Annotated in this window: 57 protein-coding genes and 1 tRNA gene; 26 read left to right on the top strand and 32 right to left on the bottom strand. The window is 49.7% G+C overall.

The annotated features are described in order from the left end of the window. Positions 1–166: 166 nt before the first annotated feature. Positions 167–715, bottom strand: a complete 549-nt coding sequence (locus H6F90_RS22845) for a hypothetical protein (RefSeq protein WP_190554442.1) — start codon at positions 713–715, stop codon at positions 167–169. Here H6F90_RS22845 and H6F90_RS22850 point away from each other — a divergent pair. The 4 genes from H6F90_RS22850 (at position 714) to H6F90_RS22865 (ending at position 2,976) form a co-directional block, all read left to right on the top strand. Beyond that, on the top strand, positions 714–872 hold the full coding sequence (locus H6F90_RS22850; protein ID WP_190554443.1) for a hypothetical protein: 159 nt from the start codon (positions 714–716) through the stop codon (positions 870–872). The two genes, H6F90_RS22845 and H6F90_RS22850, sit on opposite strands and share 2 nt — an antisense overlap. 248 nt (positions 873–1,120) lie before the next feature. Further along, positions 1,121–1,690 carry a Uma2 family endonuclease gene (locus H6F90_RS22855; RefSeq protein ID WP_190554444.1) on the top strand — a complete coding sequence of 190 codons (570 nt, stop codon included), beginning with the start codon at positions 1,121–1,123 and terminating at the stop codon, positions 1,688–1,690. 139 nt (positions 1,691–1,829) lie between these two features. Further along, positions 1,830–2,561 (top strand): hypothetical protein, encoded by a 732-nt coding sequence (locus tag H6F90_RS22860; RefSeq protein ID WP_190554445.1) that lies wholly within the window; start codon positions 1,830–1,832, stop codon positions 2,559–2,561. A 247-nt stretch (positions 2,562–2,808) separates the two neighbouring features. Further along, a complete protein-coding gene (locus H6F90_RS22865; RefSeq protein ID WP_190554446.1) occupies positions 2,809–2,976 on the top strand; it encodes a hypothetical protein in 168 nt (55 codons plus the stop codon). A gap of 6 nt (positions 2,977–2,982) precedes the next feature. Here H6F90_RS22865 and H6F90_RS22870 read toward each other — a convergent pair whose 3' ends face one another. The 3 genes from H6F90_RS22870 to H6F90_RS22880 all read right to left on the bottom strand — a co-directional run bounded on the left by H6F90_RS22870 (position 2,983) and on the right by H6F90_RS22880 (position 5,999). Beyond that, complete coding sequence (locus H6F90_RS22870; RefSeq protein WP_190554447.1) at positions 2,983–3,903, bottom strand: ion channel; 921 nt, start codon at positions 3,901–3,903, stop codon at positions 2,983–2,985. 169 nt (positions 3,904–4,072) lie between these two features. Beyond that, positions 4,073–4,723, bottom strand: a complete 651-nt coding sequence (locus H6F90_RS22875; RefSeq protein ID WP_190554448.1) for a peptidase M15 — start codon at positions 4,721–4,723, stop codon at positions 4,073–4,075. 34 nt (positions 4,724–4,757) lie between these two features. Then, the gene (locus H6F90_RS22880; protein ID WP_370588074.1) at positions 4,758–5,999 is read right to left on the bottom strand and encodes a DUF4336 domain-containing protein; all 1,242 of its coding nucleotides are present in this window, start codon (positions 5,997–5,999) and stop codon (positions 4,758–4,760) included. Positions 6,000–6,362: 363 nt separating this feature from the next. Here H6F90_RS22880 and H6F90_RS22885 point away from each other — a divergent pair, with 363 nt between their 5' ends. After that, positions 6,363–7,268, top strand: a complete 906-nt coding sequence (locus tag H6F90_RS22885) for a restriction endonuclease (RefSeq protein ID WP_190554449.1) — start codon at positions 6,363–6,365, stop codon at positions 7,266–7,268. A gap of 195 nt (positions 7,269–7,463) precedes the next feature. Here the strand turns inward: H6F90_RS22885 and H6F90_RS22890 are convergent, their stop codons facing one another. Then, positions 7,464–7,730 (bottom strand): hypothetical protein, encoded by a 267-nt coding sequence (locus H6F90_RS22890; RefSeq protein ID WP_190554450.1) that lies wholly within the window; start codon positions 7,728–7,730, stop codon positions 7,464–7,466. Positions 7,731–7,946: 216 nt separating this feature from the next. Beyond that, entirely contained in the window at positions 7,947–8,318 is a 372-nt protein-coding gene (locus H6F90_RS22895; protein WP_190554451.1) for a Lin0512 family protein, read from the bottom strand. Positions 8,319–8,793: 475 nt separating this feature from the next. Between H6F90_RS22895 and H6F90_RS22900 the strand changes: the two genes are divergently transcribed. Then, positions 8,794–9,345: an FHA domain-containing protein gene (locus H6F90_RS22900; protein WP_190554452.1), complete on the top strand. Its 552-nt coding sequence runs from the start codon at positions 8,794–8,796 to the stop codon at positions 9,343–9,345. A 150-nt stretch (positions 9,346–9,495) separates the two neighbouring features. Here the strand turns inward: H6F90_RS22900 and H6F90_RS22905 are convergent, their stop codons facing one another. The 4 genes from H6F90_RS22905 to H6F90_RS22920 all read right to left on the bottom strand — a co-directional run bounded on the left by H6F90_RS22905 (position 9,496) and on the right by H6F90_RS22920 (position 12,827). Then, positions 9,496–11,517 (bottom strand): RNB domain-containing ribonuclease, encoded by a 2,022-nt coding sequence (locus H6F90_RS22905; protein WP_190554453.1) that lies wholly within the window; start codon positions 11,515–11,517, stop codon positions 9,496–9,498. 212 nt (positions 11,518–11,729) lie between these two features. Beyond that, entirely contained in the window at positions 11,730–11,945 is a 216-nt protein-coding gene (gene rpsR / locus H6F90_RS22910) for a 30S ribosomal protein S18 (RefSeq protein ID WP_190441120.1), read from the bottom strand. Between the two features lie 105 nt (positions 11,946–12,050). Further along, complete coding sequence (gene rpmG / locus H6F90_RS22915; protein WP_190441123.1) at positions 12,051–12,239, bottom strand: 50S ribosomal protein L33; 189 nt, start codon at positions 12,237–12,239, stop codon at positions 12,051–12,053. Positions 12,240–12,278: 39 nt separating this feature from the next. Next, positions 12,279–12,827 (bottom strand): RDD family protein, encoded by a 549-nt coding sequence (locus H6F90_RS22920; protein ID WP_190554454.1) that lies wholly within the window; start codon positions 12,825–12,827, stop codon positions 12,279–12,281. A gap of 190 nt (positions 12,828–13,017) precedes the next feature. Between H6F90_RS22920 and glp the strand changes: the two genes are divergently transcribed. Beyond that, entirely contained in the window at positions 13,018–14,268 is a 1,251-nt protein-coding gene (gene glp, locus H6F90_RS22925; RefSeq protein WP_190554455.1) for a gephyrin-like molybdotransferase Glp, read from the top strand. 51 nt (positions 14,269–14,319) lie between these two features. Here glp and H6F90_RS22930 read toward each other — a convergent pair whose 3' ends face one another. Next, positions 14,320–14,466: a hypothetical protein gene (locus tag H6F90_RS22930; RefSeq protein WP_190554456.1), complete on the bottom strand. Its 147-nt coding sequence runs from the start codon at positions 14,464–14,466 to the stop codon at positions 14,320–14,322. Positions 14,467–14,558: 92 nt separating this feature from the next. On the opposite strand from H6F90_RS22930, the gene H6F90_RS22935 reads away from it, so the two are divergent. After that, complete coding sequence (locus tag H6F90_RS22935) at positions 14,559–15,707, top strand: Gfo/Idh/MocA family protein (RefSeq protein WP_190554457.1); 1,149 nt, start codon at positions 14,559–14,561, stop codon at positions 15,705–15,707. A 13-nt stretch (positions 15,708–15,720) separates the two neighbouring features. Here the strand turns inward: H6F90_RS22935 and dprA are convergent, their stop codons facing one another. The 3 genes from dprA to H6F90_RS22950 form a co-directional block, all read right to left on the bottom strand. Beyond that, a complete protein-coding gene (gene dprA, locus H6F90_RS22940) occupies positions 15,721–16,860 on the bottom strand; it encodes a DNA-processing protein DprA (RefSeq protein WP_190554458.1) in 1,140 nt (379 codons plus the stop codon). Between the two features lie 101 nt (positions 16,861–16,961). Further along, positions 16,962–17,639: an ElyC/SanA/YdcF family protein gene (locus H6F90_RS22945; protein ID WP_190554459.1), complete on the bottom strand. Its 678-nt coding sequence runs from the start codon at positions 17,637–17,639 to the stop codon at positions 16,962–16,964. A 32-nt stretch (positions 17,640–17,671) separates the two neighbouring features. Then, on the bottom strand, positions 17,672–19,219 hold the full coding sequence (locus H6F90_RS22950; protein WP_190554460.1) for an FAD-dependent oxidoreductase: 1,548 nt from the start codon (positions 19,217–19,219) through the stop codon (positions 17,672–17,674). Positions 19,220–19,317: 98 nt separating this feature from the next. On the opposite strand from H6F90_RS22950, the gene H6F90_RS22955 reads away from it, so the two are divergent. Further along, positions 19,318–19,542 (top strand): hypothetical protein, encoded by a 225-nt coding sequence (locus H6F90_RS22955; RefSeq protein ID WP_190554461.1) that lies wholly within the window; start codon positions 19,318–19,320, stop codon positions 19,540–19,542. A gap of 9 nt (positions 19,543–19,551) precedes the next feature. On the opposite strand, the gene H6F90_RS22960 is transcribed toward H6F90_RS22955, so the two are convergent. The 3 genes from H6F90_RS22960 to H6F90_RS22970 all read right to left on the bottom strand — a co-directional run bounded on the left by H6F90_RS22960 (position 19,552) and on the right by H6F90_RS22970 (position 21,736). Beyond that, a complete protein-coding gene (locus tag H6F90_RS22960) occupies positions 19,552–20,214 on the bottom strand; it encodes a DUF2301 domain-containing membrane protein (protein ID WP_190554462.1) in 663 nt (220 codons plus the stop codon). A gap of 106 nt (positions 20,215–20,320) precedes the next feature. Next, positions 20,321–21,115 (bottom strand): S-adenosyl-l-methionine hydroxide adenosyltransferase family protein, encoded by a 795-nt coding sequence (locus H6F90_RS22965; protein WP_190554463.1) that lies wholly within the window; start codon positions 21,113–21,115, stop codon positions 20,321–20,323. Between the two features lie 87 nt (positions 21,116–21,202). Beyond that, entirely contained in the window at positions 21,203–21,736 is a 534-nt protein-coding gene (locus tag H6F90_RS22970; protein ID WP_190554464.1) for an RNA methyltransferase, read from the bottom strand. A 118-nt stretch (positions 21,737–21,854) separates the two neighbouring features. On the opposite strand from H6F90_RS22970, the gene H6F90_RS22975 reads away from it, so the two are divergent. Together H6F90_RS22975 and H6F90_RS22980 are read left to right on the top strand one after the other, a co-directional pair. Beyond that, positions 21,855–22,010, top strand: coding sequence for a hypothetical protein (locus tag H6F90_RS22975; RefSeq protein ID WP_190441166.1), 156 nt, complete (start codon positions 21,855–21,857; stop codon positions 22,008–22,010). Positions 22,011–22,532: 522 nt separating this feature from the next. Beyond that, entirely contained in the window at positions 22,533–23,198 is a 666-nt protein-coding gene (locus tag H6F90_RS22980) for a DUF1361 domain-containing protein (protein ID WP_190554465.1), read from the top strand. A 1-nt stretch (position 23,199) separates the two neighbouring features. On the opposite strand, the gene H6F90_RS22985 is transcribed toward H6F90_RS22980, so the two are convergent. Beyond that, a complete protein-coding gene (locus tag H6F90_RS22985; RefSeq protein WP_190554466.1) occupies positions 23,200–24,060 on the bottom strand; it encodes a sugar phosphate nucleotidyltransferase in 861 nt (286 codons plus the stop codon). A 219-nt stretch (positions 24,061–24,279) separates the two neighbouring features. Between H6F90_RS22985 and H6F90_RS22990 the strand changes: the two genes are divergently transcribed. Next, the gene (locus H6F90_RS22990) at positions 24,280–25,134 is read left to right on the top strand and encodes a hypothetical protein (protein WP_190554467.1); all 855 of its coding nucleotides are present in this window, start codon (positions 24,280–24,282) and stop codon (positions 25,132–25,134) included. A gap of 168 nt (positions 25,135–25,302) precedes the next feature. Next, positions 25,303–25,539, top strand: coding sequence for a hypothetical protein (locus H6F90_RS22995; RefSeq protein ID WP_190554468.1), 237 nt, complete (start codon positions 25,303–25,305; stop codon positions 25,537–25,539). 177 nt (positions 25,540–25,716) lie between these two features. Here H6F90_RS22995 and H6F90_RS23000 read toward each other — a convergent pair whose 3' ends face one another. The 7 genes from H6F90_RS23000 to H6F90_RS23035 form a co-directional block, all read right to left on the bottom strand. After that, the gene (locus H6F90_RS23000; RefSeq protein ID WP_190554469.1) at positions 25,717–26,127 is read right to left on the bottom strand and encodes a DUF3147 family protein; all 411 of its coding nucleotides are present in this window, start codon (positions 26,125–26,127) and stop codon (positions 25,717–25,719) included. Between the two features lie 17 nt (positions 26,128–26,144). Beyond that, positions 26,145–26,486 (bottom strand): DUF3147 family protein, encoded by a 342-nt coding sequence (locus H6F90_RS23005; RefSeq protein ID WP_190431928.1) that lies wholly within the window; start codon positions 26,484–26,486, stop codon positions 26,145–26,147. 98 nt (positions 26,487–26,584) lie between these two features. After that, on the bottom strand, positions 26,585–29,056 hold the full coding sequence (locus H6F90_RS23010; RefSeq protein WP_190554470.1) for a putative PEP-binding protein: 2,472 nt from the start codon (positions 29,054–29,056) through the stop codon (positions 26,585–26,587). Between the two features lie 120 nt (positions 29,057–29,176). After that, positions 29,177–32,401, bottom strand: coding sequence for a response regulator (locus H6F90_RS23015; RefSeq protein ID WP_190554471.1), 3,225 nt, complete (start codon positions 32,399–32,401; stop codon positions 29,177–29,179). Between the two features lie 126 nt (positions 32,402–32,527). Continuing rightward, positions 32,528–32,983 (bottom strand): response regulator, encoded by a 456-nt coding sequence (locus H6F90_RS23025; protein WP_190554473.1) that lies wholly within the window; start codon positions 32,981–32,983, stop codon positions 32,528–32,530. A gap of 92 nt (positions 32,984–33,075) precedes the next feature. Beyond that, entirely contained in the window at positions 33,076–34,995 is a 1,920-nt protein-coding gene (locus tag H6F90_RS23030) for a CHASE3 domain-containing protein (protein WP_199296114.1), read from the bottom strand. Between the two features lie 9 nt (positions 34,996–35,004). After that, positions 35,005–38,064 carry an ATP-binding protein gene (locus tag H6F90_RS23035; protein ID WP_190554474.1) on the bottom strand — a complete coding sequence of 1,020 codons (3,060 nt, stop codon included), beginning with the start codon at positions 38,062–38,064 and terminating at the stop codon, positions 35,005–35,007. A 320-nt stretch (positions 38,065–38,384) separates the two neighbouring features. On the opposite strand from H6F90_RS23035, the gene H6F90_RS23040 reads away from it, so the two are divergent. Then, the gene (locus H6F90_RS23040) at positions 38,385–39,077 is read left to right on the top strand and encodes a ComF family protein (RefSeq protein WP_190554475.1); all 693 of its coding nucleotides are present in this window, start codon (positions 38,385–38,387) and stop codon (positions 39,075–39,077) included. A gap of 48 nt (positions 39,078–39,125) precedes the next feature. Here the strand turns inward: H6F90_RS23040 and H6F90_RS23045 are convergent, their stop codons facing one another. Continuing rightward, positions 39,126–39,497 (bottom strand): hypothetical protein, encoded by a 372-nt coding sequence (locus H6F90_RS23045; RefSeq protein ID WP_190554476.1) that lies wholly within the window; start codon positions 39,495–39,497, stop codon positions 39,126–39,128. 372 nt (positions 39,498–39,869) lie between these two features. Here H6F90_RS23045 and H6F90_RS23050 point away from each other — a divergent pair, with 372 nt between their 5' ends. From H6F90_RS23050 to H6F90_RS23080, 7 genes are all read left to right on the top strand, one after another. Next, the gene (locus tag H6F90_RS23050) at positions 39,870–41,093 is read left to right on the top strand and encodes an ABC transporter substrate-binding protein (RefSeq protein ID WP_190554477.1); all 1,224 of its coding nucleotides are present in this window, start codon (positions 39,870–39,872) and stop codon (positions 41,091–41,093) included. Between the two features lie 21 nt (positions 41,094–41,114). After that, positions 41,115–42,065 (top strand): branched-chain amino acid ABC transporter permease, encoded by a 951-nt coding sequence (locus H6F90_RS23055; protein WP_190431913.1) that lies wholly within the window; start codon positions 41,115–41,117, stop codon positions 42,063–42,065. Positions 42,066–42,067: 2 nt separating this feature from the next. Then, the gene (locus tag H6F90_RS23060) at positions 42,068–43,030 is read left to right on the top strand and encodes a branched-chain amino acid ABC transporter permease (RefSeq protein ID WP_190554478.1); all 963 of its coding nucleotides are present in this window, start codon (positions 42,068–42,070) and stop codon (positions 43,028–43,030) included. A 114-nt stretch (positions 43,031–43,144) separates the two neighbouring features. Next, the gene (locus H6F90_RS23065) at positions 43,145–43,954 is read left to right on the top strand and encodes an ABC transporter ATP-binding protein (protein ID WP_190554526.1); all 810 of its coding nucleotides are present in this window, start codon (positions 43,145–43,147) and stop codon (positions 43,952–43,954) included. Beyond that, positions 43,951–44,709, top strand: coding sequence for an ABC transporter ATP-binding protein (locus H6F90_RS23070; protein ID WP_242024597.1), 759 nt, complete (start codon positions 43,951–43,953; stop codon positions 44,707–44,709). Before H6F90_RS23065 ends, H6F90_RS23070 begins: the two co-directional genes overlap by 4 nt. Before the next feature lie 5 nt (positions 44,710–44,714). Further along, positions 44,715–45,230 (top strand): PPC domain-containing protein, encoded by a 516-nt coding sequence (locus H6F90_RS23075; protein ID WP_199296115.1) that lies wholly within the window; start codon positions 44,715–44,717, stop codon positions 45,228–45,230. A gap of 90 nt (positions 45,231–45,320) precedes the next feature. After that, positions 45,321–45,393 (top strand) — tRNA-Phe (locus tag H6F90_RS23080). Positions 45,394–45,434: 41 nt separating this feature from the next. On the opposite strand, the gene H6F90_RS23085 is transcribed toward H6F90_RS23080, so the two are convergent. Beyond that, positions 45,435–45,635, bottom strand: coding sequence for a hypothetical protein (locus tag H6F90_RS23085; protein WP_190554479.1), 201 nt, complete (start codon positions 45,633–45,635; stop codon positions 45,435–45,437). Between the two features lie 33 nt (positions 45,636–45,668). Here H6F90_RS23085 and H6F90_RS23090 point away from each other — a divergent pair, with 33 nt between their 5' ends. Beyond that, positions 45,669–46,841 (top strand): class I SAM-dependent methyltransferase, encoded by a 1,173-nt coding sequence (locus H6F90_RS23090; RefSeq protein WP_190554480.1) that lies wholly within the window; start codon positions 45,669–45,671, stop codon positions 46,839–46,841. A 105-nt stretch (positions 46,842–46,946) separates the two neighbouring features. Then, positions 46,947–47,267, top strand: a complete 321-nt coding sequence (locus H6F90_RS23095; RefSeq protein ID WP_199296116.1) for a hypothetical protein — start codon at positions 46,947–46,949, stop codon at positions 47,265–47,267. Between the two features lie 58 nt (positions 47,268–47,325). Here the strand turns inward: H6F90_RS23095 and H6F90_RS23100 are convergent, their stop codons facing one another. The 4 genes from H6F90_RS23100 to H6F90_RS23115 all read right to left on the bottom strand — a co-directional run bounded on the left by H6F90_RS23100 (position 47,326) and on the right by H6F90_RS23115 (position 52,221). Continuing rightward, positions 47,326–48,129 carry a hypothetical protein gene (locus tag H6F90_RS23100; protein WP_190554482.1) on the bottom strand — a complete coding sequence of 268 codons (804 nt, stop codon included), beginning with the start codon at positions 48,127–48,129 and terminating at the stop codon, positions 47,326–47,328. 61 nt (positions 48,130–48,190) lie between these two features. Next, the gene (locus tag H6F90_RS23105) at positions 48,191–48,757 is read right to left on the bottom strand and encodes an SRPBCC family protein (RefSeq protein WP_190554483.1); all 567 of its coding nucleotides are present in this window, start codon (positions 48,755–48,757) and stop codon (positions 48,191–48,193) included. 449 nt (positions 48,758–49,206) lie between these two features. Continuing rightward, on the bottom strand, positions 49,207–50,157 hold the full coding sequence (locus H6F90_RS23110; RefSeq protein WP_190431890.1) for a YihY/virulence factor BrkB family protein: 951 nt from the start codon (positions 50,155–50,157) through the stop codon (positions 49,207–49,209). Between the two features lie 72 nt (positions 50,158–50,229). Then, positions 50,230–52,221 carry a diguanylate cyclase domain-containing protein gene (locus H6F90_RS23115; protein ID WP_190554484.1) on the bottom strand — a complete coding sequence of 664 codons (1,992 nt, stop codon included), beginning with the start codon at positions 52,219–52,221 and terminating at the stop codon, positions 50,230–50,232. 754 nt (positions 52,222–52,975) lie between these two features. Here H6F90_RS23115 and H6F90_RS23120 point away from each other — a divergent pair. After that, complete coding sequence (locus H6F90_RS23120) at positions 52,976–54,613, top strand: calcium-binding protein (RefSeq protein WP_190554485.1); 1,638 nt, start codon at positions 52,976–52,978, stop codon at positions 54,611–54,613. Between the two features lie 134 nt (positions 54,614–54,747). On the opposite strand, the gene H6F90_RS23125 is transcribed toward H6F90_RS23120, so the two are convergent. Beyond that, a complete protein-coding gene (locus H6F90_RS23125) occupies positions 54,748–54,945 on the bottom strand; it encodes a hypothetical protein (protein WP_190554486.1) in 198 nt (65 codons plus the stop codon). A gap of 402 nt (positions 54,946–55,347) precedes the next feature. Between H6F90_RS23125 and H6F90_RS30225 the strand changes: the two genes are divergently transcribed. Both H6F90_RS30225 and H6F90_RS23135 read left to right on the top strand, forming a co-directional pair. Next, positions 55,348–55,521 (top strand): hypothetical protein, encoded by a 174-nt coding sequence (locus H6F90_RS30225; protein WP_199296117.1) that lies wholly within the window; start codon positions 55,348–55,350, stop codon positions 55,519–55,521. Positions 55,522–55,626: 105 nt separating this feature from the next. Next, positions 55,627–56,178 (top strand): Uma2 family endonuclease, encoded by a 552-nt coding sequence (locus H6F90_RS23135; RefSeq protein ID WP_190554487.1) that lies wholly within the window; start codon positions 55,627–55,629, stop codon positions 56,176–56,178. The last annotated feature ends 76 nt before the right edge of the window (positions 56,179–56,254 follow it).

Below are 56,254 nucleotides of genomic sequence, written 5' to 3' on the forward strand. Positions count from 1 at the left end.
TCAGCCTTAGACAAAGCCATTCAAGAGGCATTTGCTCAAGTCTCTCTAGAAGATATTCGCAGCTGGTTTACTCATTGTTGTTACTGTACCTCAGGAGACTAGGAAACGCTCTATGTCTATCTCCAAATCTGTCTGGTTCAAATAAATTTATATACATTTCATATCTTTAGGAAAAACTAAGCAGTATGTCCAAGCCTGATAGTAGAGTGGCAAATCCTAAAAAGACTACAGCGAGCCTCAGTAGATTAGACTTGGATTTTCTGATTAATAGAAAATCATTGTATGTTTCTTGTAATTCAACAAGAAGAGCTTGATAGTATGCCTCTTTGGAAACGTGAAGGCACTTCTCAATTAACTCGTCAGGTTTCACAAGTGTGCCTCCACTTTTGGGAGAAAAACCACAAAGGCCTAACGTTATAGAAAGAAGCAAAAATGTGCATATAAATATTCGTAATAATAAGCAAAAATGTCCATTTGAAAGATGTCCATTTATATAATTACTAAAAATCAGCCACTCTGATACTGAACACTGATTAGGCAAACCTGACGAAAAACGTATTAAAAGAGCATCAAAGCCAATTAGCGCACTCAGCTTTGTGTTTAGTGAATCTATTCCTTTTCTAAGAATATCTATAGAGCTATTGATATGATTGTAAATTAGCTCTGCATTTGAGTTAGACTCTAAAGGAACTTCATTCTTTAAACTTTCTTCCATGTCTAACAGCCAACAAAATCAAAACCAGCCATCCGATAAACAAAACTTAGAATCTCAAAAAAAAGATAAGCCGAAACAACCTGAAATCATAAAATTCGACAAAAAAGATAAGAATATGGATTATAACGAAAACAGGGATGGAACTGCAAATCTCTAGGGGTTTGAGTAGGGTGAAATTTTTAAGTAAAGTGTTAATCGGACACCTCCATCTCAGTAAGTAAGGGTGTCTGACTATAGAAAATTAAGAAAAGCGCAGGTTTTGACCTGAGAATGGTCTCAAAGTACACATAAGTTTACTGTATTGAACGAACGACTTGAGTTTGGTGATTGCTCTTTATATCCAATCCTAAGGAGACAAGGGACAATAAAAATAGCCGTTTCTACTGAGGTGAGGGGGCGATCGCGATGGTTCAAATACCTACTAAAGCACTTAGCCTGGAAGAGTTTCTGCAACAGCCTGAAACCGAACCAGCCAGTGAGTATATCAACGGTCAAGTCATTCAAAAACCAATGCCTCAAGGAAAACACAGTACCATTCAGGGCGAATTGGTAAATGCAATCAACGCTGTAACTAAGCCTCAGAAAACTGCACTTGCTTTTCCAGAACTACGTTGTACTTTTGGTGGACGCTCCATTGTTCCTGATGTCGCCGTCTTTACTTGGGGGAGGATTCCCCTAGATGCTAGTGGGGAGATTGCCAACACCTTTGACACCCATCCCGACTGGACCATTGAAATTCTTTCCCCTGACCAAAGCCAAACTAGAGTGACGGGCAACATTCTGCATTGCCTCAATCATGGGACTCAACTAGGTTGGCTGATTGATCCAGCAGAGCGCTCTGTGCTGGTTTATCCCCCTGGGCAGCAACCAGAACTATTGCAAGATTCGCAAGACTTATTGCTTACACCAAATTGGATTGCTGACTTGCACCTCACTATAGAAGATTTATTCGGTTGGCTGAAATTGGGAATTTAATGCCTTGTGTTTATTGGGGCTAGGGCATTCTCAATGTCTACTAATAGTTAAGGTTTGATGACTTGTGTTTCAAGCTAAGCCCTAGAAAAATTTTTCTTGGTAGACTTTCCCATGAGGAGTATTTTGTCTAGCATAAAAAATGAATTACAAAAACCTAAAAAGAATCAGCTGTGCTCTACTGTTTGCCGCTACCGTCAACACAGGGACAGGACTGGGGGCTGCTGCTAGCGCGATCGCAGACCAAAGCTCAGACCAGCAGACTGCTCAACTTCTAGCCCAAGCTCAGAGTCCCGCTCCTAGCCCCGCTCCTGCTGCTCCAGCCGCAACTATCACTCTCAGCGAAAGAACTGATTACATTGGTACCTGTCGTGGCACCACCGCAGCGGTCAATATCTATGAAGATACTCAACTCACTCGCAGAGTAGGGACTGTAGCCGCTAGAAGCAGCGTCACCCTCACAGGAATACTGGGTAACGGCATCGCTCAAATCAGAACCCCCAGTGTCGGCTGGATTCAAACTACTAACCTCGTCACCAACTGCACAGGCGGCAATCCAGGTGACAATCCTGGCAATGTCCAGCGCGGAGAATGCCGCAGACTGCGCGATCCAGATGTGGATGGTGCAGGATATGAGTCTCTACGCTTCGGTTTAAGAGCATATGACAACCCCGGCACTACGCCTCAAACTTATCAAGGCAGCTCTGACGGACCTGCCAAGGGAGCCAGAATCTTCCTCACGAAACCCAGCCAAACCAATGGCAAGTGGATTCGAGTCTTCTACACCAGCGTGTCTGGTCGCGAGCGCCTCGGTTGGATTTCTGGTGGTACAGGCACAACCAATAACTTGGCTAACTGCCCCGCCAACCGTTAATTAGACTCGATAAGTTGAGGTAGGTTTTGCCTACTGCAATTAGAAGCAAATAAAACGAGGCGATCGCTCTACACAGGTCTGCACAGGACAAAGGGCGATCGCTTTGTCTTTAGTGCTTAAAAAATACTAGAATTCCAAAGCGCGATATCAAATTTTATAAGCGTAGATACGGCTTAGCGATCGGGTAATCCGCAAACTGAGTTGTCCCAGATGAACGATAATAGAAGTAGAGCTAAACAGGCTGAATATGTCCGTCTCCACCTCTAGTTGCGTATCTACCTTAGATCAGCAACAGCAACAAATCCAACAGGCAGAACAGTGTGCTGAAGAAGCGACAGGCGATCGCTGCAAAAATTTGTCTCAGCGTTGCACCGTGGTCGAAAATGGCCGAGTTGTGGTCAAGCCGTTACGGTAAAGGCCATTACGGTAAAGGCAGTACATCATGAAAGTGGTTGTAGTCGATGTAGCGATGCCCATCGGCTGTCTCATGAAAGATATCAACAAAGCAGTAATTCCATAAAATCTCTTGAGCACTGTAGGTGTGACGCGCATGGATGACTTGAGATACAGTTTCATCAATGCCGCTGAGGGAAACCACCACTGAGGCTCGCATTTGAGCTAGAGACTCGGGTGTAGCTCCATAAAAAGGACTGTATTCATCAATGGGATGGAGCACCGTCCAACTGAGGGTAAAACTGGGAGTACGACTTCTCAGCAGTTTTAGTTCATAAAAACGGCGCATGGCGTGTCCCTCAACGCTCGTTTCATCGCGCATTAAGTACAGTCGGATTTGGGCTTCCAAAATTTGGTTGCGTCGTTGATTAGCAGCCCTAAATATGAAGGTGGGTATTCCTTCGTAGGGACCAATCACAGCAACATGACTAAAAGAAACCCGCGCCGTCGGCCGTGAAAAACGAGCAAACGCTAACCCTGTCAGAAGGGCAATCCCAACTAAACTGACCATCGCCTCAATGGTGACTAATATGTTGGCATACACTGTCTGGGGATACAGGGCTCCATAGCCAATAGAGGCAAGAGTTTGCACACTAAAGAAAAAGGCATCTAGAAAAGACCCAGGTTTGGCGTTAGCGATGCTAGCGGGTTGAGCCAGATACAGCAGTGCAAAGACGGCATTAGTAACCACATAGCAGAGAACAGTCAGGGCTAAAAAGCCAGTCCAAGGAATGGTTAGCAGCAGATGGTAAGGCTCTCGCCAGTAAGAGTGCCAAACTCCGTTGCCTAAGATGTGGAACTGTCCGTCTCGAATCTTGATGTGTACGACGGGTTGCGGTTGCGATCGCCGCTTCGTTCGCCAATTCCGGAAGATCGTTAGCTGCCTCATGACTAATGCTGCTGCCTTTGAAAAACCATTCACGCCAATTGTCTGTGGCCTCTCAAAATTGCACAACCGAATCTCAGACGCAGTTCATGCAACACAATTCGCGCATCACAACTTACTCACGCAGTAATGTGGCTCTAGAGATACCCAAAGAACAGAAACCTCAGTTGCCCTAGCTCCGCAGATCTTGAATAAACTCCTCATATGCTTGCGGATGAGAACCTGAAAAATTATCCATCTCCTGATTGGTCAAATAGCCTGTTTTGTCAGTGTGAGGATTTTTCACATAACTGTAGATGTATTTGGAATAGTTAGGATTCTCATGCCAGCTAATGTTGAAAGCTGCATATTTTGGGAAAAAAGTCATAGAAGCATAAGCTGGGATGTGGTCATGTATCCACCAAGCTAAAGCTGTCCAATCTCCTGTGCGTTCGTAGTAAGGGATAAAGGAAGTCACGACAATACAGGCGGTCGCACCCATATACCCCTTGCTGTCTCTGACATCCCAAATATGACCTGCATAGTTTTTTTCATTACTCGCGCAGCTATATTGGTTCTTGTTCTCGGCTCCTTTAGCATTGACATCAGCGGAACGGTAAGCAGAGCGGATACCAATTCTGCCTAGCTGATCCTGGAGGGGTTCCAGCACTTTCTCGCACAAATTCTTGCCAGCAGCGATCGCCAGTTCTGGATCATTAGGGATATTGGGAATGCCCTCAATTTGAGAAATTTCCGAGTAAAGAAACTCCCGCATAAAAAAACTTTTAGAGAGTCGAACTCGACCCAACTCTTCTAAAGCTTTGACTGTCTGGGGTTGTCTCATAGAAGTCTCTCTACTGAGCAGTACGCTCCAAACCTTATACCTTTTCCTTGGCTGGTGGTGTGATGCTCCCCCGATTCAGCAACTCATCGATTTCTCGCAGGAGGCCAAAATCTTCTTTGGGTAAAGGTCGTCCTTCCGAGAAGTTCTCACCTATAGCAGGATATTTCTCTAGGAAAGAGAAGGCTTGGCGGAACTGACGCGGACCTGCTGCGACTGGGGCATCTAGGTGGCAGGGAATAACCCGATGAAAGTCCCATTTTGCAACTTGGTCGGCCCACTTGAGAGTAATCTCAGGGGCACGGTTGAGAATCAAAGTTTGTAGCACCGGAGCCACAAACAGACGGCCTCCTCCTCGCAGAGCTTCAAACGATCGCTGCCAATCTTCTTGCCACTGAAAGGGGAACAACCCAAAATATGCCTTTTTTGAGCGATCGGGAGCGTTGCGGGCTTCTCGCCATGCGTCTCCTAGCTTCACGGGTTCTAAAGCGCTGGGACGAAAATAGAACGCGAAGAGGGCAATCCGCTTCCATCCTTTACGTCGATTCTCTGCATTGTCCTCCACGACTTCGGAGCCGCTGTCTTTAGCATGAAAGAGCAAGGCATAGGGGTCTAGCTGCACGATCGCGGGTGGTTCTTCGGGGACAGACATCACCGAATCGGTGACGAGCAGAGTGCGCGATCGCTTGTGGAAACAGGCAATCTCCCCAAATGACCCAGCCCCCAGATCGATGTCTAAGACCGCATAATCTATCTCTTTAGCAAAAGGGGCTTGGCTACTGTCTTCTGGAATGACGTGGGTGCGCTTCATCGGGAACCCTAGCCAACTCAGCGGCAAATTGATCGGGAAGCTCCACTGGTGAGGCGCGACGAACACTTGGGCATGGGGAAAGCGCCTGGCAAAAGGCCCGACAAAAACTTTGTGCTCTAGACCAGAACTCGTGGGCAGGATGATGTATTTCACCTCACCATGTGCTGCCACCAGTTCCTCAACTAGGCGGATACATTCTGGAGTGGGGGCAACTGGCGCATAAACCAGCAGTCCTCCGGCTTCTAGCCTTACGACAGTCATGCGGATGGGCACGATCACGTAAAAAACGCCTTGGATTTGGTCGAAGGTCCAAATGGTGTCTTTTACCACTTCTTGGCGGAGTGTGCGCCGTTTGCCAAATGGGTAGAGTGGTACGGCGGGCCAAAACCGCCATGTCCAGTCTTTTGGATTGCTTGTCTCAATCAGTTGTCCTTGCATATCCTGCCCGTTCATCGTGGTTCTATCCACGCCACGACCCCCATCCCGAAAGCGTACACTACTACTGTTAAGTCTAGCTTTTGGACATTAGAAAATTTTTCAATCTGTATCTGCCGTAAGTATGATTGCTCGGTTCGGTAAGAATAAGGCTTAACTCGAACTGCGTCTCGTACTTAGTCTAGTAATTTCTGCGATCGCTGCCTTAAAAATATCCCTTGAAGTAGCCTAATTGTCCCTTGCGGGATTTTAAGCTGACTCAAGATTGAAAAGCTGAAACATTCGCGCAGAGTTACTATGCAGAAAAACTTGTCACCTAAATGCCTAATAAAGTTGTATTGAGCGGAAAAAATACGTCTGAATTGCAAGTCCTATATAGTCAGGCAGAGAAATCTCATGTTCGGATACGTACTGCTGTGTGAAGACACCTTTAAGGCGACGAAATTATCACGTGAAATCTATGTAGAGAATGCCGTACGAAACGCGATACCGATTGCGCCTCCACCTGAAAAAATGTTTGGGGTCTACGAGAACATCGTCAGTGGAGAAGTTGGTCTACACGTTCCACTCAAATACTGGGCAAAGTTACCAGACAGGTTCCGATCATCACGTGTCCATAAAACCCCCTTTTGGGTCAATCAGGAATTTATTAATGGCGAACCGTTGTTCTTTATTGGCAACAGTCCACTAGGTTTTGGTGTTGGTGTCAACAATCCACAAGAAACAAGAAAAATTCTTGAGGGAAACTTTGCAAAACCGTTGCTTGACGAGGTTCGCAATTCGACAAGAAAGTACACAATTAAAGTTCAAGAACGTGCGGAGCGTTTCATTCGCGAAGTATCGGATGATCCAGTTGTTCGAGAAAAACTTCTGACGCAGCTTGATCCTATCCTTTTCGAGGAGGTCGTTGCGGAACTACTTGCATCAAAGGGGTTCGACGTTTTTCTCACGTCGCGGACTCGGGATAAGGGGAAGGATATATATGCTGCTTGGCCAACGCCAGATGGGACAATTCTCATGATGGTTGAGTGCAAGCGGCTGCAACCGAATTCAGCACTTGATGCTATTAACGTACGAGCACTTCTTGGTCAGTTTATGTTCGAGCAGACATATGGATCCCGTGTTAGCTGTGCTATGTTGGCCACTACTGCTCGAAGGCTAGGTGCCGTTGCGTGCGAGTACTCTGAGAAGGTTGAGGATCTCACCATTAAAACCTATGACGATCTCTCTTCATGGATCTCATCGTATGGTCGTTCCCGTGATGGTCTGTGGGTACCAACTCTGTTCAAGGACGTACTTTAAAGATCGCTCCGCGACTTCATTTTCAGTATCGGCTAGTAAATGACATCTTTAACAAGCTAAATATTTCCTCAGCGGTTAATGGCAAATCGATGCTATCCAAAACAGTTAAAGCATCATGGCCGTAGCGGAGTTCTGGTTGTTGATTGGGTAGAAAGACCAGAATCGAGCGATCGCCTCTATATAGGGCCCTTCAAACTACTTCCAGAAAGCACCAAAGTTAAATTGCAATACACCCAAAATGCTGGTGACGCTGAGAACCGAGAGAATGCTTCCGGCGCTGAAACAGCTCAGAATACTGCCCGCACTCCCGACACTCAAAATACTGCCAGTGCTGCCAATACTTAAAATGCTGCCTGCACTGCCAATGCTGAGAATGCTACCGCTACTGGCAATGCTTAAGATGCTGCGGTGACTGGCCCAGCTTAAAACACTTCGGTCTGCCAGTGGCTCAGGTTCACCCATTATTTATCTCTTGAAATAGCGTCTGCTTCAGGTATGGGCGAATTCTATCACAGAGCATCAATTCAACTGTGGAATATTAGTGAAGAGAGCGATCGCCTAGAGTTGAAGCCTAGCGATCGTTCTTTGTCATTTTGCTGAACTTGCTAGCAGCCGTTGAGCAAACTTCAGTAGACGGAGTGAGAAACAATAGTTATATAGTAATGTATCTATTTAGACCTAGTTCCACTGGGTTTCAATCAAAACAGTCACAGCAGCGATCGCGACAAACATATCGTCATTTTTGTCATTGAATTGAGGAATGGCACGACCTTGCACCACCATGCCACCGGACTCAACTTTTAGGCTTTTGCGGCCAAAGGGTAGCACTGCCAGCACTTCCGCTTCCCGCACTTGCTCTGGATAGGGAACCGCCACTTGTACCTCAACAATCATCTCGTTTGGGTCGCTCAGTCCTGCCACTTCCCACACTCCCGGTAAGGCATTATGGGCGATCGCATTGCGTACAGCTCTAGCGGCTGCAACGGTTGGCTCTTGCCCGTGCTGGTCTACTCCCATTCCCATCTCAATCACTAGGCGCTTACAAGTCATACGGCTCTCTCTAAAGGTTCTACAGATTTCTTCACAGCTTATAGCGATTCTGCCTGTGTAGGTGCGTAAGCGTAAAGGAGTGAAATCAGAAAAAGCTTTAGCGAAAATTTATATAAGGGATGAATAGCCACAGCTTCGTAAAGTTCAAGCAAACTTTTTCACTTGTACGATTGTCAATCATTCCATCTGTAGGATTTACTAAATCGAGACTTTGCTAAAGTTTTATTCCCGTACAAATACTTAAACAAGCTACAGGAAGCAATGGTTGGGTAGCGGTCCAGCTACTCAGAATAGGGTGATCTAGAAATAGTTGAGAAGTTGGTGTTTAGAATATAGCCGTTGATTCTTTCTGAATGCAGCGCCTCTAAACAGATAACGGTAGGACGCTGACAGTTGAGTGACTGTGGCTCGGAGATCTAGCGATTCAGCTGATTGTGTCTAGCGCAAACCAACAGTCGTTTTTCTAATAGGTATCATGTCGAACCTGAAGCCAAATAGCAGTTCTGGTTATGTGACCCTGAATGCTTTGAAACAAAACCCTGCTCTCTCTCGTTTGATGTTTACGACTCAATCCACGAGTGCGGAGCAGATGGCAACGATTATTGAACCTATTCTGCAAGCTCCCCAACGTTGTAGTATTACTCCGCTATACATTCAGGCGATCGCGACTGCGGAAACCACCATTTTGGCGACAAATCTTGGTTCCCCCCAAGAACTTCAGGTGACTGAAAAGGCTGCTAATTGGTTGATTGGGCGCAATGCTACCTGTGCCATTACAGTTGCTCATCGCTCAGTCTCCCGTTGTCATGCCGTGATTGGCTACTATCCCAGCCGCGATTTTTATATTGCGGATGTAGGCAGTAGTAACGGCACTTGGGTAAATCGTCGTCGCTTAGCGCACCTAGAGCGCCACCTGTTGCAGGATGGCGACTTGATTCAGCTAGGCTCTCTTTGTGTAGAGTTTTTTGTAGCTACGGGCGATCGCTTAGCACCTGAAGGCAATGAAGCCACAGCTACCCATCATTAAAGATTCGGATTAAGCTTTGTTTAGCCAACCGGGTCTACCTGTTTTTCTTGAGATACGTTTCCAACTCCATCACGCCCTCCTCTTCTAAATTGAAAGGAGGGTTTTTCGTTGGGCTTTGGTCAATCTAGCAAGTGCTCAGCTCAGGAAAAGCTAGGAAGCAGCAGGCTGTGCTTCGCGATCGAGCAGTTGTTGAAACTGGATTGTGTCTTGGCGCGGATCAGCGTAAGTGACCTTAACTTCCATGCGATCGCCTGGAGATGCTGCTTTGGTCAACCGAATCGCCAATTCCAGCCCTAAGTCTTCTAGCAAAATCAGCGCTAAGTTTTCGTGCTCCCGCAGCCAGCGCAACACCAAAGCTTGCCATACTTCATGGGTATGACGACGCAGGTATTCCAAGCCCCAATAGCGGTTGGTTTGTCGCTCTACCGAAGTTGCTTCTTGAGCCACAGCACCCACGCTCATCAACAACTCTTTCATCTCTTCTACCGAGAATGGTAGCGGTGTGCCTCGTAGATGAGCCTTGATCTGAAAATGCGCCAGCAAATCTGTGTAGCGCCGAATCGGTGAAGTGACCTGAGTATAAGTGTCTAGGCCCAGGCTGGCATGTCGGGCTGGGGTAATGCTCATTTCACTGCGGGGCATACAGCGACGAATCGCGCAGGAGCGCACAGGGCCAGCAGGCAGTTGCAATAACTCTTCTTCGGGCGGTAGCTCTGGCTGAGTTTGGTTGCGGAAGGGAATTGCTAAGTTATGCGCCTGACCGTAGCGGGCCGCCACTTCTCCAGCCAAAATCATCATTTCAGCCACGAGTTGCCGCGACTGAGAAACTTCTAAGACTTCAATCGTAATCTCGTCATCGTGGACCTTGATGGAAGATTCTGGCATGTTGATGCTGATAGCACCTTGAGAGTGCCGCCAGGTCTGCCGCCGCTTGGCCCAGCTTGCGATCGCCTGGAGTTCAGATTCACCTAGAACTCCCAACTCCAACATCTCATCGACATCTTCGTAGGTGAGGCGATAAGTGGGCTTAATCAAGCTAGTTTGAATTTGGTAGTCTGCGATCGCCCCGGATTCATCCAGAATCACTCCAAAACTCAGGGCGTAACAGATTTTCCCCTGAATCAAGCTCATGGGGCCTGTCGCCAGTTCCGGCGGAAACATCGGGATGATGCCAGTTGGTAGATAAATGGTGGTGCTACGTCGGCGTGCCTCTAGATCTAGATCGTCTCCTGGCACAATCCAGCGCGTTGGATCAGCAATGTGAATCCAGAGCTTTTGACGGCCATCTTCTAGATATTCCAAGCTGACGCCATCGTCAATCTCTCGCGTACTCTCATCGTCAATGGTGTAGACTTTTAGACCCGACAGATCAAGCCGTCCCTCGACATCGAGATCGGGGGGTGGAGACTCTAAGCAACGTTTTGCGACTTCCAGCACTTTGGTAGAAAATTGAGTGGGGATTTGACTGCGGCGTACAAACAGATTTTCGTGGACGCTCCACAACCCTAAATCCACCAAGAGTTGGAAACCAGCTTGAGGAGTTTCAGGTCTTCCGAGAGCAGCCAAAGTTTCTAGGGCTGGCATCCGGTGAGAAGCTTCTTCTCCTAAGGTAGCAAACCGCTCTAGGGCTTCGAGGCGACCGCGATCGCTGTTCTGCCATTCTACGGCTTGATCCGTTAAGGCTTGCTGGATTCGAGTCAAAAATTCTTGCCATTCCCGCTGCTTTTGACCCGCCACTGTTAGCTGGTGCTTCAACTCCGCAACCTGGGTCGCTGAGCGAGGCTCGTAGTGGTCTCCCTTCTGCTTAAAGTAGAGCTTGTCTTCTGAGAGTAAATAATGAGCGGCATAGCACAGAGGCGGACTCTGGTCTGAGAACAGTAACAAAGCCATGCCAGCGGGATCAACCGTCTCACTGTCTTCCACCAAAAGTTCCCAAGCCACCTCTAGACTAGAGGGGTCGAGATAAGCCTCCACTTCCTTCAGAAATTGAGGGATTTCCAACGGCTTGTAACTTTGGCCTGTAACGGTGTAGGTGACTTGCCGAGGATGAAGGGTGTAAGACTGGCCACGTTCATCCAACACGATCCAGTGCTTTTTACCCTCTGGACGTTCTAGAACTGCCAGCCGGCGATCGCTATGCAGTCGAAATTCAACGAGAGTTCCCTTCTCCACCAGCTTTTGCTAACCCCAGTATGGATTTTGCGATTTACTGATCAGCGCGCTCTATTCAGCTAACTATGGAGCCTTAGCCGATTGAGTTCAGAGTGTCTTTATCCTGCCCATGCGAAATTACACCCACGTCTATAGTAAGGCGGGTTAGTGTCACCTGGCAGAAACTTTAGACCCAATTTTGTCGAAAAACCCCTCCGAGGGGAGAGGTAAGTTTAACCTTCTTGGTTCACGAAAGGCAGCAGAGCGATGAGGCGAGCTCGTTTGATCGCCACGGTTAGATCGCGCTGTTGCTTGGCAGTCAAACCAGTGATCCGCCGAGGCAGAATTTTGCCACGCTCAGTGATGAACTTGCGGAGCAAATCCACATCTTTGTAATCAATGGGTTCTTCGGGCTTGATGGGGGAAACGCGACGGCGGAAGTAAGTCATAGCAATTGTTTGTGAGTCAAAAATCTTCAGAAAAACAGCGGACCAGAAACTAACTAGAGCCTTGAATCCAGAAAAATAACCTTTCAAGGATTTTCAGACAGCAATCTATTTAATTTCTTTATGAGACGTGTGCTTGTTGCAGTGGGTGCAGAACTTGTTGAGTTCCAACCGAGCAGTGGTGTTGCGACGGTTCTTGGTGGTGGTGTACCGAGAGACTCCTGCCGAACGCTTTGCAGCGTTGGTACGGCACTCAGTGCACTCCAGCGTAATGATAATACGGACGCCCTTAGCCATAGTTCCAGCCGTTCAAAAATGCGAATTAGACACAATCTCTTATTTTTTCACACGACGACTCACTTCGGCAAGTAATCGCTTCACCTTTAAGTCTAAAGAGTAGCCTCGGCTGGTTTGGATCACGCTAGTCTTTGCCAAGCGATCGTGCAGAGATTGTTGGTTGAGGGAGTCGGCGATCGCCAGCCCCAAGTCCAAGGCTAAAGGCAGGACTAGCAAAACAATCCACCCTTCTCGAATCAAGCGCCAGCTACTCAACCCCAGGGCGACAAACAGAGCACTAGCCCCCAAATAAGCTTCTCGTTTCAGCAAGGCTAATAAATCAGCCGAGCGCAGCGCTTTGGGATCAATCACCTTAATATCGAAAACCCATCGCCCCAGGCTTTGACCCTGGTTGCGATAGGGAAGGAAAACCCGGAGAGCCAACCAGGCGATTAAGAAAAGCAGCGATCGCAGTAATTGCACCATGCCACCACTGCCAAGCACCAAAGAGCCAGCGAACCAAGCACAGAAAAAGTCCAACGTGAAAGCCACGGCACGTCGCCAAATTGGCGCTTTAGGAAGGCGAGCTGCTACAAGGTCACTGCGCATATATTGTGAGCGTTCCGGGATAAAGCGTGAAGTTGGGCGGATTCTGTCTAAATCATGAGTACGAACTGCTGAAACCTCACCGTCCTATAGGGGTGATGTTCAGCTGGGCTCAGCTACTTAAAACGTATCATTCTGCTGATTGCTAACGAGCGGTAAACTAACAAACAAGTTCCAAGAGAAAATCCGGACCATGCTGCCCGTCAAGCAAGCAGAAGCGCTAATTCTCAGCTTAGTTAACCCCTTATCGCCCGCCCAAGATACAGAAGTTTTAGACTTACTGTCTGCGTCTCAGCGGATTTTGGCAGCAGCGGTTACGAGTGCGCTTGATTTTCCTCACTGGGACAATTCAGCGATGGATGGCTATGCAGTGCGCTTTGCCGATGTGCAGTCCTGCAAGGCTGAGCAACCTGCAACGCTAGAAATTGTGGAAGAAATTCCCGCAGGGTATCAACCGCAGCAAACGATTCAGCCTGGGCAAGCCGCCCGGATTCTGACTGGGGCCATGATGCCAGCGGGAGCCGATACCGTTGTGATGCAAGAGCGCACCCAGCGTCAAGGCGATCGCGTCACCATTCTAGAAGCCCCAGAATTTCAAGCTTTTGTGCGGCAGCGAGCAGCCTTTTACCAAGCGGGCACCCCCCTCCTGAAACCAGGCATTGAACTAAACGCGCCCGAAATCGCAGTATTAGCAGCAGCCCAGTGTGCTCAAGTCAGCGTTTACCGCCGTCCCCGGGTTGCCATCCTCTCGACTGGTAGCGAATTGGTTGCCCCAGACCAACCTTTGCAACCTGGGCAAATTGTGGACTCGAACCAGTACGCTTTAGCCGCGTTGGTGCAGCAGCTAGGAGCAGAACCATGGCTGCTAGGGGTGATTCCAGATGAACCGGAAGCCTTAAAGTCAGCGATCGCCCAAGCAATTACTACTGCCGATGTCGTGCTTTCCTCCGGCGGTGTTTCTGTCGGTGACTATGACTACGTGGATGAGATCTTGGCAACACTGGGAGCCGAAATCCACATTCGAGCCGTAGCCATCAAACCAGGCAAACCTTTGACAGTGGCAACTTTTGCTGCACCCCAAGCACCCCAAGCACGCTCGGTTTTGTACTTCGGGCTACCTGGGAATCCCGTTTCGGCTTTGGTCACTTTCTGGCGCTTCGTCCAACCCGCCATCCGCAAACTATCAGGATTAGCTCAAGGCTGGGAACCGACATTTATTAAAGCCCGCACCCAGCAAGATTTACGCTCCGATGGTAAGCGAGAGAGCTATCTCTGGGGACATCTGCAATTGCTAGATGGTGACTACGAATTTCGTCTAGCAGGAGGCAGCCATAGCTCTGGCAACCTGATCAACCTGGCCCAAACCAATGGCTTAGCGATGTTACCTGTAGGTCAAACCGCGATCGCCACAGGCACAGAAATACTCGTCATGCAAGTCGATTGAATCAAAAATCGATTCACTTCCAGCACCAACTTCTAGCAATCACTTCGAGCCTCATACAATTAAACTCGTCTGGAGGAGGTCTGGAGGACGCAGCCATCCTTCAGCGGGGGTTTGGGGCAAGCGCCCCCAAGGGTTTGGTTCTGATAAGATGGTCGGTTGGTAATCGATGCGCGCGGCGCTAAACGCACATTGAATCATGAGTATTAGCTGTTAGTGCGCGCCGAACACACCCTACATTCCTACAAAAAACACCTCCCCCTTTAGCCACTACCTTCAGCACCTACTTGTCTATGGTTTCCGCCAACGTGAACCCCACCTCCGCAAAACCTCGCTCGCGATCGCAAATTGGTGTTGCAATTATTGGCACAGGTTTTGGGCAGAAAGTTCACATTCCAGGGTTTCAAGCCCACGATCGCACCCAAGTCGTGGCAGTGTATCACCGGGATCTAGCCCAAGCCAGAGCGATCGCCGAAGCCCACCAAATTCCCCATGCTTGTAGCAGCGTCGAAGAAATTGCCGCTTTGCCAGAAGTGCAAGCCGTCAGCATTTCTACACCCCCATTTTTGCACTACGACATGGCTCAAACCGTATTGCAAGCAGGCAAACACATCCTGCTAGAAAAGCCGACGACCCTCTCCGCCACAGAAGCCAAACACCTATATCATCTAGCAGCCAGCAAGCAAGCGATCGCAGCCCTCGATTTTGAATTTCGCTGTGTCCCCGCTTGGCAACGCTTGGCTGAGCTGCTAGCCGAAGGTTATGTCGGTGAACCTCGCTTGATCAAAATTGACTGGCTGGTTTCCAGTCGAGCCGATGCCACCCGCCCCTGGAATTGGTATGCCCAGCGAGAAAAAGGAGGCGGTGCTTTAGGCGCGATCGGTTCCCATGCCTTTGATTACATTGCTTGGCTGTTCGGTCCCATCCAACGCCTATCGGCTCGGCTTAGTACTTCTATCCCGGCACGTCCTGATCCTAGTACCGGAGAGCAGAAAACGGTCGATGCCGACGACACCTGCATGCTGATGCTAGAGCTAGCCAACGGTACACCTTGCCAGGTATGCCTCAGCTCCGTCACCTATCAAGGTCGTGGGCACTGTGTAGAAGTGTATGGCGATCGCGGCACTTTGGTTTTAGGCAGCAACAACCAAAAAGATTACGTGCATGGATTCCAACTCTGGGCCAGCCAAGGCGGACAACCCCTAAGCTTGGTAGAGATTCCCAAGCGCCTAGAGTTTCCTAAAACTTACCTGGATGGTCGAATTGCGCCGTTTATGGGAGTGGTCGATCGCTGGGTACAAGGGATTGATCAACGAGCCGCGATCGCCCCTTCCTTGCGCGAAGGTGTTTACTCACAATTGCTGATGGACTTAACCCATCAATCCCACACCACAGGAACTTGGGTAGAAGTGCCCGATTTAGAGCAATTCTTAGCAAGTTAAGCTTGGGTTTACCTTAGGAAAGCTGGTAACGCATCCCAGGTGCTTGCGACACCAAACCCAGTAATTCCAACTGAAGCAGCGCACTGGAAACTGCTGCTGCTGCTAGCCCTACCTGCTGCACAATCAGATCAAAAGCTGTAGGCTCAGCCGTTAACGCCTGCAAAACGGTTTGCAACTCTGGCGCTAAATTTGGAATTAAGGCATGGCTCGAATGGCTAGGAGCAGCCTTGGCGCTTGGGGCTGCTGACGCTACCACCTGTAGACGTGGCATTGTACCGAGCATCTCTAGCAGATGGATTTCGCTCAAAATCGCTTGGGCTCCCACGCTTAGCAGTTTCAAGCAACCCATCGAGCGGGGATTGTCTAGCGAACCAGGCAGCACGTAGACATCGCGACCATAATCATTCGCCAAATGAGCCGTAATTAAAGCGCCGGATTTACCGGGTGCTTCCATTACCAAAACTGCACGACTCAACCCTGCAATGATGCGATTGCGCCGGGGAAAATGGCTGCGATCGGGTTGTGTCCCAGCGGGATATTCGCTCACTAACAAACCCTGCTCGGCAATTTGGTCGTAAAGCTTTTGGTTCTTCCAGGGATAGACCATATCTACCCCAGTCCCTAGGACTGCGATCGTGTAGCCGCTCACATCTAGACAACTTTGATGGGCTTCGGTGTCGATGCCGTAAGCCAAGCCCGAAACCACTGTAAAGTTTTGGTGAGCTAAAGAGGAGCTGAGTTTGCGTGCCCAACGCCGCCCATAGTCCGAAGGGTCACGGGTGCCCACAATCGCGATCGCCGGGGCGGTTGCTTGTTGCTCCTGAGGCTGAACTTGACCTTTGTAATACAGGGCAGGCGGAGGATCTGGGATTTCTAGCAGCAACTGAGGATAGCCTGGATCGGCTGGGGTCCAGAAACAGGGGTTTTCCCGCTCATGAGTTTCTAGCAACTGCTCTGGATGAATTTTGGCTCGCGCTGCCACCATCACTTCGAGGGTTTGGGGTCCAATGCCGTCCACAGCCCCTAGCTCTTTTGGGCTTGCTTCCCAAGCAGCTTCTAAAGTTTGGAAGTGCTGTTGGAGCCGTTTAAGCAAAATGGGGCCAATACCTGGAATGCGGGACCAAGCTAACCACAGTGCGCGTTCTGAAAACAATCATTCACCCTCAAGTCGGCGGATCTCAGTATGCCCCAATTTTGGCTTAATGCTGACTCTGCCTAGCGCCAATCCGCTCAATTTCAAGCTGGATCTACGTTCTAAGTTTTCCAGCTCACAAACCGAGCATACAAATAGGCGATGACCTCAGAAATAACGGTGCGAACTCCCTCGCTCGATCGCCACCAATGTCCTACGTCATAAGCTCGTGGCTGAACGGCGATCGCACCCACATGCACAGTTGGGGCCAATGCTTGCCGAAAAACCAGCCAACTACGACGAGTATGAGTGCCCAAAGTGAAAAGATTCACGCCTGTAATCCGTAAACCCGATGCGGACAACCACTTCCGCAAGGTAACGGCTGAGGTGTAAGTGCGGTCCTTCTCAACTTTGGGAGTTGGGACAGCAACCAATTGCTTAGGGTCGAATCCTAAAGCTAGAAATGTGGCGGCTGTCAGATCTGCAAAGTTTTTGTACTCAGCTAGGTAGTAACCTCTGGATAACGGAGTGCCTATGGTAATGAGTTTTTCGTAGGAGCCGCGCTGATATTCCGCAATCGCCTCTTCTACGGCGTAATCTGGCAACCAACCTTCTACAACTAGAATATTGGCGGGAATTGGGGCGGTGACAGCGAGGAAAGGATGGATATTAGCGATCGCCAAACCAAGCATCATCGGCAAGCTCAAGAAGATAACAGCCCAACCTTGCAGAGTTGGCAGCCACACTTCTCGCCGCTGGATTAACTGAATTCTGAACTTCAATCTTTTTTTTGGCTGCATTAGACACTAATTCTTGCTAGGGCAATCGCTCACTACTTTAGACAACCAATATCCTTCAGCATGGCTAACTGCTGCTGGACAGGAGCGAGCGTATTAGCAGCGATCATGCCACTGGCTGCAACGGCGGGTAAGCCAATGCCAGGAAAAGTAGAATCTCCACAGCACAATAGTCCTGGCAAAGGTGTATTCGGTCCTGGAAATAAGCTGTCTCCGGCGGAGATGGCGGGACCATAAGAACCTCGATAACGCCGCAGATAGCGCTCGTGAGTGAGCGGGGTGCCCACCAAGGAGACTTGGCGGCGGGAGCGGATATCAGGAATGACACGTTCCAACGCTTGCCACATCACCTCTGCTCGTTGCTCCTTTTGTTGGGCATAGGCTTCACTGCGCCGATCCAAGCCTTGCCACAAATCATAAGGTTCATTCCCAGGAGTATAGATATGAATCGTATGTTTTCCAGCAGGAGCCAGGGAAGGATCAAGCAGAGAGGGAATGGAAACAAGAACTACATTTTGAGGGGCGGTGACTCCCATCTCCCAATCATTCACCACAATGTAGTGACAAGCCAAATCCGAGCGAAGTTCAGTAGCATCAATACCGAGATGGAGATGCATAAAACTATCGCAAGCTGGCGTAGATTGCCGCTGAGCTTGAAAACGCTGAGGCAAAGCTCCTGCGGGTAGTAACTTGAGCGTATCCCAAATAGAAGCATTCGAGATCACCGCTCGTTTAGCACGAATCTCCTTACCACCTCGCAAACGCACTCCGACTGCGCGATCGCCTGCTACTAAAACTTGTTCTACATGAGCATTTAACAGCAATTTTCCTCTCCGTTTCTGCAATCCTCGCACTAAGGCATCTACCAAGGCTCCGCTGCCCCCAATGGGATAGTCGAGCGTTACTTCTGGTCGATACCAATCGGCAAACATAAACGCCATCTCCGCTGCACTGGTTCCACTGGCAGGTAACCCAGAGAGGAGAAAACATAACAAATCGAGCCAATTGCAGATAAACGGATCTGTGATCACACCCTCCATAACTCGACTAAACGAGCCAGTCAGCTTCGGAATATGACCAATATGTTGAAAAAGAGAGGAAGCAAAACGCCCCATAGTCAAGGCAGCACCGATATCAAAGCGAACGGCGGCTGGAGGAATTGCGATCGCCGCTCTCCCTAGAGGAGCCATGACCCGCTGTAATTCTCGCCATTCGGATACCGCAGTTTCCCCTCGAAGTTTAGCTAAAACCTCACAGAACTGATCCGCACCAACAGTAGTATCAAAATCGCCCTCAGGGAGACAGCAACCCCACGTATTGTAGGTAGCACAGGGCAGCTCTTCACCAATGGCATCCAACACTTGACGGAGAGGGTTAGCAGAAGGACTATAGGACAAACCAGAGTAGAGCGAGGGGCCAGAGTCAAACTTGAACCCTTGATACTCAAACCCATGAGCCGCACCACCCGGAATCGCATGGCTTTCACAAACCGCCACCTCAAAGCCATAGCGAGCTAGGAGCGCCGCACAGCTCAGCCCTCCAATGCCACTCCCAATTACAACTACATCCACTACATCCGTCACGGTGTCACTCAATAATCGAATAAGTCTTCAGATAGGGGGTAGATTACCATCTACTGATTATGCTGAGCACATCAGTTGTTGCTTGAGAGGCCACCCCGATGAACTCCGCAGACAATCACCAAAATTCCAGTGATACACCTGATCAAGCGGTCAACCTCAACACCAAGCAAATGGACGATGGTAGCGACGCTGATCTAGATGATTTGCAGATCACTGATGACAACGTTGTTTATAACGAACGTCTCCTCAACAGCCCAGCCGTCATGCCAGAGATGCCAGGGCAGCGAAGAGACGCAGATGCAGAGAGCAAAGAACAAGTTTAACCAGTGGTCCTAATTTCCAGCCTTCTCCAACCGCTCTTGATGGAGATAGTCAAACACAGACTTATCCCCGATGTCAGGTGGAATCGCCTGGATCACTTTGCGGCAAGCAAACACGAGAAACAGTGCTGCCCACAGAGCTAGTAGTACCTGTTCTCCCTGAGTTGGCAGAATGCCTACCATATGCCCTAGCAGCAAAATAGGAAGTAGCGGAGTCAAGATCTTTGTCTCAGCTCGATTAAAGCAAAAAGCTTCCTTGAAAAAGATCCCTGTCAAAGCTGCAAAAGTGAAGCCAACGCCCAACAAACTTAAGGGATGATTGTAAACGAAACTCGCTAGCGGTTCATCTGCTTGTAGAGCAAACGCGATCGCACTGAGGCTCCCGATCGCCCAGAACGCTTGCAAAGCTCGATGCAGCGGCGCTAGATAGATATGAATCGTGAGTAAACTAACGCCCAAGGCCAGTGAAAAGCCAGCATACAGCACAGTCAACCACGACATCACACCTGGTTCATCGCCAAAGCGCAACACCAACCCAGCCCCAAGCGCAAAACAACCAGCCGCCACCGCTAGCCCCGCGCGATAGATTATCACACCCTGGCGATCGCCCTCCGTAATCGTAAACTCCCCAAACTGCCCTTGATACACTTCCGGTTCCAACTTCGCAGTCGTCATCTCTCCTCCCTCTAACAAAAAAACAACAACATAGCCAAAAGTACCCTTTTGGAGGGGGTCTGGGGGACGCAACCCTCCCTCAGCAGGGGATTGGGGGCGAGTGCCCTCAAGCATTTGGTTTTAGCAGCACCTCAACTGCATCTCCAACATGCAATTTCAAACTAGCCTCAGCACTTCCCCCATTCACCGCAACCTCAACCCATCCATGACTCCCTACTAATGCTAACAACGTCCCAGCAGGGCGATCGCTGTAGCTAGACATCCCCATAATTTGCGTCTCACCAATCACAACCGCCCAAACCTGCTCTATCACCGCACTTTCAGGAATATTCGTAATTAAATTGCCAAAGCGATCGCAATACTGTACACAACCCCACATCCTGTCACCCTCAGACCGATAACTCAGAATTGGCAACTGCACCAAACTTTGCAGATCAATCACTGGCCCCAACTCCCGCAACGTCACCCCAGAGGCCAAATGAGCCGCCACAGGCGCAAAAACATCACGGCCATGAAACGTCGCACTCAGTTGCCCCGATCGCCAGAATCGAGCATTCGTTAACTCCACTGCCGCGATCGCCCGCTGCTGACTCAAAACCCCACTAAACAACCCATTATCTGGCCCCACCAAAAACCCATCCTCCAGTTCCACCGCGATCGCCCGCCTTGCACTTCCCACCCCCGGATCAACCACTGCTACATGCACCGTTCCAGACGGAAAGTAAGGATAAGCATTCAGCAAACAAAACCGAGCGGCCACTACATCCTGAGGCGGAACCTGATGCGTCAAATCAATCACCCGCACCTCAGGATTAACCTGAGCCATCGCCCCTTTCATCACCCCCACATAAACATCACTCAAACCAAAATCAGTCAAAAGAGTAACTAAACGTTGCGACATAAAAAGTAAATTATCTTCTGGAGGAGGTCTGGAGGACGCAGCCGTCCTTCAGCGGGGGTTCGGGGCGAGTGCCCCCGATGGTTCGGCTCACGAACCCAACTCAGATAAAGGATACTGCCGCCCATACTCATACATCGCGATCGCCGCCGCAGTCTGCACATTCAAAGACTCCACCATGCCAAACTGAGGAATCGCGATCGCCAGATCACAAAGATTTGCAATCTCCGCTGGAATCCCCGTCAGTTCACGCCCCAACACCAAAACCGATCGCCTAGGAAAACTGAACCCAGACAAAGGCACCGCATCAGCCCTTAAATCCAGCGCGATCGCAGAATAACCCGCCTGCTGTTGAGCTGCAATCCAAGCAGGCAAAGCCGAAACCGAACAAGCTTCTAAGGGTTGCCAATGGTGAGCTGAAACAGCCAAATTCCTAAACGCCAAATTCTGGGTCAGGGCTAAATCTGCCACCACCACCGCCCCCACTCGAAACGCCTCCGCAGTGCGACACAGCCCACCCAAGTTAGCGGGATTCTGCACCAAACTGGCACAAACCACCAAATCTTGGCGGGGCAATTGGGCATAGCGATCGCGAGCAATCGAGGGTCGCTGAGGCAGAGACATGGGCATAATCTCACAAGGCGATCTTAAATTTTTGGTAATGGACGTTACAGACTGTGAGCCGGGAATGTTAACTTAGAGATCAGTTAAAAGCATAATCAAGCAGAAAAAACAGTCCGTCATGAACAAAAATCATCGAGAAGCCGCAACCAGAACCGTACAAGCTCATCGGGAAAACATCCAGAGAAGCCTGCAACACCGCCTAGAAGTTGCTAGAGCCAACGGAGACGAAAATCTAGTTCGCATGTTGGAAGCCGAAGCCAACTACCTCCGCTAATCATTCACTCAATAGGTTAGGGATTGGATATTGATTGCAAGGCCAGCGATCGCCTAAACTATGCTTCGATTTGCTGGCCCGCCTGCTTTAGTATTTCATTGCTCAAGAGTTACCCTTCAAGCTTTCTAAAGAAAATCCCTCAAGAATCCAACCCGTTAATTGGGCGATTTTTGAGGGATTTTTTTAGGAGTTAGAAATCAACCGCTCCCCGACACCACAGGTAGGATTTGCTTAGTACTTCATCCACCGATTACGTAGCGTTATCAGGAGCTTTCTTGCTTGACGTTAAACTTTAGGTTTTTAGTTCCCCAATGTCTGAAATTTATCCGATGCGGCTTAATTTGGACCGGGTTCTAAAAGCGTTTGCCCCTGAAGCTGAGTTGGATGACGCAAACCTACTTCCATTTTAGGCTTTATCTTGACGGTGAGTGAAAACCTGCGGCTAGTATGAAGAAGCGATCGCCCCTGATGGTGCATTTCAGGGCGAGTTATCGCTGCTGATTCGTTCTTGATTGAATGCTTATGAAAGCAGAACTGCTCAACTGGATTCTGTTTGCTGGCAAGGTTTTACACCGTAACAGTGATTGGATGGCTTGGAACTTATTCCTAGCTCTTATCCCGTTAGGATTGAGCGTTTGGCTATTTCGTAGAAGTCGGCAACCCTCCATTTTTTGGTGGTTGGGTTTGTTGGTGTTTGTCGCCTTTCTACCCAACGCTCCCTACGTTCTGACTGACATCATTCATCTGATTTACGACATTCGTGAAGGATTTTCCGAGTGGATTGTCACTCTCGTCCTAGTACCGCAGTATATGTTGTTTATTCTGGCGGGCTTTCAAGCTTATGTCCTATCGCTGATCAACTTGGGCCATTACCTCAACCAACGACAACGGCATCGCTATGTGCTTTGGGCAGAATTGGTTCTGCATGCGTTGAGTGCGCTCGGCATCTACCTAGGGCGATTCTTGCGTTTTAACAGTTGGGATTTAGTCACACGCCTAGACTCCGTGGCAGACAAAGTCGTAGATGATTTAGTAGCTAAGCGGCCTGCCCTCGTAATGTTCGTCACATTCATCGTTATTACTGGCTTGTACTGGCTGATGAAGGAGGTGACGTTGGGCCTAATTTTGCGGAAGCGCTATCGTAGAACCTTTGAATCGACCTCTGAAGCTGATCCTGGGTCCAGCTAGTTCAAACTTCCGGAGCTAAACCAATCTCAGGATCTAAGCGTGCGTAATCCTGCACCGCTTTAACCAGATTTTCGGGGGTGCCAATGTCGAGGTATACACCTGTCTCAAACACCTCTGCTTCGACTCGCAACCCTGCTGTAATTCCCGCTTGAATCACATCCCCGATCGCGAGTTCTTGGAGCGATCGGGGTCCTAAATTTTGGGCCTTGCCTGCTTCGATTTCCTTGAGGTAGTCATGGAGAAACTGAGTGAACGTTGGATTCCAGACCGCGATCGCCCACATATATTGCAAAGTGGTTTGGCTCGGTTTCTCAATAATCAGATGCACTCGCCCGGATGAGTCAAAATCAACCATGCCTGCTTTTTGGGGTTGGTCGGTAGGAAACAAGCCCAAAACTACATCAGCTTGCGTTTGGGCCTGCCGTCGCAATAAATGAGTAAATGCATCTTCGGGCCAAAACAGAATATCTGGAAACCCCAGCGCCACGATCGCGTTTTGGACAAACGGATAAGCTTGGTCCAGGGTATAAGGCACTCCATAGGGCAACCCCATGAGTAAGTAGCCCAAGTGCATCTGTAGCATTGAGCCATCACCAAAATAAGCGGGAATGTCCCACTTGCCAGACCGCAGAATGAAATAAGCCTGAGCAATCCCCGCTTGCTGCAACCGCTCTAGTAAATATTGGCTCACCACTTTGGGCCGCACACTTCTTCCGGATGCTACCGCTTGAAACCCAATCGGATATAACTCTTTGCTGAGCGGAAGCGGTGAAATTCGCGTTGCCTGACCGCCCGCAGGAAGTAATCCGATGATAGGTGGTGAAGGGGTGGCTGGCAAGGCAATGAAGTCAGATTGTGGCATGGGTTTAGATGCGGAATTGAATCTGCGGTCATTGAAGTTGTGGGAGCGATCGCCCTCTCTATATTCCCGATATTCCCGGCTAAGCACCAAACTCTTAAGGCTGGCAGAGGCTGGCAGTTGCTGTCCATTGCTATAGCTGTGAATTCTGGGAATCCTATAGGGTGAAGAACTTTACCTGCTTCTAGCAGATTACTCAAATTAGGCGGCAAAACTAAAACGATGAAGAACTTGCTCAATGCTGGTGTGGGTCCAGGATTAGTCTGGTTAGCTCTGCTCAGCATTATCTTGCTGCCATCTCCCGCCACGGCTACCAGCAAAACGGCTCAAGCAAGCAACGTGAAAGCAGAACTTGCTTACCAAAAAGCCAACACGGAATTTACTCAGTTTAATGACCTACGTCTAAAAATCACCCGTGGTGGAAAAACACTGCTTGATCAACCCTTGCCAGATAGTGAAGGGAATTGGCCTCTAGTGGCTTTAGGGACCGATTGGGCCAAGGAAAACGCTCAGGCCGCCTTTCAAGTGCGTGACTTAGATGGTAACCAAGAGCCAGAAGTGTTGATCGATCTGTTTACAGGTGGAGCGCACTGTTGCACCTACTCGCTGATCTACCGTTACAACCCCAACTCTCAAAAGTACAGTTACAATCGCTTTGAGTGGGGCAATGGTGGTTACCAGTTGCAAGACTTAGACAAAAACGGAGTACCAGAATTTAACGGGCGCAATGATGCCTTTGCTTATGCTTTTGGTAGCTACGCTGCCTCTGGCTACCCACTCCAGATCTGGCAATATCGGCAAGGCAAAATGGTGGATGTGACTCGCCAGTACCCCAAGCTCATTTATAACGATGCTCATTTTTGGTGGCAAACCTTTGTCGAACGCCAGAATGATAGTGTGGAGTATGGAAAAGGGGCGCTGGCTGCCTACTTAGCTGATAAATACTTGCTTGGGCAAGGACAAGACGGCTGGCAAAAAGTCCAAAAAGCTTACAAAGGGCCCGATCGCCAGCAGTACTTTACCGAATTACGTCGTTTTCTGCGGCAGACTGGCTATATTTCGGGTAAATCTCGCTAATCTGGACCGTGAAGCAGAATTGTAATTAGTTATACCGAAACAGCTTATTTTTAGGTCAGGTTTCCTCTCGAATTAGTCATAGGGGCACTCACACCCAATGATAGAAAACCTCTGCAAAGCTAAGGACTAATCTTGTAGCATAACGTCTTTATTTAAGAGAGTGTAAATATGACAACTGATCCTCGTGATAACAGACCAGAAAACGATCGCTTTGATCCTGAAAATAATCCGGGAACCCAAACTCATGTACCCACCACAGACGAGGGAGATACACCCTTAGATGAGCGGTATCGGATGACCAGTCAACGCTCTGATTCTGATCCTAGCTCCGGTGCCGAACCCGAAGATCCAGGCGCTCCAGTAGAAGTGATTGGTGGCCCGAATCAGGGAACTGAGGTTCGCTAAAACAATTCCTGGAGCTAGGAAATGTTGGATAAGATGAATTACTAATAACTCCCTAGCTAGCGACATTTGCCGAGTAGGGAGTTTTTTATATTTGGTTAAATAATACCAATTCTATCTACAGATATTCGTAGGGGCGAACGGCCGTTCGCCCCTACAGCCAATCACTTTAAATAATTTTTAGCGCTGATCAGTCTTAGGTTTTAACGATTTGGAAATGGCCGTAGACACCAGCCAGAGAGTAATTGCTACGACTAACCAGATGAGTGTTGCAGCAATCAAAACTACCGATGCTGACCAGCGATCAACAAAGTACCAAACGGCGATCGCAAAGGTGATCAGACCAATGCTGCCTAGAGCTGCACCTGCGGTATCGGCTCCAGCAGCATCTATGTTTTCGTGCTTTTCAATGAGGGTGATGCTCGCAGGTAAAACGGCAGGAAAGGCCATAAACAATCCGCCGATGCTGGGACCATAGCGATAGGCCAAAACTCCGGTGAGCATAGTGACTAGTCCGCCAAATACAAACCGGATAGCATAGTCTGACCAACGCATTTGTTTCAGCTTAGAAAGATCAACCTTGATACCCATACTTTCCCTCAGTCATCCTAAGTAAAGCTGACTGTCCACAGCCCATAAGCAACGGTTAGCCACAATAGCCAAGCTGCTACAGCCGCCACCCAAGCTTTAATTCTTTGGCTCAATAGCAACCATGTGACTAACAGACTGTAGAAGAACAGGGCGATCGCCCCGGCGATCATGGCTTGCGCTGCTGTCTGTACATAAGTCATGCCATTGTTGGCAAAGGCGATACTTAAGGTTGCTAAAGCCACAGAAGGAGCCGCACCAAATAGCCCAGCGAAGCTTTTAGGTCGTAGCACATCGCTAATAACAGCAAAACCGGAGACGAAGAGTCCCCCGATAAAAAATCGCAGAATCAGCTCAGACATTGACTACTTTAAGCTGAGATTAAATTTTGGTTAAAACACTCTAGCTTGTAGTCTAAGATACTGTCATCAAACTATAGTCTTAGGCCTAGTCACCCTATTTAAGGAGCCAAGTCAAGTTGTCGCCGTGCTGCTGCTAACAGGAGCTTGTGTTCTGCACGGGCGATCGCGTGATAAGTGCGCTCAACTGCCTCGGCATCGACAGAAATCGAGTTGATGCCCCAACGAACTAAGTGATCAATCAATTCTGGAGATTGGGCGGGCGCTTGGCCACAAATGGAGCAAGGAATCCCGGCGGCTTGAGCCAGCTGAATCAGTTGGGCGATCGCTCGTAACACGGCTGGATGGCGTTCATTAAAGGCGGCAGCGAGTTCGGGTTGGTCGCGATCGGCCCCTAGCAAAAGTTGGGTTAAATCATTGGTGCCAATCGAAATGCCCTGGACTCCAGCTTTTACATAATCTGGCAGCAAAAATAGTACCGATGGCACCTCTGCCATGATCCACAGCTGAAACTCTGCTTGCTGTATCAACCCAGCTTGTTCTACCCGCTGCCGACAAAAGCTAAACTCTTCTACTGTGCGGACAAAAGGTAGCAATAAATGCACATTGCTGTAACCCGCTTGTTGCACCTCCGCCAGGGCTGTGAGTTCTAGCTCGAATAAAGCAGAGTCGAGAAGATAGCTAAATGTGCCCCGCAGTCCCAACATGGGGTTGGGTTCGGCGGGTAGCAATCTGCCGCCTTCTAGCGCTTGGAATTCATGAGAGCGCAAATCGAGCGCCCGGTAAAACACCGGGCGGGGAGCGAAGGCTTTCGCAAACTGGCTCACCTGACTAGCAATTCGATCTATAAATTCCTGCTGCCGTCCCTGTTGCAACCATAGATTGGGATGTTGGTGTTCTAGAACCTCTAACAGCATCAGTTCTGAGCGAATTAACCCAATGCCATCTACGGGCAAAGTTTTAACTTGGTCAATGAAACGAAGTTGGCTCAGGTTGACCAACAGTTCCGTGGCGATCGCGGGTAGGGGGCGATCGCTCCAGCGAGAATTAGGAGACGAAACAGGGCTATCTTGACCAGAGCGATTGATCGAGTCAGCATCGGCAGGCAGCGTGGTTTTTGGCTTAGGCTGGGTTGGAGGTGGTTGTCGTTGGTAATGAGTGGTTCTGAAATCAGCAATCCGATAAATCTCTCCCTGCGTGCCATCCAATAGCACTGTTTCTCCCGCCTGAATAATGCGAGTCGCCTGCGCCGCACCCACAATCGCCGGCAATCCTAACTCCCGCGCCAAAATAGCGCCGTGACTGGTCATGCCGCCTTGCTCAGCCACCAAACCAGCAGCTTGCTGCAAGCATGAAAACCAATCTGGTGTGAGCGTGGTGGTGACTAAAATTCGACCGGGTGGGATGTCGTCAGGTAGATGAGCATCAGTAATCACGACTGCTTCCGCGATCGCTTGACCACTAGCCGCTGCCAATCCTTTTAGAATCAACTGGGGTTCTGTCGGTACAGTCTTCCGCAGCCATGATGGAGCGATTTCGTCTGGTTGCTGGAGTTCCGAAATTGGTAAGTTGACTTGGGTGAGATACAGCTCCGGGGGGGACTCCACATCTGCCTGCATCCACATCCACTTAAAGGTGAACGTAGCGCTAAAGTCAGTTTTGAGTTGTTGCGCGATCCGAATCAGTTGTTGCAGCGTGGCTGGAGGCAAAGCGTATCGGTTTTGCTGGGCTTCTGTGAGTAGGTGAACCTGCAAGCAGCCATCGGGATGTTGAAAAGCAGGCTGGCTAATGTCCTTTAAGAACGGTAAGAAATCGGGGGCTTGGGGCAAGGTATGGGCGCAGGTTTTGCTGCCCAAGGTTTGAGCTTGCACAATGCCTTGGAGCGCATCTACCTCGTAAGAGTCTGGAGTCACTTCACCCCAGGCGATCGCGGTTTCTAGACCCCAAGTAGACTGAATCGAAACAAGATTATCCTCAACCTTCACCACTCCTGCAGCGATCGCGGGCAAGACTGGGTGAATCAACACGGCTAAGCAAATTTGCTCTAAAGGAATTTCGGCTCGCTGCCAGTACAGCAAACTTTTGGCTCGAAACAACTCAGCCCAAACTTTTTTTAACCCTACCGCTAAGGCTTCTGGTTTAGCAGAGCAAATTTGCGGCTCAAAGATCTCGGCAGCTTCTAGGGCCAAGAGATTGTCGGCGGGTGGCTTCAGGGCCAGTGAAGGTTGCAAAATCAGGGTGGTGGCTTGCAGTTGGGAGGCCGCTTCGCTTAAGTTTTCTAGCCACAGCTCTGGCAATGGAGTGGTCGTAATCTCATGACGGATGTGCTGGGCGATCGCCTGCAATTGTTGAGGATGATCGACGTTCAGATGCAATGAAGAACTTGGAAGATCAGCAAATGGCTCTCGCCACTGAATAGATTCGATAAATTCTTGAAAGGTTTGGGCTGGTACCACTAAACCGGATAGCACAGGGTAGCCACTCTGAAGCAGATGACCGAGATAAAAGGCTTGATTTCCAAACCACAAAGGATTCGTATGTTGAATTTGATTCAACCAGTACAGGCTAGGCACAGGCAGCGCTGGTCTGAAAATAATCTTTCAATCTTAATCTAGTGGCTGTCTTTCCCTGGATCTTCCTTGCAATGATTAAAGACCTGACTGCTATTTAACCGACTTAGCCGACTCATTCAGTTAGCTGACTAAGCTAACAATCAAATTAATTAACTCGGCCAAGTTTACAGGCTTGGATAAGTGGTGCTGAAATCCGGCGGCTAGAGCTTGTTGGCGATCTTCTGCTTGGGCATAGGCAGTCAAGGCGATCGCTGGGATATTGCGACCTTGGGTTGCTTCTGCCGCACGCCACTGTCGGATCAAAACATAGCCATCTTCACCAGGCATGCCAATGTCGCTGACTAACACTTGAGGTTGCCACTGTTGCCGCATGGCTAAGGCCGCTGGGCTGGAGCCAACAGCTTTTACCTCAGCCCCTTGCTGCATTAAAGCAGTCATCAAAAATTCTCTGGTATCAGCATCGTCATCCACCACCAAAATGCGTAAGTTATTCAGATTAGGCGTAGATGGGAGGGTTATGGCGGGTCCTGCCAACGTGACTGAAGGTAGAACAGTTCCTGGGATTGGACCCAAGCTTCGAGGTAAGCGGACGGTAAACGTAGCGCCTTGGCCTATACCTGGGCTGGCTGCTTTCACTTGGCCCCCATGTAGCTCGACTAAATGCCGTACGATCGCGAGTCCTAGACCCAAACCGCCGAAAGAGCGAGTTGTCGTACTGTCGGCTTGACGAAAATGGTCAAAGACATGAGGGAGAAACATCGGACTAATACCTTGCCCCGTATCAGCGATTTCAATTTCTACAGTGGTTTCGCAGTGACGCAGATGCATCGTGATGTGCCCTGCTGGAGGCGTGAACTTGATCGCATTGGACAGTAAATTCCAAATTACCTGCTGCAAGCGATCGCTATCACCCAAGATGAAGCTATTGGGTTGGTCAAAAGTGAGTTGCAGTTGGATCGACTTGGCTTCGAGTAAAGGGCGGGCAGCATCGAAGGCCGCTTCAACCACTGGCACCAAGTCGAGTTGCCGCATTTGCAGCTTTATCTGGCCCCGCATCACTCGTGAGACATCGAGCAAGTCTTCAATTAATTGGGTTTGCAGCTTGGCATTGCGCTCAATGGTTTCTAGGGCGCGCTCGGTGGTAGCAGGATCAAAATTGCGATTTCGCAACAGGCGGGACCAGCCCAGAATGGCATTGAGGGGCGATCGCAACTCGTGAGATACGATGGCGAGAAATTCGTCCTTCATGCGATTAGCCGTTTGGGTTGCCTGGTAGAGCTGGGCATTGTCTACAGCGGCACTCGCCCGCCGCGCTAAATCTTCTGCTAAGTTTAAGTCGGCTGGTTGATAGGGCCGCGTAGAGTCTACTCGAATTAAAGAAATAACCCCCAACACTCTTTCGCGGGCTACGAGAGGGACGCACATGAGAGAGCGGCCTGCTAAGCGCTGTAACACAGCTAAGTGCTTGGCATCCTGGGCAATTTCAGCCAAAAACCCTGAAGAAATTTCTGGAATCAGCACAGATTTGCCAGTGCGTAGAGCAGTGAAAGCAGGATGCGGCTTGGTCAAATTAGGCGGGTACTGCTGCAACTGCTCTTTCATCATTTGAGCTTGCGCTGGGTCTCTGTGAGCGATCGCTAAGCGCCGCAGCGTTTCTCCCTCCTCCACCATATCAATGGTACAGAAGTCGGCCAAGGTAGGGATGGTGAGCTGCGCCATACTGGTAAGCGTGGCTTCGTAGTCGAGCGAAGACACTAATACAGTGCTCGCTTCGGCCAAAAACTGCAAAGCGCTCACCGCCCGCCTGCGCTCGGTGGTTTCTACCATCACGCCCCGGAGTTGCTGAGCTTGACCGGACGCATCGGTGACGACGTAAACAATGTCCCGCAACCAAATCACTCGGCCATCCGCTGCGATCGCCCGATACTCAAAATCTTGGTTTTGGCGGGTGGTCGCTGCTGTTTGGCAGATCTGGCGGACGCGATCGCGATCGTCTGGGTGAATTAAGCTGGGCCAGAAATTTGTGTCTTCCAGCCAGCGATCGATGGGGTAGCCCAGCATCGTCTCTGCTTGCTGGCTGACAAAGGTAAACTGCCAAGTTTTAGCTTCGGCTTCCCACACGATCGCGTCGAGTCCATTCACCAAATCGCGAAATCGCTGTTCCGCAGCTTCCGCCGCCGCTCGAGCTGTTTGTTCTCGCTCTAGCAGCTTCAGCCGCTCCACCTCGGCCCGCTTACGCTCAGATACATCTGACATCAGCGACACAACGCTGTTGGGCTGCCCCTTGTCGTCTCGCAGCACCGCCGTCCATAAGTCAATAAAGATCGACGTTCCATCTTTGCGCTGGCGATAAGTTTCAAATCCGCTGAGCAGTTGGCCCGCTAAAGTCGTCTGTAAATTTTGTAAAAATTCTGCCTGTTTATCGACAGGAATACTAGGGAGAGGTTGACCCAGCACTTCTGACGCAGACCAACCAAAAATCTTTTCAGCGGCAGGGTTCCAAAGCTGGACGCGGCCTTCGGGGTCCAGCATGGTGATGCCGAGTGGAGAGGCTTGGATCAGCGCTTGTAAGGTTTGGTTGGTTTCTTCTAAAACGATCGCGGCTTGTTTGTACGGAGTAATGTCTTCTAACAAGCCATCAATAAAAGCTTTACCATCGGCTGATTGGCTCAAGGTGGCGCTGAGCAAAGCCCAAATGCGACTACCCTGGCTACAGAGCTGGACTTCGCGCTCGTAGTAGCGGCTACTGGCTTGTAACCATTGTTGAAATTCTAAGTAGTCGGCATGGTGGCAAAACAGTTCTTGCCAATTCAGCGTTAGGGCAGCGGTAGTGTGCGGTAATTTCAGGATCTTTTGAAAGGCGCTGTTGCTTTCTAGCAAATGCCCATCTGCACTCGCTCGAAACACACCCACATTCAGGCGCACCAGCAAGGATTGGAGTTGTTGTTGTAACTGAGCTGATTTGCGTCGCTCGATCGCATGTTCTAGGGCAGAGCGGACGGCGATCGCTAAGCGAAAGGTGTGTTTGGGAGACTTGAGGATGTAGTCTTCTACCCCAGCCTTCATCGCTGCCACCGCCACTTCTTCGTTACCGCTGTTGGTGAACATAATCACCGGACAGTCGGGATAACGGGCTTTAATGGCTTGGGCGATCGCCACCCCATTGTTCCAACCTAGCTGATAGTCAGTGACGACTAAGTCAAACGTATCTGTAGCGAGAGCTTGGGTAAATTGCGCCGCAGTAGCAACTTCCTGAAGCTCTACGTCCTGGAACTCCCGGTGCAACTCCCGCTTTACCAGGAGGCGATCATCAGGGTTGTCATCGATAATCAAAATCCTTGTCATAGGATTGCCAACTGAACATCCACTTCAAGCTGCGCCAGAGAAAAGTTACTGCAAGTCGGGTCTGGATACAATTGCCGCGATCGCTTTAACTTGCATCCTAAACCGCATCTGGGATGGCATCAAGGCTCAATCGTGGGCCAGCGTGGGGGCTTGATTGAGATTCATCCAATAGAGATCGAGCATTTTCACAATGTCTAATAAAGCGTTGAAGGCTACTGGCTTGACTAAGTAAGAATTTGCGCCCAAATCGTAGGCCCGATTCACATCGCCCATTTCTTGGGAGGAGGTCAGCACGATCACGGGGAGACGCTTTAGCTCAGGCTGTTGTCGTAACCACGCTAGCACTTCATGCCCAGAACGGCAGGGAAGTTTTAAGTCGAGCAACACGAGACTAGGTAAGGGATGCTGATGGCGATCGCGATAAGGGTCTTGGCCAGACAAATAAAGTACAGCGGCTTCGCCATTGTCTAGCACCTGCATCGGAGCCGGGAGGTTCGCTTTAGTAAAGGCTCGTTGAATGAGTAAAACGTCATTTGGATCATCTTCCACCAATAAAACTGATCCTGACGTGCTTGAAATCATAGCGCTCTCTCCGTCTCTGTCTCTTGTAACTCTAGCTTGGTCTAGCTCTGGACTTGGTTTAACTCTGGGCTTGTGGTAACTCTGGGCTTGGTCTAGCTCTGGGCTTGTGGTAACTCTAGCCAAAACTGACTGCCTTGGGTAGGGCAAGACTCAACTCCGACCCGACCACCCATGCGTTCTACCCCCTTACGCACGATCGCTAAACCAATGCCAGTGCCAGGATATGCTTCGGTACCATGCAAACGCTCAAAAACCCGAAAAATGCGTTCTTGATGTTGCGGAGCGATGCTAATGCCGTTATCTTTCACCCACAGCCGCACGCCATCGGGTTGCGTCTCCGCCCAAATTTTAATTCGGGGTTGCACTCCCGCCCCCACGAACTTCAGCGCATTCATCAGCAAGTTGGTCAGGACTTGCACCAGGGTAACGCGATGACCCATGACGCTGAGGAGCGGGGGCACAACCGTAATTTGGGCGTGGCGTTGCCGAATTTCTAAGTCTAGCTGCGCCAAAATCTCACTGACTAAAGCAGTTAAATCGATCGGTTGTAGCTGCAACTCAGCGCGGCTCAAGCGACTGTACGCCAGCAAATCTTCAATCAACGTGTCCATGCGTTGAGCGGCTTTGCTGATGCGATGCGCGTAGTCCTGGCCAACTTCATCTAGAGCTTCCTGATAATCTTCCAGCAAGGCTTGGGTAAACCCTTGCATGGCTCTCAGGGGTGCCCGTAGGTCATGAGAAACCGAGTACCCAAACGCCTCTAACTCGGTGTTGGCTGCTTGGAGTTGAGCGGTGCGCTCTAAAACCCGATTCTCTAGCTCGGTGGCATTTTGCTGGAGTTGTTCTCGCAATTGGGCTTGCTCTAGCGCGATCGCCAGTTGATTGGCGACTTCCTGACTGATTTCTCGCTGCTCAGGGGTCAGTGTGGCCACATGAGCGCCCAGCAACCTCAGCTCGCCCACCAAGGTGCTTTCGCTTTTGAGCCGCAACGTCAAACAGGTTTCATGTTCGTCCGTAGGCTCAGGCAAGAGATTGGTAAGGCAAGTTGCTTCTAGCGCCTCAGCGGCATGAGGCGGATTAGATAAAGTCAAGGGTGAAGATGGCTCGACATTAGGTAAAACGGATGCCAGGGGTAGGCGGGTGCCAACTGCCAACCGAGAAACTTTTCCGTTGCTGCTATTCCCTAAAATCTGCGCTTCGCCAGCTTCAAAGTCGTAGCGCAACAGCAAGGCTTGTCGGCAAGGTACTAGATAGCACAGACGAGCGATCGCCGATTGAGCAATTTCTAGCGATGAGTGTGCTTCTAGGATGGCGCGATCAATATCATGCAGGATGGCTAAGCGTTGAGCCGAGCGTTGCAGAGCGGCTTCTGCGCGTTTGCGCCGTGTTAGGTCACGAGTGATGAGTGCATAAAACCCCACCAGTAGCAGCAAGGTCAGAATGGCAATTAGCGATAGGGCGAGCGTGGTCTGGCGGATGCTGTCGCGGGACTGCTGCGAGCGCAGCACTAACAGGTCTGCCTCCTCTTGCTGCATATCAGCAACCGTGAGGCGGATTTGATCCATCAGTTGTTTGCCTCGATTGGACAACACAATCCGCCGAGCCGCTTCCAGCTTGTTCTGCTGGCCCAATTGAATCGTTTGGTCGAGTTCGCTTAACTTCTGGTTGATTACGGGTTTCAAGAAAGCGAGACGACCTTGCTGGTTCGCGTTGTCCCTAGTCAAGGATTGCAACTGCTCCACTCGCTGATTTATTTGAGCGATCGCACTGTTATAAGGTTGCAAATAGCGGGTTGCCCCGGTTAAGAGATAGCCTCGTTGTCCAGTTTCGGCATCTTTCAAGGTCGAAAGCATTCTCTCCAAGGTGATAATCACTTCTTGGGAATGAGTGACCGAGGCATTGTTTCGGATCAGTTGCAGGATATGGTAGTACGACACTCCCACATTGATCGCCAAAACAGCGAGGCCAAAGACGAAGTAGACCGTGAGGCGACGATGCAAAATCTTGGACATAGGTTACTGTCAGAGGCTGACCTTAGGGCTAGATTTCACTAAGGTTGCGATCGCGTGAGTCAGGGCTATCGGTTCTACAGGCTTGGACAAATGCACCTGAAATCCAGCCGTGAGAGAGCGTTGTTGTTCTGCTTCACCAGCGTAGGCTGTTAAGGCGATCGCCGGAATATGACAAATCCTGGCATCGGCCCGCACCTGTTGAATCAACTCATGGCCGTCACGCTCTGGCATCGCAATATCACTGACGAGCACATCGGGTTGGCAATGTTGCAGTACAGCCAGGGCTTCTGCGACCGCAGCCACGGCAGTGACTTTAGCGCCTTGGGCTTCTAAAACAACCGTGAATAACTCTCTAATATCTACTTCATCATCCACCAACAAAATCTGCATCCCCTCTAGGGTTGGCCCTGGGTCTGTAGCCACGGCACCCAACTCCGCAACACTGTGTACTTGAGTGGGTTCTGCCCTAGTAACGAGCGGGAGCCGCACACTAAAAGTAGCGCCTTGGCCTTCCCCCGGACTTGTAGCTTGGACTGTACCTCCATGCAACTCAACCAAGTGACGCACGATCGCCAAACCAAGCCCTAACCCGCCTTGCGATCGCGTCGTGGTGCTGTCGGCTTGGCGGAAGCGTTCAAAGACATGGGGCAGAAATTCCGGTGCCACGCCTAAGCCCGTATCACTGACCCGAATTTCTACTTGAGGCTCACCCGGAGAGCCATTGCAATCTAGGTTGGAGTTGCCCAGCGCTTGGACTTGCTCCATCTGCACCTCGACTCGCCCTCCAGACGGCGTAAACTTGACGGCATTGGAGAGCAAATTCCATACCACTTGCTGAATCCGGTCTGGATCAACCGTGACTCGATACCGGGGAGAAGTACAAGCACAGGTGACTTGGAGTGACTTAGCTTCAGCCGCCGGACGCGCTGCATCGATCGCCGCTTGAATCACTGTCACTAAATCGGTAGGGCAGAGATTGAGCCGCAACTGGCCCCGAATAATCCGCGAAACATCCAAAATGTCTTCTATGAGTTGGGCTTGCAATTTAGCGTTGCGCTCAATGGTTTCTAAGGCGCGTGTGGTGGTAGCGGCATCCATCTGACGCTGCGTGAGCAAGCGGGACCAGCCCAAAATCGAATTGAGGGGAGTGCGAAGTTCGTGGGACAGGGTAGCCAAAAACTCATCTTTCATGCGATTGGCGGCTTCGGCGGTGCGACGGGCAGCTTCACTGGCGGCTCTGGCTTGCTGCGCTTTCTGATATAACCGCACGTTGTCCAGTGCGATCGCAGCTCGGTGCGCTACTTCTTCCACCAACACTCTTTCGTCGGGTCCATATCGCCGATCGGAGACAGTTGTAGCTAGCAAAATAGCGCCTAAAATGCGATCGCTACCCCGGAGCGGCTGAATTGTAAAAGACCGCGTGGCTAAATTTTCGATGGCAGTGATATGCCCGGAACTGGTGGGAAATTCTCGGAAAAATGTCTCCGCGATCTCCACCTGACAAAACGCTTTTCCGGTCCGGATCGCCTCAGCCACGGGCACTTGGGCTTGCAGATGCAGAGGATAGTTTTGATTGAAGGCTAGTAATTGCTCGGTCTGCGTCGGATCAACATGAGCCGCAGCCACGCGACGAATTAGGTCTGAACTTTCATCTCGGACATAAATCAGGCAGTAGTCTGCCAAGTTGGGCACGATAACCTGAGCGAGCGCTTGTAAGGCCACTTCAGACTCCAAGGAAGTCGCGAGTTGAGCACTCACTTGAGCTAAAAAAGCGGCGCGTTGTTGTGCGGCTTCCGCTTCCGCCCGTGCAGCTTGGGCTTGGATCAACTGCACCCGTTCGGCTTCCGCTTGCTTGAGGGCGGTAATGTCGCGGCTGACGATCAAGGCATATTGCACGTTTCCTTCAGCATCCAACTCGGGTACCACCCGTGATTGATAAGTGCGCCATCCTTGCAGGCTAGGAGCTTTAAATTCCACCGTCTGCTCTTTTCCTGTGGCAAACATCTGCTCCATGCTGCTGTCCCAAGCTTGACAGAATGACTCTGGCAAACCATGTTCTTGACTCGTATGGCCCAAGAAGAAAGCGGCGGGGAATCCGGTGATGCGCTCTACGGCTGGATTGACATAGACATAGCGAAAGGCGCGATCGCAGCGAATAATTACATCCGGGGTGTTATCCAAGAGTGCCTTAGATTCTTGCTCTCGCCGATACAAAGCTTCCTGGGCCTGCTGGCGTTCTGCAATCTCCTGCTGCAAAATCACATTGGCTTGGGTGAGGGCTAAAGTGCGTTCCTCCACTAACCGTTCCAATTCGTCATGAGATTGGCGCAGCACCTCCTCTGCTTGCTTGCGTTCCGTAATATCTAGAACGGTCCCGAACATTCGGATCGGTTGACTGATCTCATTTTGCAGAAACCGCCCCCGACTGACGACCCAATGCAGCGTGCCATCGGGCCAAATAATCCGAAACTCTTCGCTATAGTCGGCTCTAGAGGCTTGCGCTACCTTAAAAGATTGGGCTAGGCGATCGCGATCGTCTGGGTGCACACAAGCTAAAAAGGCGCTCACGGTACCCGAAAAAGAGTCCTCGGGCAGGCCAAATAACCGCTCTTGTTGGCGTGACCAGCTAACTTTACCGGTACGGATGTCCCAATCCCAATTGCCCATTTGGGCGGCTTCGATCGCCAGACTGAGTTGTTCTCGGCTTTCCCAGAGCTTCAGACCTCGCAAATGAGCTTGTCGCTTTGCCAGCCAAAGCCTGTGGTGGAGCAAGTTTGTCACCACCACTGCGGCAATCCCAGCACCAAGGCGCAGCAGATCTGTTTCAGTAAAGTTGAACTGGAACAAGGGTAGATTGATGAAGAACTCAAAGGCCAATGCCGATAGAAAACCAGCCGCAAACCCTGGGCCTACACCGCTGTACCAAGTGTTGACAACAATTGCAATAAAAAATAGTAGGGCTGGGGTATGACTCAGTAAGGGTTGCAGTAAGCAGGTGAAGACCAAGGCGATCGCCACCGTAAATGCAGCGATACCGTAATGTTGTAGAGCCGTGTACCTCACCGTCATCAACCAGCCTTCACTGTAAATAGAGCAAATAGAGCAATCAAATAGCTCAGCGTCAACAGACCTGCATACCCAGCACAGAGCAGGGTGCCCAAAACCCAATTCTGGGTTCAAGGACATAGCCTTTCTATCAAGACTGATTGAGCTAAATTCAGCAACGACTCCAAGAACCTTTTCCACTTGATCCCGCTCTGTCTACAGATAGATCTTGAGGCGAGCTGTGTAGTCTAAGGAAGCAAGGTTTCTCTACAAATTGAATAGAGCAAACTGGCTAGAGAGAACTGAACAAACTGATCTACTCCATAACTGCACTGGGTTTGTTGATGCGCCACTGGACTCATCCGTTGAAAGCTTGGCTGAATGTAATCCTGGAGTCTCCTTGCCCGTTGTGTCAGCGCTCGACTGCCGCTACCTTTTGCCTCGACTGCGATCGCCAGCTCCAACGCTGTGCTTTGCCAGCTCCATCGGCGCAGTGGCAGGGGCAACTCCCGGTGTTTGCTTGGGGCAAATATGGCGGCACGCTCAAACGGGTGCTAGCGGGCTTGAAGTACGACTACCAACCTCAAGTCGCGCAGCCTCTAGGGCAATGGTTAGGGCAAGCTTGGCTCAAGCAAGGGCCAAAACATCTCGTTCATCCAACCTCGGCGGCACCCTTACCCATAGTGGTACCCATTCCACTCCACGCAGCCAAACTAAAACAACGTGGGTATAACCAAGCCGAACTTTTAGCCCAGAGCTTTTGCGAGCAAACAGGTTTGCCCTTGCAGCGGCAAGGTTTAGTGCGAATTCGAGCCACAGAAGCTCAATTTGGTTTGTCGCAAATCGCTAGAGAGCAGAACTTGGCAGCGGCTTTTGCGCTGAATCAATCTGGATGGCGAGGCCCGCGCGATCGCCCTGTGTTGCTACTCGATGACATTTACACGACTGGAGCAACAGTACAGTCAGCCGCCCAAATCCTGCGATCGCAAGGGATTAAGGTTTGTGGCATCATCGCGATCGCTCAGGCGCAATACTAAGGCGCGTTTGAAGAAATAAGTTTGATGAGATTGCGAATTTAAAGCACTTTAAGAAGGATATACAGTAGGTTGCATCCGTGTGGGCCGAGTGGGGCCAAAGATCGGGCTAGGATCTAAGCCAGCAATTTGTTGAAATTGCTCTGGTGTAATCGTGCTCACAATGGGCTGCTGTTCCCAAGTCTTGAGCTTCTGATGCGCCTGCAATAGGAATTGAAATCCCCTAACGAGAGGGACAGTTAACCAGTTGTCTACTAACGTCTCCACCAGCGCTAATTCAATCAGGGGTGCTGGATAAACTCGTAGGAGATCTGCTAAGTAATCTTCAAAGTCATCAATTAAGTCGCTTGGCTCAAGATGCAATTGATAACTATTGACGATATGTTTAACTCGTTGATGGCTGAGTTGTTCCGAAATATTCATCTAGACCTCAGCTAGACTTTAGCGTTGAAATTCTTCTGAATCACTGTCTAAAATTAATCCTTAACTAATAAGTAATTGATAATTTCAAAGATTTTACCAAGCACGGTTTAATTTATAAAAATAATTCTAATTCTTTTCAGATTAATTTAAGCGGCTGCACCTGGGCGATCGCGAATGCAGAGTCAAGCAAGTTTCGGTTAGCAGAGCAAGATGTGGTGAGGTTTTCGCCGAGCATCTAGGTCGATACCGCTTGATCACACGCTCATGGGATGATAAAGAAATTACCAACCCTTGAGGTCCATACCGAGCCTGCAATTAAGCAATTTACCCAACTGGCTCTTGCATCAGCGCTAAATTCCCACGCCGTCAGCCATGAAAAAGTTTTCCGCTTATACATCTTCTTTATTAGTCACTGGGGCTTTATTTCTGGGAGCTTGTAGTCCCAATTCCAACAACACAGCCACCAACAATACAACTAATACCACCACATCCAGTCCAGGTACACCGATTTCCATTGGCATTGCCGTAGCCCAAACTAGCAACGTGGCTTTGTTAGGGCAAGAGCAAGTGGCAGGAGCCAAGATTGCCGAGAAATATTTCAATGAAAAAGGTGGTATCAACGGCACCCCAATCAAACTCGTGTTTCAGGACACCGCTGGAGATGAAGCAGGAGCGATTAATGCGTTTCAAACTTTGATTACTAGAGACAAAGTAGTCGGCATTGTTGGGCCAACTTTGTCTCAGCAAGCCTTTGGAGCCGATCCAGTCGCAGACCGAGCGAAAGTTCCTGTTCTTGGCCCTTCTAATACTGCGAAAGGTGTGCCGCAGATTGGAGAGTACGTTGCCAGAGTTTCCGCTCCGGTGGCGGTGGTAGCTCCAAACGCAGTCAAAGCGGCGCTAAAACTGAATCCTGGCATCAAGAAGGTAGCAGTTTTTTATGCTCAAAACGATGCCTTTAGTAAATCGGAAACTGAAACCTTTCAGCAGACCGTAAAAGACCAAAACCTCGATCTGGTTACAGTCCAGAAGTTTCAAACCACAGATACCGACTTTCAAACCCAAGTCACGAATACGCTCAATCTCAAACCGGAATTGGTAATTATTTCTGGGTTGGCTGCCGATGGCGGTAACTTGGTGCGGCAGTTGCGGGAACTAGGTTACAAAGGCGCAATTATTGGCGGCAATGGCCTGAACACCTCTAACATTTTTCCGGTTTGCAAAGCGCTCTGTGATGGCATTTTAATTGCTCAAGCGTATAGCCCCGAGCATCCTGGCGAAGTGAATGCGGCTTTCCGCAAGGCTTATCAAGCTCAATACAAGAAGGAGCCGCCTCAGTTCAGCGCTCAAGCTTTTGCAGGAGTGCAGGTTTTTGTCGAAGCCCTACAAAAAATGGGAGACCAGGCCAAACCCAATCCAGGGGCGATCGCTGAGCTGCGGACAGCGTTAAATCAGGAGATTTTGCGGGGGCAATATGCGACTCCTTTGGGCGAGATTGCGTTCACTCCAGAGGGTGAAGTGGTGCAGAAGGAGTTCTATGTCGCTCAAATCAAAATGGAAGGCGATCGTGATAGTGGCAAGTTTGTGTTTCTCAAGTAGGCTTAGCTCGCAGAGAAATTGATGAGTTTTACTCTGTTTTTTCAGCAGTTCTTGAATGGCTTATCGATCGGCAGTGTTTATGCCATTTTTGCTTTGGGCTATACCCTGGTCTTCTCGATCTTAGGCATTATTAACTTTGCCCACGGTGCTATTTTTACCCTCGGAGCTTATTTCACCTACACGCTCATGGGCGGAGCGTTTGGTTTTAACGGCTTGCTGGCGAATGCCTCTCTCCCGGTGCAACTGCCGTTTGCTTTAGCCTTGGTATTGGGCAGTGGTTTAGCAGGTTTGGTCGGTGTAGCTGTCGAACGAATTGCCTTTCAACCGTTGCGCCAACGCCGCGCTGATCCGCTACTCACCGTGGTTTCCAGCTTGGGTGTGGCAGTGGTAATTGTGAACTTGATTCAGTATCTCGTTGGGGCAGAGATTTATACTTTCCCTAACAATACCTATGGCGATTTGCCAGCAGCCATTAACTTTGGCACTGTCGCCCAACCGATCATGATTCGCACCGTACAGGTGATCATTTTTGCTGTTTCTGTGGTGATCTTGGGGATTTTAACCTTTTTGATTAACCGCACTAAGTTCGGCAAAGCGATGAAAGCTGTGGCAGAAGACCCCACAACTGCCAGTCTGCTCGGCATCAATACCGATCGTTTTATTGTCTTGACCTTTTTCGTCAGTAGCTTTCTAGGTGGTTTGGCAGGAACGTTAGTTGGTTCCAGTGTCGGGATTGCGGGGCCTTACTTTGGTATTGGCTTTGGCCTCAAAGGATTAGCGGTGATTGTGCTGGGTGGACTAGGCAGTATCCCTGGAGCTGTGTTAGGGGGGGTAGTTATTGGCTTAGTAGAAGCGTTTGTCCCCTCTGACTACTCGGCGTACAAAGATGCAGCCGCCTTTGGCATCCTATTTCTGATGCTATTGGTGCGACCGCAAGGTTTGTTAGGTCGTACCTTCGTGCAAAAGGTTTAATCATGGCTGATTATGGTTTTGACTTTCTGGCGACCTACGGCTTCCTGATTGTCTCTATGTTGCTGGGGGCGATGTTGGGGCTGTCTCTCTATTTGCCGCTAATGGCAGGGCAGCTATCTCTTGCCAGCCCTGGGTTCTACGCTTTAGGGGGATATATTGCGGCAATCTTGTCTACCAAGGTGTTCCCTTCTACGGGCGCTACCTTTTCTATCCCGTTGTTGTTACTAGAAATGGTGATTGCGGGAGCGGTGTGTGGAGCACTGGGAGTGCTGGTTGGCGTGCCAGCTTTACGTTTGCGCGGCATCTATCTGGCGATCGCTACCATTGCCTTTGTAGAGATTCTGCGTGTCCTTGCTCTCAACCTAGAAATTACCGGAGGTGCAGTTGGGATCTTTGGCATCCCGCAACCGTTTCAGACACCGCTGGGATATCTGTGGATTGTGGTGCCGCTGTTGCTCCTAAGTATGTTCTTTGTCTACCGTCTGGAGAATATCCGCATTGGTCGGGCTCTAATTGCTATCCGGGAAGATGAACTCGCAGCCGATGCGATGGGGATTAATCCCACATACTACAAAGTCTTAGCCTTTACGCTAGGAGCCATTCTAGCAGGGGTCGTCGGCGCGGTGAGTGCCCACTTCATTAATACCTGGAATGCACGGCAAGGCACCTTTGATGCCAGCATTATCTATCTCACGTTTGTCTTGATTGGTGGTTCTAGAACCGTGGCTGGGCCTGTCTTGGGGGGCATGGTCTTCACCGCTTTACCGGAAGTGCTGCGGGCGATCGCAGATACACCGAATCTCCCGCTCTGGTTGGCTAGTTTCTTGCGGGATGGTCGCTTGATTATCTTCGGCTTGCTGATCGTCATCGGCACGATCTTTTTTCCCCAGGGTTTAGTCACACCCGATTTGTTCAAACGGCGCGATCGCACTAAAAAGATGATGCCGACTGGAGTCCGGAAGTAATTTTAGGCAGGCGTTAGGGCGATCGCAGCCACGCCCAATATCTCTTCTCAGGCCAACCGTAAATGATTTACAGTGGCGTCTATGGCTAGTTTCTTCAATGTTGGCTCTGCACCCATGACCGAATCGCCTGTTCTGGAAAGTAGCTCTGCTGTACCGCGTCAGCCTCTCTTGGAAGCCAAGGCGTTGACTCGCCGTTTTGGAGGGCTGTGTGCGGTGGATACAGTTTCTTTTACCGTCCATCCGGGTGAGATTTTTGGCTTGATTGGTCCAAATGGCGCAGGCAAAACCACCTTATTCAACTTGATCACGGGGCTGATTCCCCCCTCTAGCGGCCAGTTGCTCCATCAAGGTACCGATATCTCGCGGCAACGACCGCACCGAATTGCGGCCAAGGGCATTGCTCGAACATTCCAGAATATTCGTCTGTTTGCTGACTTGTCGGCGCTAGAAAACGTCATGATCGCACAGCACATTCATACCAAAAGTGGCCTGTTTACGGGTGTGTTTGGCTTGCCGCCTGCTCCCCAAGAGGAACGCCAAACTCAAGCAAAAGCTTTAGAACTCCTCAAACTGGTAGGGTTGAGCGATCGCGCTACAGAAAAAGCTTGCAACTTTCCCTACGGAGACCAACGCCGCCTGGAAATTGCCCGTGCTTTAGCATTGGAGCCGCAAGTCCTGCTCCTAGATGAACCTGCGGCAGGCATGAACCCCAACGAAAAACAACAACTCAGTGAGTTTATCCGCGATATTCGCCCCCAATTTAACTTGACGGTCCTGCTGATCGAACATCATGTGCCGCTGGTAATGGGGCTGTGCGATCGCATTGCAGTACTCAATTTTGGCAAACTGATTGCCCTCGGTCAGCCTGCTGACGTGAAAGCCAACCCTGCCGTGATCGAAGCTTACTTAGGGGGCGATGTATGAGTACAACCCAAGAGCAAATGGAACCGCAAAGGCATCCTGCAACCGATTTACCCCTGCTAGAGGTGCGCGGTCTCAGCGTCAACTACGGAGGCATCCAAGCTCTGCAAGAAATCAACTTAGTGGTGAACCAGGGTGAAGTGGTGACCCTGATCGGCGCGAACGGAGCAGGCAAAACTACCACACTCCGCACCATCTCTCGCATCTTGAATCCGCGCCACGGCCAAATTGTCTACGCTGGACGCGACATTACCCGTCGCAAAGCGCATGAAGTAGTGGCCCTAGGCATGGCTCACTCCCCGGAAGGCCGCCGAGTTTTAGCCAAGCAAACTATTCTCGACAACTTGGAGCTAGGCGCTTATGTCCGCTCCCATGCCGCTGCCGTCAAGCAAGACATCGAGCAGCAATTTCAACTGTTTCCCCGCTTGGCAGAACGGCGCTACCAACTCGCAGGCACCCTCAGTGGTGGGGAGCAACAAATGCTAGCGATCGCCCGCGCGTTGATGAGCCGCCCCAAGTTGTTACTGTTAGACGAACCCAGTTTAGGCTTAGCCCCTGCGATCGTGCGGGAAATCTTCAATATCATCAAGAATCTGCGTAATACTGGTGTCACAATTCTGCTCGTAGAGCAAAACGCTCACCTCGCCCTGCAAGCTGCCGATCGGGGCTATGTCTTGGAGGCAGGCCAAATTACCCTCACCGGACCTGCTCAAGACCTGCTGCAAGATGATCGCGTCAAGCAAGCTTACTTAGGTTAACTCGGTTGCTTTTTCTTTACTCTCATCTCTGTCTCATGCGATCGCTAGACTTCTTTGTATTGAATCGTCCTGCTGCTTGCTGGCCTAAATTTGTCCTATCCCTAACCTCGGCAGTCCTCGCTAGTACTTTCGCTCCCGTTGCCGTTGAGGCCCGGAGTCAGCTCTATAAACCGTCAGCCTTGCAGTTCAATCGCGCGATTTCCGATCAACTCTCTAACCGGGATATTCCTACAGGGCAAGGAGGTTTTGCTAGAGATTATGTGATCACCTGTAAGGCGGGAGAGCAAATTACCATCACCGTGACTTCAACAACCTTCGACCCCATGCTGGCTGTGATTTCACCCGATGGCTCTACACTGGCTGAGAACGATGATGCTGAAGATGGCACGACCAACGCTGCTCTTGCGGTTACGATTCCCCAGAGCGATCGCTATACAATCCGAGTACAAAATTTTGGGCAAACTACAGGCGGCTCTTTCCAACTCCAGGTGACTCGCTCACCCGCTCAACAAATCCCTTGAGGAGGTTATCCGAAAATTTTTGACTTTACCTCTTGCCACAGTTAGATAGATTTGTTAATTTAATAAAGCGCCGAAAACAAAGCGCCCCTCGCCGGGATAGCTCAGTTGGTAGAGCAGAGGACTGAAAATCCTCGTGTCACGAGTTCAAGTCTCGTTCCTGGCATACCAGATGGATGAAACTAAAAGACCTCTGAGATTAAACTTTCAGGGGTCTTTTTTAGTAATTACTGCACTAAAATCGGCCACGCCCAAAAGCGTGTCTAGCACTCCATTGAAACTCAAACCATCTTGCTCCCTAGTGTACAAATTTTTACAACGCGATCGCGGCAGATGCAGCTCCAGCCGATAGATTAGTGGGTGAGTCTCTGCCTCGAAGGTGATTGGATCTACACCACGTAGGCTCATGAATCAAAAGTTTTAGAGCTTGGAGGTGCCGTCATGGATGAGCAAGTACAACATGCGATGTTACCGCAACCCACCCATGATGAGTTGGCCCGCCAGCAATTTGTTCATAGTCTAAAACAACATATTGCGACACAGATCTCACCGAATAACCGCACCATTTACGAAAAACGCGCCAAGCCCCGCTTTGAGCAAGAACACCAGCGATCGCCCGAAACGCAGCATGAAATTCGCCAATTAATGCAGCAAGAATCCTACTACTGTATGTGGGGAGCATTACGGCGTACCGCTCAGGAGATGCTGTGGGAATCCGTCAACCTCAGTGTTGAGCGACAACTTCCAGAACTGATGGCGCGATCGCAACAACTCCAGACTCAGGCGATCGGTTCGTTAACTCTAAATCCCACGTTAGAAGTTCCGGCTTATCATACAGCGGTGGATATCCACTGTATGCCAGGGGGGTATCACAGCGAATATCGCGACGAGGATATTGCAGCAGGAGTCACCTACGATCGCGGTGTCTATCTCTATGCGATGGGTCGGCTTGGCCCGTTGAATGATGCAATAGGCCAAGCAGTCATTCAAAACTATCTCAAGCTGCAATATCCTGATTGGCAACCGGAGAAGATTTTAGACTTAGGATGTTCGGTCGGTCATAGCACCCTGCCTTATGTAGATGCCTATCCAGATGCAGAAGTACATGCCATTGATGTCGCTGCTCCTACGCTGCGCTACGCTCATGCACGGGCTGAAGCATTAGGGAAGCAGGTGCATTTTTCCCAACAGAACGCTGAACATACAGATTTTCCTGATGCCTCCTTTGATCTCATCGTTTCTCATATCCTTTTACACGAAGCTCCGCCCCACGCGATCGCCAATATCCTGCGTGAATGCAATCGCCTGCTCAAGCCAGGTGGATTAATGGTACATGCGGAAGCGCCGCTCTACCGCAACATGGACCCCTTCAGCGCCTTTATGTTTGACTGGGAAACTCAAAATAACAATGAACCTTGGTGGGGAGCGATGCGCCAGCTAGACTTAGAAGCACTCACTCTACAAGCTGGCTTTGCTGCTGAAAACATCACTCAAACGGTGGCAGCAATGGAATTAAAAACAAGCCAGTTAAAAGATGGAGGCTTTGGCAGTCGGGGCAACTGGTTTCTCTTAGCTGCCCATAAAGATAGCAGTCCTATCCAGAATGATTTATAAGGTTGAGGGTTGTGAGAAATGCACTTTTCACAACCTATTTCGGATTGCTCTGGATTGCTATAGATCTCTCAAGTACAACCAAGACGCAATCGCCTAGGAGCAGTGATGGCCATCGCCAAAGGCAAACGACCCCTTTACTTCGAGAATCCAGAAACCGATAAATTGCTGGCAATGGTTCTTGTCCTCGCCGAAGAGGTTTCTGTATTACGCGATCGCCTTGACACAGTAGAACGCCTCGCCCAAGCGAAAGGCTTACTATCCCACGCAGAAATTGACGCTTACCAGCCAGATCCTCAAGCTGCCGCAGAACGGGAGCAACAGCGAGCGGCCTACATTGCTCGAATCTTACGCATTGTGCAAGCAGACGTAGAGGCGATCGCACCTGAAACTCCTGTAGAGCCAGCAACAGCGCGATCGCCCTCCTAACATCTCCTAACAGACTGAATCAAAGCTGGGCAATTACGCCCGCCATCTCTCTGAATGGCTACTTGTTTGGCCGTTGGATCTCCTTTTGGACTTCATCAGATAAGCCGGATTCCTGCACACAGATGGCGTAGATTTGCACCGCATCCAGTTGCGGAACTAAGGTTCTAGCTTTCTCTACCGTCATGCCAGGGGGTTTGCAGAAGTTACTCGCCACCTTGCGGTACTGCTCTGTACTGCCCAACAAGTTACTGAATTTATTTGTGTTTTGTAAAATCGGTAGCGATCGCTGCATCACCCGATTCACTAGAAAACTGACAGACTTCTGAGAACTTTGCGGCACTAGGCCACTGGTGGTAATGGCATTGGTCAGCGCATATTGCAAGGAAGCTTTGCCATCTGGGGTGGCTAGGTAACTGGTTACCATATCCATTTGTGCCCCTGGATAAGATTGTAGAGCGGCACGCACCCCGACTAAGAAACTAGCTGAGAGAAAATCGGACACTGTACTGACATATTCATTAAATTGCACCGGGGAGTTCCGAGTCCCGTTAGCGCAAATGACCGAGCCATCTTTGTCAGCGCCCGCGCTCAAGTTAACGCTACCCTGCTGAGCGCAAGAGTTGAGGACTTGCTGGATCTTGGGGGAAAACATCTTATTGAGTTTCTGGGCTGCGGGAGAGTCAGCCAAAGAAGCAGGTGTTGCCGCTGTCGCAGCATCCATCAAACCGACCGATATCACCGAACTCAAAGCCGCGATCGCCACTTTTGTCCAACCAATTTTGCTCCGACGAGCCAAAGGAGCATATTTTGGAGTTAAAGCATCATCTTGAGGGCGCGGTTGAAGCTGGAAGCAAGCAGTCATAAAAACCTCAGTCAATGAGGGTGGACAATCAATCACAATCTAGCTCAAGCCAAGTTTCAATCTACTTAACACAAAGCACTTGGCGCATCTGCCGCATGTTAGTTGGCAAGTCTAGCTGGATTGCTTGCTGCACAAACAGCGTCGGAACTGGAATCGCAGGGGTGGCTTGCACCGAGTAGGCCAGAAGCGTTCCTGTGCGATAATCTTGCAGAGTCAATTCAGCGGCAAAATCAGTAAAGCTGCCTTGCTCTTGGCGAAACTGAATTTTTTGATGCACAGTCTCCACCACCCGCAGGTAAACCTCAACTTGAGCGGTAAAAAAGAGAAATGCCTTGTTCGCCACCTGATAGAGCCGTTTTCCCCCTAACCCTAGACTATCGCCTCGTTGCAGCACCTCGCTACGTACCAGATCAGGAAAGTACTGTACCCAACGGGGGTAGTCGGTTAGCTGCTGCCAAGCCAGCGATCGCGACAGGGGCAAATACATCGAAGCTGTAACCGCCCCTCCCCAAGCAGAATAGGCTCTTGTACTAAGTAAAATCTCGCCTCGTAGCAGAGCTTCGTGTTCGCTCTGACTGCGGTTGGGGATCGATGCCAGACAATCGTCATTAAATAGGTCAGCAGTCATGTAGACTCAGGAACTCCTGATAAGCCAATAGAACCCTTAGTCAGCCTGGATTAAAACCTCGCCCTTTCAGGCATTAGGAAATTTTGGCTACCGAGGTTCTACTTGATTTATTCACCACCTTACCTAGATCTCCAGGAAAAGGGGTTGATTCTAAATAAAGATTCCGCAAAATTTTGTAAGAATCTGTAAACCAATTTCTACTTAATTAAACATTTCTCAGCCGCCCCTACTGCTTTAACTCGCTCTATTTCTCATGCCACAATGAGGGCGATCGCTGACAGCGTTTTGCTGAGTTGAGGACGTAAAGAGCAATGCATAACTTCTCTCGGAAATTTTCTCACCCTACTACCAAGTTTTTTTTCATCTGCTTGGGCATTACCGTGGTGATTTGGATTTTGAGGGGGTTTGGTGTTTTATCGTTTCTTTCCAGCGCCATCCTCTGGTTTCTCTTATTTCTGACTATCGGTAGTGGGATTGTCGCTGGGCTGCAACGAGCGAGATAGCTTGATTGCCTGAATCACGTTTTGTCGGTGTTGTTGTCGCATCGCTGCACCCACCGTGACATTCAACTGATTGCCAATTAGGAGCACTAAGGAGCTGAGGTAAAGCCAGAGCAACAAGACAATCACCGCACCAATGGCACCATAAGCTCGGTTAAAGTCGCCAAAATGGGAGACATAGTATCGAAACAAACTTGAAAGAATCGCCCAAAATACTGCTGCCAGTACTGCTCCCGGCATAATGGGCGTACCAATTTTCCATTGACTAGGACCATAACGATAAATAAAGGCAAACGCTGCTGAGACAATTCCCAGAGCCAAGGGCCAACTCAGTAGCCGCCAAGTTGACAGCAACCCTGATCCTAAAAAACCACTTTGGCTGGCTACATGCTTGACGATCAAATCACTAATAAACATCAGAAACGATGCCATCAGTAACAGCAAAATTGTGCCGACTGTAAGCGCGACAGAAACCAACTTAGCTTTCCAAAACGGACGAGTTTGCTCTGGTGGAACTTGCTGGATGTGGTCAAAAGCCGTCATTGCCGCACTCAACGCGCCGGAAGATGCCCAAATTGCTGCAATGAAACTGAGGGAGAACAAACTACGGTTCCGGGTTTGGCTGATGCCTCTGACAAAGTTTTGAATGAGAATCTGCACTTCCTCAGGGGCGACTTGACTGAGTTGAGACGCTAGCCTTTGCAGCGTTCCTTGCAGGGATTCAAATAGCCCGATCGCCGTCAAAACAGCCAGAATTGCCGGAAACAGCCCCAACATGGCGTTGTAAGCCATTTCTGCGGAGAGCCCTGGTAGCCGCTGCTTACCAGCAGAGTCAATGACTTCTTTAATCGTTTTCCAGTTTAGGTGCTGAAAAAAGCGGAAAAAACGAGCTGATAGCATGGGCTTGGGGCAACAGCACTTTGAGAATTACTTTGACAGATTCGGTGCAGAAATGCCAATAAATTAGAAACTTCAGCCTTGAGTTGACTCCTGATAGATCAAGTAGCGATCGCGTCCTGCCATTTTTGCTTGATATAAAGCTTTGTCAGCCGCCGCAATTAAGAACGTGGGAGCAATGCCAGTTCGAGGAACTAAGCAAGCAATCCCCAAGCTTAAGGTGACATAATCCGCAATTGAGGACTGAGCATGAGGAATTCGCAAAGTCTGAATCCGGGTTTGAATTTCTGTGGCCACCAAGGTCGCACCTCGATCTTCTGTATTGGGTAGTAGAATGGCAAACTCCTCACCCCCATAGCGAGCCGCTAGGTCTGCTGGTCGCTTTGCTGTTTGACGCAGCACCGCCGCCACTTGTTGCAAACAGCGATCGCCCCTGAGATGCCCATAACAATCGTTATAGCGTTTAAAGAAATCAACATCGCCCATGATCAGCGCTAGGGGCGTCCGGTGTCGCAAGGCGCGTCGCCACTCTTTATCTAAATATTCGTCAAAAGAGCGACGGTTGGCTAACTCAGTTAACCCGTCCGAATTTGCTAACCGCCGTAGCTCTTGGTTCGCCACTTCTAGTTGTTGGTAAAGCTGGGCTTGTTGAATCGCAATGCCGACCTGAGTCGATAACTGTTGCAGCAGCTCAATTTCTAAGGGTTGCCACTGTCGCGGTTGGGCACATTGATAGGCACTGAGTAGCCCCCAAAGTTCGTCGCCTCGAAGAATGGGCACAGTTAAAGCTGCACGAGCTTGAAGCAGAGCCAGCAAATGCAGGTAACGCGATGGCAAGTTGGCTTGGGTCACGTCGGCGATCGCTTGCATCTGCCCCATCTGATAAGACTGGCGGCAACGCTTGGTAAAGTAAGCAGCCTCCATCATCTTCCCCACGATCGACATCCGATCGGTTGCTACCGACTCTACAGCAACGGTACTGTTGCCATTCGATTCAAAGCGGTAAATCAGCACCCGATCGACTTGCAGAAACTGCCTCACTTCCTCCACGGTTGTGTTCAAGATGGTGTCTAAATGCAACGACTGCCGCATGTGATTGGCGATCGCACTCATCAATTGTTCCTTGGCAATTTGACTTTGCAGCGTTTGTTCTACTTTCACCCGTTCCACAATTTCTCGCTGCAATTGCTCATTGGTCTGCTGCATTGCTTGCGTCCGAGCCTCTACCTCCTGTTGCAGCGCATCTAATGTTGGATGTAACTCCAACGGATCAAGCGATTGCAGGATGCTACTTTGAGTTACCAAACCTAGCAGCTCCCCCGCTTCTCCTACTACCACTAATCGCCGGATTTGATGCTGTTGCATCTGCTCATGGGCGCTCCAGAGAGAAGCTTGTGGTTGGATGGCATGCAATGGCCGATTTATTACTGCCACTACGGAGGTTTGGGCCAAGTCTAAATTTTGCGCCTGTAGCCGCACTACATCCCGCTCCGTCAAGATGCCAATTGGCTTTGCGATCGCTGGATTTGTCGCCTCAGGCTGTACCAGAACCACGCAACTAATCTGGTGCTGGTGCATGAGTTGGCTAAGTTGCAGCACAGAGGTCGTGATGGGGGCAGCCACCACGGGGCTAACCATGACTTCATGAATCTGCCGCGCCTTGAGTAGCGCTGCGGGCTTGAGGGCTTCGCGGATACTTTGGCGAGTCACCACACCGATAATGCGTTCTCGCTGATCTAAAATCGGCAAATGACGAATCCGATGTCTCCATAAGCGCGATAACAAAACCAAAACATCCGTAGCTTCAGATTCCTGCAATGTGATAACGGGAGTTGTCATCACCGTAGCGATCGCCACCTCCAACCAGGAAGTTTTGGCTGCTGTCAGCCTCACCACATCTCGCTCAGTAAAAATGCCAACTAGCTGATCTGCATCTACGACCAACACATAGCTTTTATGAGCTTGGCTCATCAGCTTGACAACTTCAGTCATAGGTAGGTCAGGCGAAACACTCAAGTGATCATGAGCGATCGCTGAACTAAGCCAGAGTGCAGAAGGGAAAAACATAGAACCCAAAGAAGTTGCAAGCTGATCCAGAGAGGTAGCTTAGCTTTTATCCACCAAGTTTCAAAACCCAAGCCTTTAATACCCCTCAGCTTGATCGTACTGTGATCATCCAAAGAGCGTGAATTAATGACGATGGAAGATGAAAAATCCGCTGAACTTAACGCCTCCAGCCTCCAATTTGCCGCTTGTCTAATGTCGGTTAGAGTCTAGTGTTGCTCGTCTGGATGCGATCGCCCTACCCAGTAAAGTTGGGTTTCAGCCACTTAAAGGGCAGCTCAATATAGGACAATGACTGGGTTTGAGGGAGCTGGGAGAAAAATTCTCCGTAAATCTACCAAATCCTGCTTCTGGGTGAATCTACTGGAGGAAGCTGAAATAAGGTTATAAAATTTACCATTAATTCCACAGGGTGATACATAGACACCCGCTGCATCTAGGAGGAATCAAGCATGACATCATTTTTGGTAACAGCGACGACGGCTATTCGGTTAACGGTAGACAACGCTCCAGATAGCAGCTGCGGTAGTAATGTAATCCATGTTTTTCTAGTCTCTTAGATTCTCTTACAGAAGCGATCGTCTCTCAATCGTTTTCCAAATTTTCTACATTCTGCATTCAGATGGCATCTGGTATCTACACCCCAAAAATACCAGATCTAAATCCGAGGCTCCTTACCGCGATCGCAGGCAGTTGGAGTTGCCTTGCCGACAAGATTCAACACTCACAAATTTTACGAATTTCAAGGACATCTAACATGGCTTACATTGCTGGTGACGATCAAAATAACAGCTTGAATAATTACGCAAGTGAAGATCTTTTCGACATTCTAGATGGCAGAGGTGGAGATGATCAGCTGGATGCCTTTGGTGACAATCTCCTTTTGGGTGGTGCAGGCAATGATTATCTAGCTGTTGCTGAGGGCTTCAACACCCTTGATGGAGGTGAAGGGAACGACGTCATATATGCTTATGACGGAGGTGGCTTTCTATCTGGTGGCACAGGAAATGATTATCTTGAAGCTATCGACTTCTTTTTAGATGATGGTGTTAGCTTTGTCTTAAATGGAGGCACCGGGGATGACTACATGGCCGGAGGGCAAGGTGACAACATCTACATTATTGACAGCCTTGGAGACATAGCCGAAGAATTTAATGGTGGAGCAGTAGGCAGTATAGATACTGTGCGATCGAGTGTTTCTTGGACTTTAGGTCCTAACTTAGAAAACTTGACTCTCACAGGCCATCAAAACACGAATGGCACAGGTAATGCTCTAGATAACATCATTATCGGCAATCGCGGCAGCAACATCCTCTCTGGAGGAGCAGGGAATGATACCCTCATCGCTGAGTCTACCTCTGAAGGTATTCTCACCCTCGCTCAGCAAGCTCGTTTCACTGGAGCACCTGATGGAGGCATCCTCACTCAGCTGTTTGATGAATCCTTCTATCTGGAGCAGAATCCAGATGTCGCAGCAGCAGTGGGTCAAGGCGTATTTCGCAACGGTTTTCACCATTTTACTCAACACGGTCTCTATGAGGGACGTAACCCCAGCGAGTTCTATGATGAAGCTCTCTACTTGGAGCAGAACCCGGATGTGGCAACGGCTGTAGATCAAGGTGTCTTCAGCAGTGGTCTCGTTCATTTTGTGAACCACGGTCTGTATGAAGGTCGAGTCGCTAGTCCCTTTTTTGATGAAACAGTTTATCTAGGTGAGAATCCAGATGTAGCTGTGGCTGTAGCTCAGGGTGTCATCAGCAGCGGCTTAGAGCATTTTTTGGCTCATGGACAGTTTGAGGGTCGTAGTGATGACTTGCTGTTCAGCGAGAGATACTACCTATCTACCAACTCAGATGTTGCGGCGGCAGTCGCTGCGGGTGCCTTTCAAACTGGCTTTGATCACTTTACTCAACATGGCCATCGAGAAGGCCGCAACCCCAGCACTTTCTATAGTGAAAGCTACTATCTAGGAAGCAACTCAGATGTCGCAACAGCAGTGACTCAGGGAGTTTTCACCAGTGGTTTTGCTCACTACATGCAGTATGGCAAGTCAGAGGGCAGAGTAGGCGCACTCGGTGGCGCAGACCAACTGCTGGGTGGTGATGGTGATGACTTGTTATTTGGTGGCAGTAGAGGCAGCACCATGACGGGTGGAGCAGGCCGAGACCAGTTCTGGATTAACGAGTCCGTCGTCCCTGGCACTCCTCACGTCATTACAGATTTCCAGATTGGCACCGACTCGATTGTGACTTCTGGTAGCAGCATTAGGGTAGCAATTCCTCAAGGCGCAGATATTCTGTTCCAGACTAGTTCTGCCCAAACTGTTGCCATTGTGAAAAACGTAGACCTCACTCAATTCAGTTCTAATCTCCAGAGTTGGGTGATGTCTGCCTAACTAGATAATGATGTTCAGGCCATAAAACTACAAAAAGCGATCGCCTTTGCAATTGGAGTACAAGGGCGATCGCTCTGAACTATCTAGTCCCATAACATTGGTATTAGGTGCCTTTGGCAATAGCTTTGGCTATGTCATCTACGTGCACCCAGAGAACTACAGTAATAGAGCCCTGAATCTTGACAATCTGCCCGCAATTCCAATCCTTGAAGTGTTGGATTGATCATTGCACCATCGCGGTAATAGCGATCGCCCCGTTCAAAACTCTGCTTGGTCGCAAGTTGATGAACCTGCGCTTCGCTGAGGCGAGGTAGAGTTTTTGTGTCAGACATAAGGCACTCTCTCGTGACATAACTCCCTATAACGTCAGCTTAAACCGGAGTAACCAGTAAGTTCAGTTAAAAAACATCAAAAACGGCATCAGGCGATCGCGATCGGCTAGTCTAACGTTAAAATGCTGAACAGGGGAGGAAAATGAAACATTTCGACAAGCAAACACCTCGCCACAAATTTTTCTTGAATCCTTACAAAGATGCACGGTTTACTTCCTGCCCCAAATGCGAGGCTAAAACCAAACTACGAAGTTTCCTCTCTTCGTGTTCTTAGAACCAATACAACCTCTCATACTCAATAAGACCTGTCGTTATTGCCCTTCCTGCGAGCTACTAATTCTTCATCAAGATGAATTGGAGGAACTATTAGCAGCAATGTGTATGCAATAGGGCAAACCAAATTTGATTGGTAATGATTACCTCGTCATTGGCACCGTCGATCGCACAGACTGGAAAAAAGGACAACAGACCCCCATCACCAGTATTGAGAGTATGCGATCGATCATTCATGACTTCAAAAAAGTGTTGGAGTTTAAACTCCAGCCTTATGAATGGGCAAAAGAAGACAAAACATAAAGCGATCGCCCCTTCAAACTTTGGTCAAGCGCGATCATACTATTTCGGATACACGTTTCTGGCTGAGCTACGATGTGAGATAAGTTGAGAATCAAGCGATCGCCTATGAGCGTCACTGTTGCTAAGTGGACGATAGATGAATACCATCGCATAATCGCAGCAGGTATTTTGGATCATCGCCGGGTGGAATTGCTGAAGGGAGAAATTGTTGAGATGGCACCGGAGGGAGAAGCTCATGCTTATTTCAGCAGTGAAGCAGGAGACTATCTCAGTCGGTTACTGGGCGATCGCGCTCTTATTCGTGCAGCTAAACCTATTACATTACCCAACAACTCCGAGCCAGAACCAGATATTGCAGTTGTGCAACGGTTAGGGCGAGAGTACTTACAGCATCACCCTTACCCAGAAAACGTTTTTTGGTTGATTGAATACTCAGACTCCACTTTAGAAAAAGATCTGGAGTTCAAAAGCAAGGTCTATGCTGAAGCTGTAATCCCAGAGTATTGGGTAGCCAACCTTAAAAAGAGACAACTGGTTGTATTCCGCGATCCTCAAGATGGGGAGTACACATCAAAATCAACTCTCACCCAAGGAACAATCGCCCCTGTCGCCTTTCCAGATGTAACTCTATTGGTTAGCTCTATCGTTAGTATCTAGCAGCGATCGCTCCTCCTAAGTTTTGGTCAAGCGCGATCGCTCCAATACTTTTTCAGATTAGCGATCGCCTTACCTA

The sequence above is a fragment of the Trichocoleus sp. FACHB-591 genome (assembly GCF_014695845.1).
Taxonomy (GTDB): Bacteria; Cyanobacteriota; Cyanobacteriia; order FACHB-46; family FACHB-46; genus Trichocoleus.

Bases quoted from the DNA above. Each gene is read 5' to 3' on its own strand.
- H6F90_RS22850 (WP_190554443.1), top strand. From the start codon at position 714: ATGTCTAACAGCCAACAAAATCAAAACCAGCCATCCGATAAACAAAAC.
- H6F90_RS22845 (WP_190554442.1), bottom strand. From the start codon at position 715: ATGGAAGAAAGTTTAAAGAATGAAGTTCCTTTAGAGTCTAACTCAAAT.
- H6F90_RS22855 (WP_190554444.1), top strand. From the start codon at position 1,121: ATGGTTCAAATACCTACTAAAGCACTTAGCCTGGAAGAGTTTCTGCAA.
- H6F90_RS22860 (WP_190554445.1), top strand. From the start codon at position 1,830: ATGAATTACAAAAACCTAAAAAGAATCAGCTGTGCTCTACTGTTTGCC.
- H6F90_RS22865 (WP_190554446.1), top strand. From the start codon at position 2,809: ATGTCCGTCTCCACCTCTAGTTGCGTATCTACCTTAGATCAGCAACAG.
- H6F90_RS22870 (WP_190554447.1), bottom strand. From the start codon at position 3,903: ATGAGGCAGCTAACGATCTTCCGGAATTGGCGAACGAAGCGGCGATCG.
- H6F90_RS22875 (WP_190554448.1), bottom strand. From the start codon at position 4,723: ATGAGACAACCCCAGACAGTCAAAGCTTTAGAAGAGTTGGGTCGAGTT.
- H6F90_RS22885 (WP_190554449.1), top strand. From the start codon at position 6,363: ATGTTCGGATACGTACTGCTGTGTGAAGACACCTTTAAGGCGACGAAA.
- H6F90_RS22890 (WP_190554450.1), bottom strand. From the start codon at position 7,730: ATGGGTGAACCTGAGCCACTGGCAGACCGAAGTGTTTTAAGCTGGGCC.
- H6F90_RS22895 (WP_190554451.1), bottom strand. From the start codon at position 8,318: ATGACTTGTAAGCGCCTAGTGATTGAGATGGGAATGGGAGTAGACCAG.
- H6F90_RS22900 (WP_190554452.1), top strand. From the start codon at position 8,794: ATGTCGAACCTGAAGCCAAATAGCAGTTCTGGTTATGTGACCCTGAAT.
- rpsR (WP_190441120.1), bottom strand. From the start codon at position 11,945: ATGACTTACTTCCGCCGTCGCGTTTCCCCCATCAAGCCCGAAGAACCC.
- rpmG (WP_190441123.1), bottom strand. From the start codon at position 12,239: ATGGCTAAGGGCGTCCGTATTATCATTACGCTGGAGTGCACTGAGTGC.
- H6F90_RS22920 (WP_190554454.1), bottom strand. From the start codon at position 12,827: ATGCGCAGTGACCTTGTAGCAGCTCGCCTTCCTAAAGCGCCAATTTGG.
- glp (WP_190554455.1), top strand. From the start codon at position 13,018: ATGCTGCCCGTCAAGCAAGCAGAAGCGCTAATTCTCAGCTTAGTTAAC.
- H6F90_RS22930 (WP_190554456.1), bottom strand. From the start codon at position 14,466: ATGATTCAATGTGCGTTTAGCGCCGCGCGCATCGATTACCAACCGACC.
- H6F90_RS22935 (WP_190554457.1), top strand. From the start codon at position 14,559: ATGGTTTCCGCCAACGTGAACCCCACCTCCGCAAAACCTCGCTCGCGA.
- H6F90_RS22945 (WP_190554459.1), bottom strand. From the start codon at position 17,639: ATGCAGCCAAAAAAAAGATTGAAGTTCAGAATTCAGTTAATCCAGCGG.
- H6F90_RS22955 (WP_190554461.1), top strand. From the start codon at position 19,318: ATGAACTCCGCAGACAATCACCAAAATTCCAGTGATACACCTGATCAA.
- H6F90_RS22960 (WP_190554462.1), bottom strand. From the start codon at position 20,214: ATGACGACTGCGAAGTTGGAACCGGAAGTGTATCAAGGGCAGTTTGGG.
- H6F90_RS22965 (WP_190554463.1), bottom strand. From the start codon at position 21,115: ATGTCGCAACGTTTAGTTACTCTTTTGACTGATTTTGGTTTGAGTGAT.
- H6F90_RS22970 (WP_190554464.1), bottom strand. From the start codon at position 21,736: ATGTCTCTGCCTCAGCGACCCTCGATTGCTCGCGATCGCTATGCCCAA.
- H6F90_RS22975 (WP_190441166.1), top strand. From the start codon at position 21,855: ATGAACAAAAATCATCGAGAAGCCGCAACCAGAACCGTACAAGCTCAT.
- H6F90_RS22980 (WP_190554465.1), top strand. From the start codon at position 22,533: ATGAAAGCAGAACTGCTCAACTGGATTCTGTTTGCTGGCAAGGTTTTA.
- H6F90_RS22985 (WP_190554466.1), bottom strand. From the start codon at position 24,060: ATGCCACAATCTGACTTCATTGCCTTGCCAGCCACCCCTTCACCACCT.
- H6F90_RS22990 (WP_190554467.1), top strand. From the start codon at position 24,280: ATGAAGAACTTGCTCAATGCTGGTGTGGGTCCAGGATTAGTCTGGTTA.
- H6F90_RS22995 (WP_190554468.1), top strand. From the start codon at position 25,303: ATGACAACTGATCCTCGTGATAACAGACCAGAAAACGATCGCTTTGAT.
- H6F90_RS23000 (WP_190554469.1), bottom strand. From the start codon at position 26,127: ATGGGTATCAAGGTTGATCTTTCTAAGCTGAAACAAATGCGTTGGTCA.
- H6F90_RS23005 (WP_190431928.1), bottom strand. From the start codon at position 26,486: ATGTCTGAGCTGATTCTGCGATTTTTTATCGGGGGACTCTTCGTCTCC.
- H6F90_RS23015 (WP_190554471.1), bottom strand. From the start codon at position 32,401: ATGACAAGGATTTTGATTATCGATGACAACCCTGATGATCGCCTCCTG.
- H6F90_RS23025 (WP_190554473.1), bottom strand. From the start codon at position 32,983: ATGATTTCAAGCACGTCAGGATCAGTTTTATTGGTGGAAGATGATCCA.
- H6F90_RS23030 (WP_199296114.1), bottom strand. From the start codon at position 34,995: ATGTCCAAGATTTTGCATCGTCGCCTCACGGTCTACTTCGTCTTTGGC.
- H6F90_RS23035 (WP_190554474.1), bottom strand. From the start codon at position 38,064: ATGACGGTGAGGTACACGGCTCTACAACATTACGGTATCGCTGCATTT.
- H6F90_RS23040 (WP_190554475.1), top strand. From the start codon at position 38,385: ATGCGCCACTGGACTCATCCGTTGAAAGCTTGGCTGAATGTAATCCTG.
- H6F90_RS23045 (WP_190554476.1), bottom strand. From the start codon at position 39,497: ATGAATATTTCGGAACAACTCAGCCATCAACGAGTTAAACATATCGTC.
- H6F90_RS23050 (WP_190554477.1), top strand. From the start codon at position 39,870: ATGAAAAAGTTTTCCGCTTATACATCTTCTTTATTAGTCACTGGGGCT.
- H6F90_RS23055 (WP_190431913.1), top strand. From the start codon at position 41,115: ATGAGTTTTACTCTGTTTTTTCAGCAGTTCTTGAATGGCTTATCGATC.
- H6F90_RS23060 (WP_190554478.1), top strand. From the start codon at position 42,068: ATGGCTGATTATGGTTTTGACTTTCTGGCGACCTACGGCTTCCTGATT.
- H6F90_RS23065 (WP_190554526.1), top strand. From the start codon at position 43,145: ATGACCGAATCGCCTGTTCTGGAAAGTAGCTCTGCTGTACCGCGTCAG.
- H6F90_RS23070 (WP_242024597.1), top strand. From the start codon at position 43,951: ATGAGTACAACCCAAGAGCAAATGGAACCGCAAAGGCATCCTGCAACC.
- H6F90_RS23085 (WP_190554479.1), bottom strand. From the start codon at position 45,635: ATGAGCCTACGTGGTGTAGATCCAATCACCTTCGAGGCAGAGACTCAC.
- H6F90_RS23090 (WP_190554480.1), top strand. From the start codon at position 45,669: ATGGATGAGCAAGTACAACATGCGATGTTACCGCAACCCACCCATGAT.
- H6F90_RS23095 (WP_199296116.1), top strand. From the start codon at position 46,947: ATGGCCATCGCCAAAGGCAAACGACCCCTTTACTTCGAGAATCCAGAA.
- H6F90_RS23100 (WP_190554482.1), bottom strand. From the start codon at position 48,129: ATGACTGCTTGCTTCCAGCTTCAACCGCGCCCTCAAGATGATGCTTTA.
- H6F90_RS23105 (WP_190554483.1), bottom strand. From the start codon at position 48,757: ATGACTGCTGACCTATTTAATGACGATTGTCTGGCATCGATCCCCAAC.
- H6F90_RS23110 (WP_190431890.1), bottom strand. From the start codon at position 50,157: ATGCTATCAGCTCGTTTTTTCCGCTTTTTTCAGCACCTAAACTGGAAA.
- H6F90_RS23115 (WP_190554484.1), bottom strand. From the start codon at position 52,221: ATGTTTTTCCCTTCTGCACTCTGGCTTAGTTCAGCGATCGCTCATGAT.
- H6F90_RS23120 (WP_190554485.1), top strand. From the start codon at position 52,976: ATGGCTTACATTGCTGGTGACGATCAAAATAACAGCTTGAATAATTAC.
- H6F90_RS23125 (WP_190554486.1), bottom strand. From the start codon at position 54,945: ATGTCTGACACAAAAACTCTACCTCGCCTCAGCGAAGCGCAGGTTCAT.
- H6F90_RS23135 (WP_190554487.1), top strand. From the start codon at position 55,627: ATGAGCGTCACTGTTGCTAAGTGGACGATAGATGAATACCATCGCATA.